The following is a 48,108-nucleotide window of genomic DNA, read 5'->3' as shown; positions in this document are numbered from 1 at the left end:
ATATATGGAATATTATAATACGAAACGGATGAAGGCAAAATTAAAAATGAGCCCGGTGCAATACCGAACTCATTTTGAGCAAGCAGCCTAATGAAATAACCGTGTCTAACTTTTAGGGGTCACTTCAGATAGCGAATAAAATCTTCTGCTTTTTTTCTATAAAAACCTAATTGGCTACTTTCTAAACATTTATTTGCTACCCTTTTTCATTTGTATTCGCAAGGCTACACTTTTATGAGATTCATTGGATTAATTGTTAATAGAAGCAAGTTTTCTATTAATGACGTCGCTTGTATTTTACAATATTAGGCTTTTTCAGAGAAAGTTTTAATGATTGGAAATAAATGTTGAACAAAGTCGTTCCAATATTTCTTCAGGAGAGTAACTACGTACATTCTTCTGGAAAAAATATGAATCACTTCTTAAAGCCATTAACACCATATCTGCTTTAAAGATACTGAGTGAATGGGTCTCTTCATTTGTGGCCATTTCATCAAATAGTTCGACCAATATTTGATGTAATTCCACATATAAAGGGCTTTGAGTTTGCGACTTAAGGGGATTCGTTGACTTGTTTTCCTCGACTCCTGTAAGCAGTTGTGCTTTCTTTTCTCTGAATCGAATAAAAATGCATAGTATTTCTTTCAGTTTTTGATTAGGCGGAACTGCATCATTCTCCTCCAAGTACATTTCGATATCCTCGAAAAATAGATCAATACCGTCTTTAATTAAATCTAGACATAATTCACCTTTGTTTCGATAACGGCGATAGAGTGTTCCCGGACCTATTTGTGCTGCTGTGGCAATTTGATTCATGCTTACATGTTCAACGCCATATTGCTCAAATAGTCTATGGGCTGTATCTAATATAAGCTGACGATTCTTTGCAGCATCACGTCGCTCAGTCCGTGAACGGGTTTTATTTTCATCATTTATCATGAAATCACATCCTATAATTCAATGCATATCCATCTTGACAAACGGAGAGGTCTCCATTTAATATAAAACGGAGAGGTCTCCAATTGATTTTAATCCTTAAAGGAGGTTTTTACAACGTATGCAAAATCAAAATAAGAAATCAGCTCTATTAATAATGGATCTTCAAAATGGGATTGTATCCCGTTACTTAGAAAACACGGAAGTTCTTCACCCGTTTCAAAAAGCTGTTGAAGCTGCACGTGAAAACCATATACCAGTTATTTTTGTTCGAGTAGGGTTTAGCGAAGGATATCCGGAGGTCAGCCCACAAAATAAAATATTCTCAACAATCTCTAAAAATGGTGGAATGACCTTGTCTGATTCATCCACACAAATTCACGAATCTCTTCAACCAATACCAAATGAGCCAGTTATAACCAAGTATCGAGTTAGTGCATTCGCTGGAAGTAATCTTGAAGTGACCCTTCGTTCACAACAAATTGATACGCTTGTTCTTAGCGGGATTGCTACGAGTGGGGTCGTTTTGTCGACTTTACGTGAGGCAGCAGACAAAGATTTTAAGATAAAAGTACTAGCTGACGCTTGCCTCGATGCAGATCCAGAGGTTCACCGAGTTCTAATCGAGAAGGTATTTCCTCGTCAAGCGGATGTATTGAATGTTCAAGACTGGATTGACACCTTAACTTAAATCATGAATGTTGGTTTCTTTTAAGTTGGAACTGACCCTTTAAATGAGCATTCAGCAATTACAAAGTCAACAGATTCTGTTGGCTTTTTTATATAAAAGTAAGTTCGATCATTCCTAATATCATCAAACAAAAAAAGTTGAAATGCAAACTTTTTCTTTTGTTCAACAGTAACTTCATAATAGAATAACGTACTTAAAGGAAAGTGGGATACTTTATCGATTTCTATTTAATCAAAGTTTGTTGTTGAATTTCAAAAAGGTAATTTAATAATGAAAAGAGCTTGGGAAAATTCCAAGCTCTTTTATATTAACTTTCTCGTCATTATTTTAGATGTCGCAGCCCACATAAAAAGGAACATAAACACCCCTATAATATCAGAAATTAGTACACTGCTACCGTGAAATAAATGTTCATAACGAAATAATGGAGTATTATAAATAGCGATTAAAAAGGATATTCCAGCAAAAAATAGACTAAGTTTCTTTTTAGTTAACCGAAATATGAAGAATAAAAAGGTTGCATAAGTCCAGAAAAGCGATACATTCCAAGCGTGAGAAAACCGAATCCCAGGTTCTGTATGTAAATAAGTGAATACTAAAATTGTTAAAATCCCTAAGGCTAACACTGGTGCAAATTTCAAGAACTGAAAAATCCAATAAAGTTGTTTTTTTATTGCTGCCTGAGTATCAATGAGTAGATCCTTTGTTACAGCATAGATATAAATAATAAACAATAAACTGCTAGCAAAAATGATATATTGCAAATACTACATCTCCTCTATTTTTATCTTAATCTATACATAAATTAACACATTTTGGAATAATATTGTAGAATAATTTCATCATTTTTGTCTAAATGTTGATTCAGGATACAAAGTGTTCACCTTTTATTAATTGCTGAATTGTTTCAGAAAAATTCCAATTTGCCAGGTAAGAGTAGCACATGGTAAAATATTACATAATTTGAGTTAATAGTGATATTGATTGATAGAAATCTATAATTCGTTACAGATCGTGTGGGGGTTATTATATGGAGATCGCTTAAAATGGATGCATTTTTTATTATCGTCTAATCATTTGTAAGTATCTTTATCGATTGATTAAATATTTTATTGGAATTAGTGGAGTTGAAAGTATGGATATACTAGAAAAACAAATTACACTTGATGAAATTGAAATTTTAAGAGAACCTTTAGAAAAATTGCATACTTACCATAATACTCATTCTAAATATTTTTCTGGTGATTATCCCAGGATAACATTTGAAGAACGTATTAAAAAATATAGAAAAAATACGGAGATTGGAGAATACAGGATTGAGGTATTTTATGATAAAAAGACAATGAATCTAATAGCATTTTCAATAGAATATAGAGAGGATGCAAGCGGAAAAATAGAGGTTTTATATGTTGATGAAAGCTATCGCAGAAACCATTTAGGTACCAAACTAATGAATAATGCACTGAAATGGTTTAGAGAAAAGGGTATCTTTGAAATAGAATTAACCGTGGTGTACGGAAATCAAGATGCTGCAACTTTCTATGAAAATTTTGGATTTTTCCCACGTTCCATAATTATGGAAACTAAATCATCATGATACAAAGGATGTACTTTCTCAACTAAAAATCTATTCTGAAAAAAATGGAAAATGAGTCAGCAGGAATGCTGCCTTTTTATGTGAAAAGTCAGGATTTAAGGAATTTGATAAAAGAGAAATAACTCTTAAGGTTATGTTCGGACAATCTGAAGCTAGTTCAAAAAAACAATATATTCTAATAAGTATGAACGATAAGAAATTCTTATGCGTTTTTATAATTAATATAAAATTTAATTTATTAATGAAGTGCTGTATCCTTAAGTTAAAGGGGTTTGTTTACAAATATACGCTTTATTAGAGGTGGTAATATGATTAAAGGGTTACATCACGTTCAAATAACGATTCCAAAGGGGACGGAAGAAGAAGGTAAAAACTTCTATTGTGGAATTCTAGGTTTACAAGAAATCGAAAAACCCAATTCTCTTAAAGGCCGAGGAGGTTTTTGGTTAAAAGTCGGCGATAAAGATGTGCATGTTGGAACAGAAGATGGTTTTAATCGATTAAATACGAAAGCACACATTGCTTACGAAGTTGAAGATATCAGCTATTGGAAAAATAGATTAGCAAAAGAAAATATAGAAATACTTTATGGGGTCCCAATTCCAAATTTCGACAGGTTTGAATTTAGAGATCCATTTGGCAACAGGGTAGAAATGATTCAAAACCTGAATTCAAAAGGGATGATTTAATAAAATATGGACTTAATTAACGGAAAGTCAGTGGCGATTCACTGGCTTTTTTGTCAAAATAGGAAGGAATTATTTTGTAATCATCAATGAAACAACGGATTAAAACAATAGTATTTTTTATGAGTTTCTTGATAATGAAGGGAAAAAGTTCATTAATAAGGAGTTTGTTCATAAAATTTGTCAGCAGGTTCTTTCTGACCGCGATAAGAAATGTTCAACACTCATTAAAATGAATTAGTAAATTTCAATAAAATGGAATTTTGGATTTTTGAGCATAATCGTTGAAAAAAGGGCATTATGATACTAAAAATGAAAATTAACAGGAGGTAAGTTATGAAGCCTATTCGTATCCCTGATCTTTCCGCAAGACCTTTTAAACTTGGCGTAGAACGATTAATGGAAACACCACCAAATATACTTTTTCAAGCATGGACAAATCAGTTTGACCAATGGTTTGCTGCACCTGGGAGTGTAATCATGGAAGGGAAAATTAACACATGCTTCTTTTTTGAAACTGAATATGAGAATAAACGTCATCCACATTACGGAAGGTTTTTAAAGCTTGAAGAAAACAGTCTTATTGAAATGACCTGGGTTACTGGAGAAGGTGGAACAAAGGGATCGGAGACAGTTATTACTGTAATCTTTGAGCCTTATGGAGCAGGAACGAAATTACAGCTAATACATTCAGGTTTTCCAGATGAAGAATCCAGAAATGGACATGAGCAAGCTTGGCCACTCGTTCTAGAACAGTTAGATCAAAGAATGAAAGATAGAAATCTTTAGGAATATCCTTTTTGAATTGACGCTGCCGCTTTATCGTATAATATACATTTGATATTTTTACCAGAAAGAGAGTATTCATCTAGTTGAACAAGTTAAGAATTTCAAAGTTTAAGAGTATTTCTGTGTTTTGAGAAATGCTCTTTATTTCTGTCTAACAACAATTAAATAAATAAAATCAATATAATTTTATTGTAAAACGATAAACTTTTAGTTAAAATAAATTGAACAATAATAAGTGAGGTGCTTTTTCATGAAACGAGGATCAACACTTTTTCTCAAGATAGCTGTTATTTTTATTGGAATCCCAATTCTTGCTCTGTGCATATTTTTAGTGCCTAAGATAGCGGATTATGCAGGAGAACTATATCCTCATATGGCTTATATAAAATATCTCGTTTTTATCGTCTTGTATGCAGCAACGATCCCATTTTACTTTGCTCTGTATCAGGCGTTTAATCTTTTACACTATATTGACAAGAACAAAGCGTTCTCTGAATTATCTGTAATGGCATTAAAGAAGATAAAAAACTGTGCAATCACAATCAGTATCATATATGTGATAGGCATGCCACTCTTTTATTTTGTAGCGGAGAAGGATGACGCACCAGGTGTCATATTACTCGGATTAATCATTATTTTTGCTTCAATGGTGATCGCAGTCTTTGCTGCTTTACTCCAACGACTTTTGCAAGAAGCGATTCATATAAAATCAGAAAATGATTTAACGATCTGAGGTGAAAATAATGGCAATTATTATCAATATTGATGTGATGTTGGCTAAAAGAAAAATGAGTGTAACAGAACTTTCGGAGAGAGTCGGAATAACAATGGCTAACCTTTCGATTTTGAAAAACGGAAAGGCAAAAGCTATTCGATTATCAACTTTAGAGGCCATTTGTAAGGCTTTAGAATGTCAACCTGGAGATATATTAGAATACAAAAATAATGACATTACTCAAGAAAAATAAAATTGATATTTTTCCTTTTCTTCAAGGAATCAAGCTCATAAAAGAGGAGTTACTCATGAATTTACCTATTCAAAATATTTCTCAGAAAAAACCTTTACATGCACAAAACATGAGAGCAGTCCTACAACTCGTTCGTTTTGGTTGGGAGCAGGCCTTATCATGTCTGTTTCCAGTCGTAATTTTTGCCTCTTTGGCTTTAACACAAATCATACCACTTCCCTTCCTACCACGATATGACTGGTTGCTCATCATCTGTCTGATAATGCAATGGTGGATGGTGCATTCAGGACTTGAAACACGGGATGAGTTAAAAGTGATCACTTTGTTCCACCTTATTGGGCTTGCTCTTGAAATTTTCAAGGTTCATATGGGCTCTTGGTCCTATCCTGAGGAAGGATATATCAAAATATTGGGAGTGCCTTTATATAGTGGATTCATGTACGCAAGTGTCGCGAGTTATCTTTGCCAGGCTTGGAGGAGGTTTAAGGTTGAACTGGTTCAGTGGCCACCGTTTTTGGTTGTTATGCCTCTCGCAGCAGCGATATATTTGAATTTTTTCACCCACCATTTTTGGATTGACGTTCGATGGTGGCTATCTGGACTTGTTATTATCGTCTTTTGGAAATCTTGGGTTACATATGAGATTGCCGGGATTCGTTACCGTATGCCACTAGCACTTTCTTTTGTGCTTATTGGATTTTTTATATGGATCGCAGAGAATATCGCAACTTTCTTTGGAGCTTGGGAATATCCAAACCAAACTGATGCATGGAGTCTTGTTCATCTAGGGAAGGTAAGTTCATGGCTTTTATTAGTAATTGTTAGTTTTCTTATTGTAGCGACGTTAAAGCTGGTTAAAGGAAAAAATCCACTAGAATAAAGACTAGTCTTGACAACTACCTTGCTTGGTTCTTAAATGAGGCTCAGAAACGAAAACACAAAACAGCGTATGAGAAAGCTTCTGCTGACATTAATAGTATTTGAAATAACAGAAACTTATGAGTTTGCGTCTATTTAAATTTAAAAAATGTGGGTCTTGTTTAACAGGTCATATAGAAAATAGAACTGCTTTAAATACCACCTAAATATTGGGGGTGTTCCTATGAATGATTTGCAAGAAATATTGGAGAGAAGTGAATATAAATACGAGCTAATTCATCATGAAAAACCAATATTAACAAGACAAGATGGTTCCGAATATTTTGGGATTGAAGTTGGGCAAACCGCACCATCATTAATTTTAAAAACGGATAAAGGATTCTTTGTTTTAATCGTATCGGGAAATCGTAGCAGACTTGATTTTGAAAGTATAGCTGATATGTTAGGTTGTCGTAAAGTAAAATTAGCTTCTCCGAAGGAAGTTCAAAAGGTTACAGGGTTTGAGGTTGGCAGTGTTCGTATGGTGGGCCTTGATTTACCTTGTGTGCTTGACATAAGCCTTTTCGACTATGATTTTGTTTATGGAGGTACAGGACAATCAACATTCACCTTAAAAATTGAACCGCAAGCCTTAATTCAATTAAATCAGGTGGTAACAACATTCAATTAACAGGAAAAAAATGTTGGCTTTTTATTTTGCATTAGGCGGACGTAATGAATTACAAATCAATGCAAAAGCTCGCTCACTTTTGAAAAAAGCCTCAAAATGATGTCCATTATTTAATGAAAAAGGAGATGTCCGAAAAATAGTTTTTTTAGCTAAAAACGTTAAAAAGTAGAACCCAAGAATGCTGTTATTTTAACATTCTCGGGTTTTTAGTTTGGACTTATCCTAAAATGGACTTTTTAGACAGCCCAATTCTTTTTTATTCACTTGTTGAAGAAGATTGGGTTTGAAGCTGAGATTGCACCTGGCTTATTAAAGTTTGAATCTGGGCAACCTCACTTGAAGCTTGTTTTAAGGCCTCTGAAGCAAGTGTTGTATTTGCAGCAGATTGTTCAATCGCAGAAGTAATCATATCTTTGACGAGCGAAGAAGCTGCCTCTGCTTGTTTCAATTTATTCGTGTCGATTTGATTTGTCATCTTTATATTTCCTCCTTTTTTATTGAACACAAAATATAGAATGCTACATAAAAAGAATTTTAATCCATATTCACTAAAAAAATATTTGTAAAATGCAGTGCAACTTGTTTTTAGATGAGGAGACCATTAAGAGAGGAAATCAGCAAAGATTTGCTCTCTTTTCATTAATCAGTGGAAAGAAAATATTATCAATCGTCAGCCTTATGGCTCTTGGGGTGAAAAATGGGCAAAATATTCAATTCAAAAAGACAATGATGAAATGAACTCAATTGTAAGTTATTTGTTAAAATCCATACGAATTCCAATGAAAATAGGCTTTTGAATCAGTTACAATACCCATCCCAATTACATAACTTGATAAAGAGAAGAGGATATATCAGTAAGCGTATTGTTTTCTCAAAATGATTGCTCTTTCCCCTTTCTTATGGTCGGCAAGTCATGTCTATTATAATTACTAAACGGAGGTATGATAATGAATCCTTGGCAAAATGAGCTTCAAATGTTAAATGTTGGAGATTTCCAGGTGAGTGAACCAGTTTCAATTGATCCAAACTTGTACTATGTTGATCAGGAACGACAATTTGGTGGTTTTGGTGGTTTAGGTGGTTTAGGTGGTTTTGGCGGTTTTAGTGGTTTTGGTGGTTTTGGCCGCTGCTTTAGTTGTTTTAGATGCTTTAACTGTTTTAGTTGTTTCCGTTGCTTCAGTTGTTTTAGCTGTTTTAGATGTTCCCGTTGCTCCCGTTGTTCTCATCGTTGCGGCGGTTAAAAATAATTTAGTGGTTCCTCGATGTAAAGAGACCGCCCACGCATGAGTTTTTGCTTGGGCGGTCATTATTAATAAACATATGGGACAAACGGAGATACATAAGATTATAGTGATGTATTGAGCAGATTTGAGGACAATTGCGAGGAGGAACGATATGACAAGTTTAAGCCCTTCTATGCGTCTGAAAGTAAAAAGGGACACTTTTTTTCTCCCTGATTCTAACAAAGGTGTGTATTTTCGGAACAACATTAGCTCGTTCCGTATGGAAGGTAGTTCGATTGATAAGTGGGTGGAAAAGCTAATTCCGATGTTCAACGGTGAGTACACGTTGGAGAATTTAACAGACGGATTACCGGACCCTCACAGGAAACGGGTGTATGAAATTGCGGAAGTACTATATCGAAATGGGTTCGTTAGCGATGTAAGCAAAGACCACCCACATCAATTGGAGGATCACTTGGTTAAAAAGTACGGTCCTCAAATTGAATTTGTGAACAATTTTGTTGATTCGGGGGCATACCGCTTTCAATCCTATCGGCAGTCCAAAGTGCTGGCAGTTGGTTCCGGTCCTTTTTTTGGTTCGTTAGTTTCAGCGTTGCTGGAATCGGGTTTGCCTAAGTTCAAACTGCTCATCACGGCCAAGATACCGACCAATAGACGGAGGTTAATGGAACTAGTAGCACACGCTCGTAAAACAGATCAAGAGGTGGAAGTTGAGGAGATTACACTAAAGGAGAATGGGGTTAGATCTTGGAGGGAAGTGGTTCAATCATTTGATTTTATTTTGTATGTGTCAGAGGAAGGGGATCTGGAGGAACTGCGTCTTCTTCATTCGGTTTGCCTGGGAGAGAAAAAGGTTTTTCTCCCCGCTATTTGCTTACAGAAGGTCGGTATAGCAGGACCATTAGTGCATCCGGACTCTGACGTGTGCTGGGAGTCTGCGTGGCGTAGATTGCACCATTCAGTGCTCATGAAAGACAGGCAAATAGCCGGCTTCTCTTCCACAGCGGGAGCAATGTTGGCAAATGTGATTGTATTTGAATTGTTTAAAAAGATTACTGGAGTAACTAAATCAAAACAGAATAATCATTTCTTTCTGCTGGATTTGGATACGATGGAAGGAAATTGGCATTCGTTCTTTCCACATCCACTCGTGACTGGACGAATGTCGGCTAAATGGGTGGAGGACTCCGAATTACTGGTCGAACATGGCTCGAGAAAAGGGGAACCGAGTGAATTGCTTCTTTATTTCCACCAGTTGACATCAGAGGAATCCGGGATTTTTCACATTTTAGAAGAAGGGGATTTAAATCAGCTTCCATTAGCTCAGTGCCGCGTTCAGGCAGTTAATCCATTGTCGGAGGGACCTGCCGGATTACTTCAAGACCTAGTCTGTACAGGTTTGACTCACGAAGAGGCAAGAAGAGAGGCAGGTCTTACTGGGATTGAGTCATATGTGTCTCAAATGGTCGCTTTAGTTGTTCCGACACTAACATCACATTCAGAAGTAAATAGTTTGGGAGAACCACAAGAATTTGTTGGTATTGGTGCAGGGGAAACAGTCGCGGAAAGTGTATGCCGGGGATTGCAAAAGTGCTTAGAAAACGAACTGAGCAAGCAACATCCTGAGAAAAAGAATTCTGTCACTCAAGTGCAAGTTAGGAAAATGGAAGATGAAAGGTGCAAGTTTTATTTGCAGTCATTGACTTCGATGCAGGGAGCGCCAATTATTGGATTGGGCAAGGAAATATCCGGTTTCCCTGTGGTATGGGTTGGAACGAATGAGGGATGGTATCGCAGTGTAGATGTAAATATAACGATGGCATTAAGGAAGGCGTTGCAACACGCTATTTTTGGAGTCCAATCATCATTCGACCATACACTTCCAGTGGAGCTTAGGTCAGTCAATCTCGAAGTAAAGGAACCGCAGACTCTTGATATCCCTGCCTATAATGAGAGGATCCAAGCTGATACAATAAAGTCCGTATTAGAAGTCCTAGAACGAAACAGTAAGCGACTTTTGGTCTTTGAACTAGAACTTGAACCTTTTTTGAAAGAGAAACTTGCAGGCGTGTTTGGTGTATTGCTTAGGGGGGAGGAATCCAGGTGAACCCAGTCGTATTGGTTGTCGGAGAAGGGTTGCTGGCGGACCGTGTGTGCGGAGATTTATTCACCCATTACCATGTAGTTCGCCAAACCAAATTCGAGGACGTTATACCGGAAAAAACGGATTTAGCTCTGGTGTTACATGATGCCTGGAGTCCCTATGATCATCAAAAGGCAGAAGTGGTTTTTAAACGAATCGGCACACCTTGGCTGCGAGGATTCGTTTCATTTGGAGAGGGTGTAGTCGGGCCACTTGTTCAACCGGGGAAACCGGGGTGCTCTCATTGTTCGGACATACGACGTTACATGGCAGGACGTGATCGGAAAGAGATAAGGGAGATGGATGAGAGGCTGAAGGAGACAGGCGGAATACAGCAGGATGTATGGGCATCTAATTCAGGTCTTTTGCAGTTGGCACACTTCATTGAGGAGGAGGTACACCGAATATTACAAGGTAATAATGGTCGCTCGAAAAGACAGATAGGTTTCATCAATTTGAAAACCTTAACGAGTTCATGGCACACCTTCTTGCCTGTCCCATTGTGTTCGATTTGCGGCAGTTTACCCGACGATTCAGAGGAGACTGCCCGTATTTCATTGCAACCAAGTCCGAAAATCAGCAAAAACAGTTACCGCTCCCGTCCGCTTAAGGATCTGAAGAAGGTGCTAGTAAAAGATTATTTGGATCATAGAACTGGCTTGTTAAACGGAAAAATGATTGATCTCGTTCCGCCATTTGCTGATGTCAGTGTCAATCTCCCTTTGCTGCAAGGAGATGAGGGAACTGCAGGCCGAACCAATTCATATGAAGTAAGTGAGTTAACCGCCATTTTGGAAGGACTTGAACGGTACTGTGGGCTGGAACCCCGTGGAAAACGTACCGTAGTCTATGATAGTTACATTAATTTGAAAAATAAAGCACTCAATCCTATCAAAGTAGGTGTGCATACAAAGGAACAGTATGAGCAGCATGGTTTTCCATTTCAACCTTTTAATCCTGAACGACCAATGAATTGGGTTTGGGGTTATTCATTTTTGGAAGAGCGACCAATTCTTGTTCCCGAAGTGCTTGCATATTACAGTTTGGGATGTGGGCAACATGGATTTGTCTATGAAACTTCAAACGGTTGCGCGTTAGGAGGAAGCAAGGAGGAGGCCATTTTCTACGGAATTATGGAAGTGGTGGAGCGTGATTCATTCCTAATGACCTGGTATGCGCAGCTAACCCTGCCGCGTCTTGACACTTCTACCGCAGACGATCAAGAATTGCAGTTGATGATCGAACGATTGCGGTCAGTTGCGGGATATGATTTATATTTGTATAACTCGACAATGGAGCACGGAATTCCAAGTATTTTTGCGGTTGCAAAAAATAGGAAGCAAAAGGGATTGAATCTCATCTGTGCGGCTGGAGCACATCTCGACCCAGTGCGTGCGGTTAAAAGTGCGGTTCATGAGTTAGCCGGCATGATGTTGAATCTTGACGAGAAATTTGAGACGAACCGAGAGGAATATCTAGGAATGTTGCAAGATGCATCTTTGGTGCAACAAATGGATGATCATGGCATGCTTTACGGTTTGCCGCAAGCGGAGGAGCGCTTTGAGTTTTTACTAGATGATAATCGCCCATTGCGGACATTTGCTGAGGAGTTCAACTGGAAGTCGAATCATACGGATCTTACCGAAGATTTGAAGGATATTCTTCAAGTTTTTCGCCGATTGGGTCTTGATGTGATTGTGGTAGATCAGACGACACAGGAATTGATACGGAACGGATTGTTTTGCATAAAAGTGCTGATTCCGGGGATGTTGCCGATGACTTTCGGACATCACCTTACCCGCATAACAGGTCTGGAGCGGGTCTTGAAGATCCCGATGGAACTGGGGATTACGAAACAGCCTCTGACAGTTGAACAACTCAATCCACATCCGCATCCGTTTCCATAAGGGGTGGCTAGAATGATGACTTTAGATGAATTTCTGTACAATATTCATTTTGACATTGATAAGGCAAGCGACCCAAACTGGCAAGTGGATTGGGATGATGCACCGCTCCCTTATAAGCTCTACAGTGGTTTGCCTGCGATACCATTGTCATATGAAATACCAATTACACTTGAAGAACCGGAAGCACCCAAAACGCCTGACCTCCGTAGAATCGGGCATTTCCTTTGGTATGTATACGGTCTTACTCAATTTTCCCAGTCCGCATTCACCTTGGATACCTGCTATAACTCTGCAGAACTCATGCAGTCTTATCGGCGCTTTGCTCCTTCGGGCGGGGCGCTGTATCCAAACGAATTGTACATGTATCTGAAAATAGAGGATTTGCCTGCTGGTATTTACCATTATGACTTGGCCCATCACCGCTTATTGTTGTTGCGAGAAGGAAATTTCGATTCCTATATTGCTCGTGCACTTGGTAATCGTTGTGCCGTTTCTGCTTGTTTCGGTACTATTTTTGTATCGACCATGTTTTGGAAAAACTTCTTTAAATATAATAATTTTGCCTACCGTCTCCAAGGATTGGATACCGGGGTGCTGATGGGGCAAATAATTGAAACAACGAATCGTTTCGGCTTCGAATCGGGAGTATATTTCCAGTTTCTTGATCGAGCCATCAACCATCTTTTAGGGCTTTCAGATCAAGAGGAGAGCGTGTATGCTATTATTCCGCTGACAGTAGAACCTACAATTTGGTCCTTTAACGGGAAAGACTCAGAGGGGATTGTCACGGCAGCCGAATTGTGCAGAGAATTGCCTGCGATTCAGTTTAACCACTACGTCCGGTCCAGAACGGTCAAAGAGTATCCAATGCTAATTAAGATGAATGAAGCGTCTTTTCAGGATTCAACTCAATTGTTTCGGCAAATTCCTGAAAAGGACAGTGAAAATTTAAAGGGTCAACCAATATATCTTCCTTATGTCAAGCGGTTGTCGAATGATCTGGCGAGTGTTTGTAGAAAGCGCTTTTCACCGGACATGGATTTTGTTTTGGGGAAGGTTAGTCTATCGCAACTAGCTAATCTGATGCAGGAGGCTACTGGGTCCTTCAAGTATCGAAATGATTTGGAGGATCCAAATATAGAGCAAGATCCCCGTGTTTTACTGTTTGGCTGTTTGTATAATGTTGAAGGTATTCCAAATGGGGGCTATCAGTATGACATCACTGTTCATGCATTGCGCCAGGTACATGAAGGAGATCATCGGCTCCTGCTGCAATCGGGAATGTCTTTAGATAATGTTAATTTGCTCCAAGTTCCACTCTGTTTCCATGTGGTAGGAGACAAGGATTACTATAAAGCTTCACTAGGATACAGAGGTTACCGCATCCAGCAAATGGAAGCAGGAATACTTGTGCAACGATTACTATTAGCTGCGTCAGCCATCGGAATGAATGGTCATCCACTCCTTGGGTTTGATGTGAACCTGTGCGATGAGTTATATAAGTTGGTTTTACATGAAAAAACCAGCCTAATCCAGCTCCCAATCGGTTTTTATCGAAATCGTCCTTGGTTGAAGGGGAGTTTGCATGGTTAACTGTTGATTGTAGATACTTTTTAAACGAGCACTGAAGCGGGTAATTAATAATTTAATGTGTGTAAAGAAGGGGATTGCTGCGGTAATTCCCTTCTAAGACATTTGAAAAAGCTTTTCCCATCTAAAATTATATCAAATAAGAATTACTTCATTCTTTTAAGCTTTGGATGAAGAACTTTCCTACTTAACAAACTGCACTGACTTAGAAGAAGGAATAGTTAAATTGCCTGACATACCTCTTACCTTAGTTACATTAGGTGAAAAAGGATGAATTTATCGTTTTAAAGGTTAGATGGGGAGAGCTTCTGCTTTGATATAGTTTGTGGCTAAAACTACAGGCGCTGGAGATGTTTTGTTACTAAAGACAAATAAAAACATTCTTTTTAAAATCTTGATTTGACAAGGAGCTACAGAGGGATAAAATGTGCAATTAAGAATAGGGAATACAAAGCTCTTCTTTAATGGAATCCTGGTTCTAAATAATATAGAACTTTTAATATTAATAAAATTTTGTTCTATGTCACTTGTATTCAACTTAAGCCGTAAATTCTTATTGGTATTCATCATATAAGAAAGTGGATTTTGATATCATGTGATACTTTGAGCGATCTATGGCTATGCCGTGCAAGAATCCAGATGCATAGTCGCTAACTATTTAGGTCCAAATAACCGATAACAATACACAGCTGTCAACCCCATGATTGACGTAGAAATACCATTAGTTAACGCAGTCATTACTGAAAGGTTCAAAGTACCTTCTATTTTAGCTAGAGCTGTAAGTAAGTAGATTAACCACCAAGGAATGAGAAAAATAATCCATCCCTTGAAATATATGTTTTTTTCAGTAAGTAAGGGAAGAAGGAATGCGAATATAATCCCAACACACCCTGTCGACCATGCAAGTACAAATAACCCGTATAACTGATCAGTTAAACTAAATGGTGGCTTACGCCCTAATACTAGAATTGACGACCAATCAGTGATACGCATTGATGAAATGCCTATGTAATATGGTTGAAAACCTAAAATCCCACCTAATAAGCCTCCACAAGCTCCCGCAACCCACCCGCGAGTAAATTTGTCGCTTATCAACATACAAAATACTCCTTTCATGACTGTTTCATATTTAGTCTAATCAATAGAAACTTCTTTTATTCACATTCTAAAACACACCCTAATACGGCGCTAATTCTGTGAATTGGTAACTTTATTATTTACCCTCCATATGCAAAACTGTTCATGTGGTCTATCACTTTGAGGGCGAGGCAATTACATGTTGATTGCCCAAACTTAATATGGGTTCATTAAGTGCTTTATATACTTATTATGTGCTGGATTATTTTTTGCAAATCAGACTTTAAAAAAATATTTATCCTTGTAAAGGAAAATAAAAGATTAATAATAACCTCATTTTGATACATTAAGGTGAACCTTATCATAAGTAAAAGAGGTTTTTATCTGAAAAATTAAAAGCCAAAAATAAACAAGATTTTATAGAAAACTTGTTTATTTTTGGCTTTTTTTGGTTCGTACATAAGGAAGTTAAGCTCCCGTTTGTGACATATCGGAACAAAATATTTAATTTATACCCCACTCTTTTTCTTGTTTTATAGTTGAGTTTCATCTAGTTATTCGATTAGGAACAGTAAAGCTTTTTAGATATTGTTAATGTGGTACTTTTTCAAAGATTCTTTCTCAAGATCATTCCAGTTCTTAATATTGACATTAGTATTGCTCTTTAATTTTTCAAAATCATTATACAAAGCTACTATTTCATCAAAGCTTCCTGAAACAATTTTATTCATAGGTAATTTAAAATAAATTTTCATTGCAAAGTAATAAAGTTTTTTATAATCACTTATTAATTTGCCTTGTAATGCAGGGGTAATATTTACACCATGCGCCTTCAATACTTTGAGGCCTTCATTTGTTGCTTCTATCATCTTATTGAGGTCAACTTTACTTTTAGATATTTTTTGAGTATTAAAATCATTAATATATAATAGGGAATTCATGGGTAAAATAAATACATAATGTGTTAATAACCATGCTTCAATATCTTTCTCAATCGTCACTTTATAATGAATACCGAAAGCTTTTTTGACTGTTTCTTGTAGTGATAAATCTCCATTCAAATTACCAAAGATCACATTTCCTTTACCATGGATAGAAACGACTCGACCTGAATCTTCTCTCATTCCTGCACTAGTTTGAAAACCAAAGCCAATTTTTTTTTTAGATTTAGAAAGCTTTTGAATTTCAGCTTCCATTCTTTTTGGATTAGCATTATTACCTACAAAAATTATATTTTCACTTATATTATTTGCTAAAGTTAAAAATACAGATGAGAACTGATTGTATTTCATTACTACGAATACCAAGTCATATAAGTGATCTTTTTTTAATTCGGATATAACATTTAACTTATCAACAGTTGTCTTATTCTGAAAATAATGCTTTATGACTAAGCCTTTATCATTTAGCTGTTCATATCTTTTTCCCCTGGCTAACATAGTTACATCATTTCCTGCCTTTATAAGTGAATGCGCTAAATAACTTCCTAGAACGCCTGCTCCTAAAACTAATACTCTCATAAATATAATCTCCTTTAATTGCATTTATATAAAATGAACTTATGTCTATTAATGAATATACGTTAATTATCTATGGTATAATTAATTGTATCAATGGTTAATATATCAATCATTGTTAATTAATAAACACTACTAAAGATTTTGCTTATTAATATTAGTCAAATACAAACAAGTTAAAGGGAGAAAAAATGGATAGAAGAATTAAAAAATCACAAAAAGCTATAGAATCAGCACTTATTGAACTAATGAGAGAAAAAGACTTTGAAGAAATTACAATAAACTCTATTGCAGAAAAGGCAGATGTTAGTCGAGGAACAATTTACTTAAATTATGATGATAAATACTGTATTTTAGAGAAATGTATCGACAAAGAGCTAGAAAAACTGGTTAAATCTTGCGTTCCAAATGAAAATGAAAAAAGCAACTTTAATGCACAAACACTTCTATTAAGAACATTAGAGTACATCGAAGCAAACTCAAATATTTTCATTACCTTATTAGAGAATAATGGAGTCCAAACTTTTAGAGATAAATTACTAAGTATGGTCAGAGACCGTATGTTATTTCAATTAAAAATGACAGGTATAAACAAAGATATGAATAGCGAAATATTTATTCAATTTTGGTCAGTAGCAATTATTGGTCTTATTGAATGGTGGGTAAAAAATTCTTTGCCCTATTCTAGTGAAGAAATAACGAAACACCTTTTCAATTTACTCTCAAGAAATGAAGTAATTCCTTCACTTAATGAGAAATAAAAAGTACTATTAGTAATTTCCAAACTTGTAATAGATTCTAAAAAGTTATTAGTATATTGGTCAGAATAAATACAGAAATAAATATTAAACCTCGTTTAGATATATCACGGTGACCGTACCATAAATAAGTTTTTTTCATTTTTGTGATATGCAAAAATGCCAGGATAAAAGCAAAGGATTTTATACAAATATTGGTATAAATCCTTTTTTTATCAAAAAATAGCAACAATCATACAAGTAAAAGTAGTTTTCAGGGACTACAAGTTATAGCCCTTAGGGCAAAGCATCACCCTTTTATGGTTAATTCTGATTACTATGATTTTTATTTTGAATACCTGGATTTGAGAGATAATTTAATTCCCAACGATCAATCCAATACATAAGAAAGCAGGGTGCTAAATATCGAATAAATGTCCATGCATGATTCCATTGATAATATATAAGCATTCCTTTTCCATACATCCACATAGCAAAAGGAACCCAGCAAAATCCTAAACAAATAAATAGGAAAAGCTTATATTGTGGGGGGATCTTAGGTGCAAAATAGGCAACAATGTACACTGGAAGAAACATTATTACAAGTTCCGTAAATCGATCATCTGCATTATAGTTTTGAAAAATTTTCAGTCTATACTGTGCTAAGTGCCCAAATCCCCAGAATAATACTCCAGGCCATGCATAGCAGGTATACATAACGCCAACAAGCCAAATACGGTAGGAAATTGGCGGAGAATAATTAATTAATCTGTCAGCGAAATGAGCCAATATTCTAAACCCAACAAAAGTTATTGCAAATGTATTCCAATGACTCCAGTGATGTAAAACCATGTATCCTTGTTTTGCTAAGATAAATTCAATAATTGCCATTGTTGGAGCAAATAAAATACTAATTAACCACGGTCGTTTATAAGTTGTAGAATAGTAGCAAAAAACGATAGTAATGAGAGGAAATATTACCCCATCTGATAGGGTCAGTCCTAAATATTGATCAGCAAGTGGATTGTGTAACAAATGAGCAGGAAGATCATATAAATTAAGCCAATAATCAAACATCTCATCACTATAATCTGTTAGAAAAATAGCTACAATATATATGCTGAATATGGAGTGCCAGGACAGATGACCTTTTCTAATGACAAAAATGGCCCAAATCAAAAAGAAAATGGTGATTATTATGTAGAGCATGGTGTTATACCTCGTATATCATATAAATTTTTTAGAATGGCTAGTTACAGAGCTGTATGCTGTATAATTTTTTTTATTTATTCTTGAAAGCAAATAGGAAGCTCCTTTTAAATATTTTTTGTAACTTTAATCTAATTTAAACAAGTAAATCCTAATAAATTCGTATACCCAGAATTTATTAGGATATGAAAAGTCTGATTAAGGAGATTTAGTAATAAGCCAAGAAGAAGCTGAGGGGGTACGTATCATAGATAATATACAAAATAGTATTTAACAATAGGGTGCGATTATCAAAAGATGACGAGCCTATTTCATGTTTGGCTATATAGTCAAATAAGTTTTATTCACAATTAATTTTCATCTTTCATTTTTCGAAGAATCAACCAATTGACTAGTCCAAAGAGCGCAAGAGGCAAAATAATAACCAGAACAATATAAGTTGGGTTTTTACCACCTTGGAAAAATTCCTTCGTTTGTGGAATCCTTAATAATAAACCAAAGATTCCTAAACTGACAACATAAACAAGACCTCCATAGAATTCTCGTTTCTTCTTGAATAAAACATAAACCATTGCCATGATTAAAATAACAAGAATGGCCATCCAATCAAATGGGGGACCAATTTTCACAATACCTTGTTTCGGTGCATAAAACTGAATGAGGATAAATAAGCCAAATGGAATCATTAGCAAGATCCAAATAACGAAAAATTTAATGATTTTAGGAAATTGTTTTTTTATATAAATACTCAGATGTAACAATTTAAAGACGCCATAAACTGATGCAATTGATAGAATCGCATTCATTAAAAGAACAAATACATTTACTTGTAATGTTGGTGCAATAAAACTTCCGCAAATAGTGTAAAACGAACTAATTAAAAAAATCAAACCACTTATTTTAAAAATTGATTTCCATGAGGGTTTATCAAAATGCTTTATCAGTTGATCGACGATTTCTTTCGGATTTTTACCAAAATACTCTTCTGCAGATTCACCATGCTTTTGCGCTTCTAAAATATCTTGCAAGATCGTCATTAAATAGTGTTCTGTTTCTAATTCTTCATAGAAAAATCCAAATGTTCGCATATATAGAAGAATATCTTCATAGTACTTTTTATTTTCAGGGGTTAGCTGTTCTCGATACTTGTTATTTTGTTCAATTAATTGTTTGGCTGTATCATTTTTCAACTCACTCACTCTCCGTTCTTTTCTATAATTCGATTTACTTTTACAATCAACGAACTCCATTGTTCTTTAAAATCTTCTAATTGATGTTCCCCTTCAGGCGTAATGAAGAAGTATTTTCGATTTGGTCCATCGGGTGAAGCTAGCTCCGTGCTTTTAATTAGCCCTTGTTTTTCTAACTTTTGCATGAGAGGATAAATCGTTCCACCTACCATTGTTGTAAACCCATAATTACGCATCATTTGCACCAGTTCATAACCATATACACGTTGTTCTTTAATAATAGATAGCACACAACCTTCCAGTACGCCTTTTAATAATTGAGTTTCCTTCATTTACTCACCTCACTAGTTTGCAATACATGTTAGTTGAATTTAATGTATCATACGACAACTAGTTTGTAAAGCATACTAGTAAATGTTAGGTGATTCTTGGCTCAAAATAAAGTTTAGTCAAAGGTAACTAATAACGTTGTTTAAAGTTAAATATCCGGATTTTTTCTTCAAAAAGAGGATGCTTTCAAAGAGGAAAATGCTTTCTTTTTATTTTTAGGCATCGTCGTATTTATCCTAATTTATTTGAATACAGGGAATAGATTTAAAAAATAGAATATAGCTTTTTATAAAGTTATAGGGGGCATTCCTTCATAAGGGATGCTTATTTTAATTTAATGGTTATAGCCAGAACAATAAACTTGATGAGAAAATTTTTACTTGATAAAATCCTTCAAATTTCCAATAAGGATATTGTTTTTTTATTTTCTTAATGGTCCTATTAAATGCATGAAACGCCTCATTAAAGACATCAGTGAGCAAGTACATTGTTCCATAAATAATTTCAAAAGCTATCCACCTTATAAGTCTCCAATTCGAATAGCAATGAATCATATAAAATAAAACAAAGCAGGGTGAATCATATACGATTTGCTCTGCTTTTCTTTTGTAAGGTGTTTTTCACATTATGTGGATAATGAAATATCTTGACAATTTCGTTAATAACCTTGATACATCAAAAGTTTCGAATTACAATGAAAGTGTAAATATTGTCTATTATGTGTATAGTGTATATTAATTACATATACAATAAATGAGGTTTTTCTATGAAAATAATTATTAAAAACAGCTCTGATCAACCATTATACCAACAAATTAAAGATCAAATTAGGGGGGCCATTCTTCGTCAGGAATTAAAAGAAGGAGAAAAACTCCCTTCCATTCGTTCATTAGCAAATGATTTGCATGTTAGTGTTCTTACAACGAAAAGAGTATATGACGAGTTAGAAAAGGAAGGGTTTATTGTTTCTAACGTAGGAAAGGGATCATTTGTTGCGTCAGAAAACCTCGAAATGTTAACGGAATCTAAAAGGCATCTGATAGAAAAAAGGCTCTCGGAAGTGTGGCAAATGGCTAGAAGTCTTGGAATTAGAAAAGAAGAACTTTACTTGATGATGGATATCATTTTCGAAGAGGATGATGAATGATGAAAGCAGTATTAGAGGTGAATAACTTAATAAAGAAGTTAGATAATTTTAGCTTAGATCAGTTGAATTTTTCACTAAAAGAAGGCTGTATAACTGGTTTTATTGGCGTTAATGGTTCTGGAAAAACTACGACAATTAAAACAATACTTGGACTTTATCCAAAAGATGATGGCAGCATTAAGTTTTTTGGAAAAGAGATGGAAAAGAATGAATATACAATAAAAAATCGTATTGGGGTAGTCTTAGACGAAGGTTATTTTTATGAAGAAATGACATTAAAAGAAATGAAGAGTGTTATCGCCCCAGCATATTCGAATTGGGATGAATCTGTTTTTTTAAACTATATCAATCAATTTAATTTAAAACTAAACCAAAAAATTGCAACTTTATCAAAAGGTATGCGAATGAAATTTTCAATTGCAATTGCTCTATCCCATCATGCAGATTTATTGATCATGGATGAACCAACAAGTGGTCTTGATCCATTAATTCGTGATGAATTAATGGAAATACTTTTAAATTTTGTGGAAGAAGAGGGTAAAAGTGTGTTCTTTTCTACACATATCACTTCTGATTTAGATAAAGTGGCAGATATACTTATATTGATTGATAAAGGCAGAATTATATTCAATGAAAGTAAAGACGAACTATTAGAAAGACATGCTTTAGTAAAAGGCGATAACAATGTAATTAATGAATACACAAAAAAATTGTTTTTAAGTTTACGCCAAACAGCATTTGGTTTTGAAGGAATTACCGATAAAGCAGACGAAGTGAGAGGAAAAATGAACGATGTCATTGTAGAAAAACCTTCTATTGAAAATGTTATGTTAGCTTATGTAAAGGAGATATGAACGTTGTTACTTCATCTTGTCAAAAAAGATTTGATTCTGGTCAAAAAATATCTATTGTTTATGCTTGTTTTTGCAGTAGTAGGACCAATATTTATCAATTCAAGGTTAGAATTTGATAATGGTAGTTTTATAGGTTTTTTTATAACTGTTTTGTTTGTGGAATATATTTTATTTAATATGATTTCAATGCAAGAAGATAAATATAGAGGTTCAGCATTACTTTGTACAACACCCCATACCAGAAATGGTGTAATAAAAGCAAAATACTTGTTTATTCTAGTTGTTTTTATTGCATGTTTTCTTTTATATAATCTTGCAACAGCAATTGGTGTATCTACTGGATTAACACGATTAAGTATAATGAATGTTGGAATATCACTTCTAATTATTTCTGCTTTTTTTGGTATATTAATTCCTGTTCAAACTAAATTTGGATATGAAAAAACAAGATATATCTTTTTTATTGTGATCTTTTTAACGCCATTTTTACTACCAATTATTATTGAATGGTATCAATCTAATAACTTTAATATCAATTTAAATTTACCTATACCTCAAGCAGCAAAGGATTGGATCCCTTTTGTTATAGCCATTTTAATAGGATTCATTTCAATGGTTGTTTCAATCCAAATCTTTTCAAAGAAAAACCTATGATCATTTTTTAAGGTGAATATGTATGAAAAATAATAATATTTTAATTACGTAATACAAGGCCCGTTTTGCAGGGAATATTATAGCAAAATTTTTTGTGTAAGAAATATGTTTAAAAATGAGAATGGAACTTTCTTCTGAAAGTCACGATTTCTTAATTCAAAATGGAATACTTACTTTTTATGTTCATTTTCAGATATGTCAAATTGTTTTCAAATGCTTGATCGAAGATAGATGAAATTGTTATATTATTTAGTTTATTCCCTTAGTTATCATCGTGTTTCTTTTAATCATTTTCTGATATTGTTTTAATAAAGAACCATAATTCAATTAGCTAACCGTGGTATACGAAAATCAGGCTGTATCCTTTTATGAAAAGTTTGGATTTTTCCCGCGTTCAATCATTATGGGGACCAAACCAAAATAAAAAGGCAATTTCAATCATTTTATAGAAAAGAGAACCCCCCAATTAATAAAGTCCTTACATTTCAATCCATGGAAAAAGGCAAAAAGGTACCTTCTATAAGAGAGCCTTCAATTTATTTCTTTCAAAAGCAGTGTGATTCTTATATGAAATCACACTGCTTTTGAAATTTACTATTTTATATTAGAAATAAAATAGACTTAGGGCAAGAATTTTTAGGATTTCATCTGCAATGTAGCTTGGTTCCACTTAATCCTGTCATCCCTGTTCGGATCATTCACTACTGTACTTTCTACATCAAAAATCATCGTTGTCCGATTTTTCAGATCATACCTTGGCCATTCTGGAAGGAGTTCTGTATCGGGCTGACCAGTACAAGCAAATTGAATCCATGCTTGATGCATTTGATTGGCAATTGGATAACGCTCAGGTGAGGTGCCCGTGAGTTTTTCCGTATCAGGCTTATCCAATGTATCCCACACAAAAGGAATCTCCAAGGCATGCGCTGCCTTTAAAGCTCCTCCATAAACAGGGGTTTCCCAATCAAAACGATACATCCAAACGGGAGCGTCTTGATTCAACTGCAGTTCAGCTAGTTTTTGTGCTGGATTGGTAAAAATGTTCATGGTGAGCAATTGATTTAATAGATCTTGATTGAGAGGCTCTTTTTCTGAGAATTGTTTGGCAAGAGCAGGCAAGAGTGGGCCAAAAAATTTTTCAAAAACCGCATGAATCTTAGTCTCATCTGCATTTCTCCACTCAGGGTCAAATACCGTGAAAAGCCGATATTCATCTTTGTTTGTTCCAATTAAAATCGAAACATCCTTGGCAGAGCCTTTTCTGATTGCCTCTTCAGGGTGATGTGGAAGGGAGATTCCATCGTTAACCGGTCCCAAACTCATCATTGGAACGATGGTAGAGGCTCGAATTAATTCTTCAACGGACAATTCCTCTAATTTCGAAAGGTTCGTTGGTTCTACTTGTAAAGCAGCCAATAAACGACTCGCAACCCTGGTTGCTTTTGCGGAAGAATGGACATTAGCGGCTGCTCCGCTTTGAAGGATCGCTTTTTGAAAAAGTCCTTGAGCGGAAGGGAATCCAAGCAATACGCCAATACTCATTGCACCTGCTGATTCTCCAAATACCGTCACATTATTCGGATCACCCCCAAATGCTGCAATATTTTCCTGTATCCACTGCAAAGCGGCAACTTGATCGAGAATCCCGCAATTTCCAGATGTCGCATATTCCTCATCGCCGAGCTCCCCAAGATGAAGAAAGCCCAATATCCCTAGGCGGTAATTCAGTGTTACCACTACAACATCGCCTTGAGCAGCAAAAGTTGCACCATCATACCAACTGCTAGAGCCTGATCCGGAAATAAAAGCACCTCCATGAATCCAAACCATCACAGGTCGTTTTTGATTATCTGCTCCCGGTGACCATACGTTCAAATAAAGACAATCCTCATTCATATTTGCGGTATCATTTCCTAAAAACTCCATGATCTCACTTTGTGGCTGTGGGGCAACAGGGGAAAAAGAGGTGGCATTCCGAATCCCTTTCCAAAAATCCGGACGTTCTGGAGCACGAAATCGAAGAGCTCCTACTGGAGGCTTCGCAAAGGGAATCCCTTTCCACACAATAACCCCATCGCTTTCTTCTCCTTTAAGCCTACCGTAAACGCTTTCAACAATTATTTGAGACATTCACAATCTCCTTTCCTTTGAAAAATAAAATCATTCTTGTTTGCTATTTCATTGTATTCGAGAAGGATGAGGTACTTTCCTCTTATTTACAGATTTCCCGAACGATAAAGCCCATGCAGGGGATAGCCCTTCTTTAGACATGGGATGAGAGTGAAGTCGGATACGAAGCACAACAAATTGCCATAGGTTTTTGTGCTGCTTTAATTATCCGAAAATTCCACTTTTTTATTATGAAATCTTTCCAGTTTATTATTAAAACTGATACAATTGGTATATGAATGAATACAGACGAACAAAGACAACTGTATCATTGATTAACTATCATTTTGTTTTTTGTCCTCGATACCGAAGGAAAATACTCCTTCACTCAGATGTGGAGGAACGCTAAAAACCGTTCGTGCATGAAATATGTGAAGAATTGAAAATTGTAGTCGTTGCTTTAGAGTGCGACAAAGATCATACTCATATTTTGAACACACTACTAACGCTTAGTCCTGCTGATATTATAGCAAAAATCAAAGAAGTGACCTCTAAATTTCCTCATCTTCAACCCTTGCCAAGCCTTTGGACACGTTCTTATTTTGTTTCAATTGCTGGAAATGTATCGAGTGAAACGATAAAGCGATACGTTGAAAATTAAAAAAAACGTAACTAGAATGGAGCTAACACCTGTGGCAAGAAAGAGCACGCCGACTTATACAATCGAACTTCCATTAAATGTTCCTGTTTGGCAACAACACCGTTTGGAAAAGAAATTTAAAATAGCTCGGAACGTCTACAATTCTTGTCTAGGAGAAGCTCTCAAACGCCATAGACAAGTGAAAGCTGATAAAGAATATCGCGCTTTACTGTGTGAACCTAAGTCTAAAGAACGTGATAAACAGCTTTCAGTGATTCGTTTAGCCTACGGTTTTTCTGAATATGGTTTGCACGATTTTGTGAAACCTGTTCAGCGCAAATTCAAGAAAAATATCGGCAGCTTTGAAGCACAAAAACTGGCTACAAGGGCTTTTCAAGCAGTAGAGAAACTACATTTTGGGAAAGCAAAAAAAGTTTATTTCAAAGTGTTTAATGACCCAATTTCCGTTGAAAACAAATCAAACAATACTGGCTTGCGGTATGCAAATGGCAACGTTCTTTGGGGGGACAAACCAACAAAGATGGATCCTAATCCTAAGAACTGGCTTTGTATCCCTGTTGCACCAAACGCAAATGATGAATATGCACACCTAGCCTTAATGGATAAGACAAAGTATGTGCGTATCTTGAAGCGTGAAGTGCGTGGCAAGGTACGCTTTTTTGTTCAGCTTATTCAAGAAGGCTATCCGCCAACAAAACGAAATCGTAAGATAGCTGATGATGGAACTAAACGTGTAGGCATCGACATTGGTCCATCTACAATGGCAATTAGTTGTGAAAAAAACGTGCAGCTTCGAGAACTGGCTCCAGAATGCAAGGCTGACGAGAAAAAACTTCGAGGTATCCAGCGAGCTATGGACCGATCAAAACGGGCCTCCAATCCTCAGAACTATCATGAGAATGGTACTACTAAAAAAGGGAAAAAGATGTGGAAGTATTCCAACTGTTATCTCAAACTACGCTGTGAGCGAAAAGAACTTTATCGTAAAATTGCTGTCCAACGAAAACAATCACATGAGAAGTTAGCGAACGAAATCTTAGAACTTGGTTCTGATGTACGAGTGGAAACCATGCGATTTCAATCGCTGCAAAAACGAGTAAAGAAAACGACTCGAAATAAGAAGAACGGTAAGATTAACCATAAGAAACGGTTTGGAAAATCAATTGCTAATCATGCTCCTGCTCTGCTATTAATGATTATAGACCGAAAACTTGGTTATCAAGGGCGTTCAATCAAGAAAATAGATACCTATGTAACAAAGGCCAGTCAGTTCAATCATTTGACTGGCGAATATACGAAGAAGCAACTTTCGGAACGTTGGAATGATTTTGGAGAATTTCGTATTCAACGTGATTTATATAGTGCTTTCTTAATTGAACACACAACTGAAACGCTCAATTCCGTTGACGTGGACTTATGTAACGCACATTGGGATAACTTTGTTGAACTGCATGATAGTGAAATGAACCGTTTAAAGCAATTATCCAATAAAACACTGCGTTGGTTTGTCGCATAAACACAAACCTGATTGGTCGTGACAACGCCCAGGAGAAGTCGGAACGATAAACACACGAGGAGTCCTCAAGGGCTTTTGCAATCTGCAATACGTCCGTTAATGTTCTAGGAGAACGTACACTAGTGCTTCGGTAGAAACTCTATCCGCAAGGAAAGATAAGGATATCGTTGAGAAGTGTACAAGGCAACAATTTGCCATTATACCCTAGAACCCCACTGCTTTAGCGGTGGGAGTTGTCAGAAATGTATTTCTTTCCAAAATTCATATAAGCGAAAATAATTTTTCTATAATTTAACAAAAAAAACCCTCTTGCAATATGAAGGAGAGCCAACATTATCATTTCTTAAAAATAGTTTATAGAATCAACAAGATTTCATTTTCTGGATTGTATTTTGCAAATTAATTAGAATGGACAATCCTTCATCGATTCAATAACACGACTTTTATGTCCATAAGATATTTCTGTTTGATGGTGAATTTCTTTTTACAAACTCAAAAATTAGTTGATTCACCTCATTAGCATTCTTCGTTGGAAGCCAATGTCTGCCGTTTTTAATAAAATTGAATTCATAATTGGGCAGATTGTCGCGCAAAATTCTTGCATATGAATAAAATTGCTTATTTTTTAGCCCGAAGATCAGCTTAACTGGGAGGTGGATGTTCTTGAGTTGGCTCGTACAATTATAGTTCTTGCTGTACCAGTAATACTGCTCCACATTTCGAGCATCTCCTTTCTTAGCTTCATGAAACATCTTGTCAAACAGCTTTTTATTATTTGAATTCGTCAATGAAGTACCCCAAGATAAAAGAGAAACGGATCCAGCACTCGCAAGCTTTATAGCTAAAGATAACTCGTTCTTCAAAATAGGGTCACATACTTCAGACATCCCACTAATCACAATACCCCCTAAAGCACGGTCAGGGTAGGTTAGCATATATTCCAATGTAATCGAGCCACCTGTAGAGTAACCGGCAATAAAGGCCTTTTTGATTTCAAGATGATTGAGTATTTTTATAATATCTTCCACAATAAGTTCATAGGTAATCGGTTTAGGGGAATAAGGACTTTTTCCATGGCCTCTAATGTCAAACGTAATTACCTGAAAATCCTTAGATAATTCATCAATTTGATATTCAAAATTAACCGAAGTAAGAACAGGAGGATGGATAAAAACAATCGGAATTCCTGCACCCCTTGCAGTAAAATAAATCTTACCCTCATCAACTTCCAACAATGGCATCAGACGAACACCTCAGACATAATTTCTTGATAGTATGATTATTGTTCGAATCTCATGAAAGAAATATACTGCCAAGTAATGTGAGTTAGCGGAGAAATCGGATTCTTCGTTCATCGAGCTTCATGGACAACATGGTGACTATAATATACCCTTCATTGAAGGATTACATAACGTTTTGGCAATGAAAAATCAAATTCTTTTGGATAATCCAATAATGGAGGTAAATTTGAAGAACATCCTGAAACATTAAAATGCATTTATTAAATTTTTTAAAAGAAGGACAAAAAAGGAATCTGGAAATATTTATAGAAATATATGCATTAAAGATGAAAAAGACAGGATTTCAATTTAACTATTTTGAGGTAGAAATTAATGAGATTTAAAAAGGGAATGATCACCTTTGTTGTATTAATGTTAATCTGTAGCACGCATTATTTTATTTCAAACTCTAGGTATAAGTTATCCGAGAAATATAGTGATTTTCCCATTCCTAAAAGTGCCAAGCTACTAATAGAAGATGAAGAACATTCTAGGTACAAGTGGAATAAGTCTTCCGATATTAATGGCATTCCACTTAGCTATCGCCTGATCATTGCTACTAACGGATGGAAAAAAGAAGTAAGAGAAGGCACTTTGACAACCTATGAAAAGGATGGTGTCAAAATTAATTTCAATGCCACTCTAACTACGATTGAAATTGATAAAGTAAATAAAGAGGATGTGCAGGATCATTAATAATATTCCAATTGAAAGGCAGCTTTCATTCCAGAATGAATACTGCCTTTACATCTATATTAATTTTTCAATATTTTTCTTATTACTGTTTACTATCTTGAACAGCTTGATATGAAAGCATTCTAATGAAAGGGACAATTTTATGAAGACTACGGACTATTCAAATATTGCTAATAAATACGATAATAATCAGTATCGAATTGACGAAATAAGACAGGATTATGATTTGAAAAAGTATATCGATAACAATTGTAAAAATGAATATCATATATTAGATTTATCTTGCGGAACAGGTCTTTATCTCGAAAAACAAATGAAATACTTTGAAGGGCTTAATATTAATTGGAATGCACTTGATGCATCAAAAGAAATGTTAGATATGGCAGATAAAAGGTTAGATAAGGTTACTTTAATCGAGGCGTTTGCCGAAGAAATGCCATGCCATTCTGAAACTTTTGACTTTATTTCTAACAATTATGCTTTTCACCATTATTCATTAAAAGAACAAGCTCTAAATGAGATATATCGTGTTTTAATAAAAGGCGGTGTTTATAAGCTACATAATATTACGATTCACGATATGCCAAAGTGGTGGGTCTATCATTATTTTCCTTCTGCATACTATGAAGATCTAAAAAGATATTGGAATAAAGATATTATTTTCAATGAGCTTGCAATGAGAGGTTTTGAAGTAAATCTAAAAGTAGAGTACAGAATGGAAAAAATAAAGGTAGCAGATTATCTTAATCATGCATTAAATAGGGATATATCAGTTCTAACCCTAATAAACGATAGAGATTACGAAGAAGGATTAGAAAGAATTAGATACGATTTAAAGATTAATGAAAATAAAACAATCTTAAATGATTTTGCAGAAATGTTTTGTATTGCAAAAAAAATATAATTGACTTTATTATATTACAAAGATTTAATACAAAAACTAAATTTTTTAAAATAGGTACAAACTTATGATCAAACTTCAACAATAGGAAAAGCGAATTATTAAAATCTTAAAAATAATACTTCTTTCCGAATAATTCCAATTTAAATCTGATTAGATAATAATACCTGTGTTTTCCTAAATATAAATGATGATGAAACATTTTACTTTAACTTTAATTTAATGACAGTATCAATCACTAGTTCATAACTTACCTTAAAATGAAAGTAGAATAATAATATTGAAATCAATTGATGATCCATGACCTGTTTTCACTAAGCTGCATTAGTTGTTGATATTTGGAGTTTTTCAGATCTATATGTTGCATTAATTTAATCTGTGAAAATGAAAAGAAAGGGATATTGTCTATGCAAGTGAAACTCGAACATATCATTGAAGGAATGGAATTGCAATCGGAGGAAAACCATCCGTATCTTAACCTAAAAACAGGAGAAATCGTATATGTATCACTAGAGGCATTACTGATTGCAAAGGATGGAGAGAAATATGAGCATTTACCTGAATGGCAACAAAAGGAAGTGAAATTAGCTTTGAAAATAGTTGAAACTTTTAATGAATATGCATCACTACCTTCTAGCTACGATATTAATGAATATGATATGAAGGAAGATTTCTGTTTCAGCCTTTCTGATATTAAAAAAAAAGAGAGATTGCTCAATTCTATTCGTGGAAAGGGAGCATTTCGGCGATTTAAGGACAATGTTAATCGTTTTGGAATCTATAACCAATGGTATGATTACCGTGTAAAAAATTATAAAGAAAAAGCTATTGAATTTTGTGAAAGTAGAAATAATGACTATATTGAGTAAGCCCACTAAAAAGAAAGTTCTCTTTTTTGTAGTGGCTATGCTTTAACTAAAATTGTTGATTATTATTATCAGAAAAATATAATAAAAAACGGAGATATATAATAAGCTAATTTTTGACTGATAGATATCTCCGCTTTTTAGAATTCATGGAATTCTGTTAGCCTTTATAATAAAGAGGATTGATAAAATAGCAATTGCAACTACATAAATAGTGCCTAAAATGTTACCAACTAAATTAATGAATAGTGATAATCCAAGCGTTAATACACCAATAATAAAGCAAAAAATTTCTCCGCCTCTTGCAAGTTTCTTATTATCACCTTTCAAGCACTATTATGGAATATTTGAATAGGTTCCAATTATAAAAGAAAGCAGCAAGTAAAGAAGTTTTTTCACTTATTTTGTTTCATTCAATCTCCCAAACAGTAAACAATATTTAATTTTCCACCACAAAAAAGCAGGATTTCCCCCCACAAAAATGGAAACCTCTATAATAATCAAGCACAATTTACCCGAGGTGACCCCACCATGCTCAAAGAAGGCATATACGAAGAAATCATTAACAAAAAAATAAAACAGGATTTAAACAACCTAAACCTAAATACATACGAAATCGGCAAAGAACGCCTCGATGCCGAAGAAGCAAGAAAACTCTTATCTACCTACATCTCAGCCGTAACAAGAAAAGCACTAAAATTTATCAGAGAACAAAATGAATCCGATAACACCCAAGCACTACTTGACCAAATTCAAACCTGCAACGAAATGATTTCGATCTTAAGTGAGAGATTGGACGAAGAAGAATTTAAGACTCTAAGAATCAATGAAGAAGGGGAGATTCTTACTTCCATCTATTCGAAAATGAACTCGGTCCGAGCGATTCGGAAGGGGGAAATGATTAGACCTCTCACTCCTATTTCCCAAAGCTCTTTATTTACCGGTTCAAACTATGAACCCAATATGCTGGGAGAGTTGAAGAAGGAAATTTTAACATCTGATTCCATCGATATGTTGGTGTCGTTCATCAAATGGAGTGGCTTGCGCTGTATTATTGAAGAGTTAAAGAGCTTTACCGCAAGTCCAAATAAAAAGCTGAGAGTCATCACCACCTCCTATATGGAGGCAACAGACTATAAAGCAATTGTTGAACTAAGTAAGCTCCCAAATACCGAGATTAAGGTTTCCTATGATGTAGATCGCACTCGCCTTCATGCAAAAGCTTACTTGTTTAAAAGAGAAACCGGGTTTAGCACCGCCTACATTGGGTCCTCCAATCTATCAAACCCAGCTTTAACATCTGGTCTCGAATGGAATATCAAGGTGACAGAAAAGGATTCCTTTGATATCGTAAAGAAATTTGAGGCGACCTTTGAAAGCTATTGGAATGATCCGGAATTTTCAACGTTCCATGAGGATAATCTGGAAGATAAGAAACGACTAAAACAGGCACTTTCCAAAGATAAAGGAGAAAAAGAATTGCCGCTTCTTTTTGATATTCGCCCTTACCATTATCAAAAAGAAATCCTGGAAAAGCTTCAGGTCGAGCGTGAAGTGTTTGGTCGAACAAAAAATCTTCTCGTTGCTGCCACTGGTGTAGGGAAAACGGTAATTTCCGCTTTTGATTATAAAAGATTTAAAATCACAAACAAACATGGAGCGAAGCTGTTATTTGTTGCCCATCGAGAAGAGATTTTAAAACAAAGCTTAGATACCTTCCGGGTGATTTTAAAAGACCTGAATTTCGGTGATCTCCTAGTTGGAAACCATCGGCCTGCGTCATTAGATTATTTATTTGTCAGCATCCAAAGCTTTAATAGTAAAGAACTCTATCGATACACATCCAAAGATTATTACGATTATATTATAGTGGATGAGTTTCACCATGCAGCTGCTCATTCTTATCAGAAATTATTGGAACACTATCAACCGAAAATCCTTCTTGGTTTAACCGCCACTCCTGAGAGGATGGACGGGAAGGACATCCTTTCTTATTTCGAGGATACCATTTCTGCAGAGATGAGATTAACGGAAGCGATAAATCGGAAATTATTGAGTCCTTTCCAATATTTCTGTGTTACAGACACAGTCGACCTTTCCAAACTGAAATGGAGTCGGAGGGGCTATGAGATTAAGGAATTGGAAAATGTCTATACCTCCAATCGAATCCGCAGCAATCAAATCGTTAAAAGTTTGTATAAATATATCACGGACATAGACGAGGTCAAGGGCCTAGGATTCTGTGTTTCAATTGAACATGCAAAATACATGGCGCATTTTTTCAATCAAATGGGAATTGCCTCAATATCACTTTACGGAAATGTCGATAGTAAAACAAGACAAGAAGCACAAGTGCAGCTTGTTCAAGGAAAAATTAACTTCATTTTTGTTGTGGACCTATATAATGAAGGAATTGATATCCCAGAGATTAATACGATCCTTTTCCTTCGCCCAACCGAGAGTTTAACGATCTTTTTACAGCAATTAGGAAGGGGCTTACGCATAGCGGATGGGAAGGAGTGCTTAACGATCCTGGACTTTGTCGGGCAGGCGCATAAAAATTATAACTTCGAAGAAAAGTTCCGAGCTTTGATCGGAAAAACACGTCATTCTGTTCAATACTATGTGGAAAATGGTTTTTTCAATCTACCAAAGGGCAGCTTTATTCAATTAGAGGAGCAGGCCAAAGAGTATATTTTAAGAAATATAAAATCGAGCACACTGACAAAGGCGAATTTAATCAGTAAGCTGAAATACTTTGAGCATGATACGAATCTGAAGCTCACTTTAAGAAATTTTTTAAATCATTTTCACCTTTCCCTATACGATTTTTACGGTAGATCCCGTAATCGCAGCTATACTAGAATGTTGGTAGAGGCAGGTTTGAATGATGACTTTCAATGGGAGCTTGAGGATTTTATCACCAGTCGTTTGCAGAATCTTTTTTTCCTAAATTCTCATTCACAACTGGAGTTTTTCATTCGTTACATCGAAGAAGGTACCATATTCAATGAAGAGGAAAGGCTTATGCTAAACATATTTTACTATTCTTTTTATAAAGCTTATCCAGAAAAAGAAGGCTTGTCTTCCATTGAAGCTGGGGTTCAACACTTATTAGCAAATCCGAGCTTTAAAGTGGAGATTCTGGAAATACTCCGCTATCAATACGAGTCCTTGGAAACAATGGAAATAGCCAATGATTTTCCGTTTCCATGTCCGCTCCGTGTTCATTGCAAATATTCAACTTCACAGGTTCTCGCTGCATTAGGCTATTACAATGAAGAAAAATCGCCAGCCTTTCGGGAAGGGGTAAAGTATTTCGAAGATAAGAATCTTGATATCTTCTTCATCACCTTAAATAAATCCGAAAAAGATTTTTCACCATCGACACTATATGAGGATTATGCCATCAATGACCAGTTATTTCATTGGCAAACGCAAAGTAGAGTGGCAGAAAGCAGTCCAACCTCCCAAAGATATATTCATCACAAAAAAAGAAACCATCAAATCGCCCTGTTTGTGCGGGAATATAAACAAGAAAACGGCCTTACCGCTCCATTTGTCTTTTTAGGAACAGCAGATTATGTCAGCCATTTTGGAAATAAACCGATGAACGTCACCTGGAGGCTACACGTTGACATGCCATCCACCTTGGTTCCACGGGCGAATAAAAATATCTTGTAAATTGAAAAAAATAGCCTTCTCAAAAAGAGAAGGCTATTTTCCTCCTTCAATTCTACCACAGCCACATTAAATATAGCACTTACCATATTTTTCTCTATCTTCGCACGATAAAAAATATAATCATATCTAGATTAGGAGTATAATAAGAATTAATATGAATCTATATTTCATTCAAATCCAGTATGGGCATAATAGCTCATTGAAAGAAGGAATTCAATATGAAAGAGGTTAACTTAGAGTTCAGTGGTCCTTATAAGCTACGTGGGGAGGGGCGTCTTCTATGGGATTCCCCGTTAGTTAACTCCTCTGGCATATATATTTGGACAATCCAATATCAGAATGAATATTTTATTGAATACATTGGAGAGACCGGGATTTCCTTCTATCAGAGAATAAAGGACCATATGATCCAGTCGACAGGTGGAAATTATAAGATTCTCGATGTTGAGACTTTGCAAAAAACGGGTCAAGTAACAGATGCTTGGCAGGGAATGTGGAGAAAAGGAACCAAGGATAAAATTGCTGAATTTCTAAATTCCTACGAGGAGATGGCACCGAAAATCTTAAACTATATTTCAGCCATTCAAATCTTCTTAGCTCCGTTTGAAAGTAATGAAAGAGAGAGAAGAGTATTGGAAGGAGCTTTAGCGAAGCACATCTATCAACAGAAGGATTTTACTCATCAATTTTTCCCAAAAGATATTCGCTATTATGGTCGAAAAATAGGGGAAGAGCCTATTCATGCTCATATTCAGTCATCAAAGCCAATTATCGGGTTGCCAACAGAACTTACAATCTGAAATAAAAGGAAAGGACATTCCGCTGCCAATGGGATTGTCCTTTCTCATATTCTATTAAGGTATTTAACACCAAATAATATCGTTTCAAAAATCATATAAAGGAAGGGGAAGATAAACAATCTCACGTTGACAATAATCGCAGTAAAGGACCAAACATCCACATTCTGGTAAACCAAATAACCCCTTGTGACAATGGCTTCCATTCCTCAATTATTTCGCATTTTATCCAAATAATCCTCATACATCCAAAAATGCCCACTAAAGAGGGCTATTCCATTACTTCTTCCTCAAGAATGAAAATCCTCCAAAAAAGACATTAATAACTTCTTCCTTTGATGTTCAAAAAATATTAATATTATTTTCTAAAAACAATTCACATGAATGTTACAATGTAGTTGTTAGAAAGTACCATAAGAGGCAATTTGTTGTTGAAAGATAAGTGATTGATTTTCTTCTACAATCCACTTCATTGGATACTACATGCGTTGCCAAATAAATGTATAACGAGGCCATCTAACGGAAGGAAATGGTCTGATCATCACCTATGATTTGTTCTTCGTCTTTGTTTATAGCGTTCTTTATGGAATTATTTTTCACAAATCAAACAATGCATGGGTAAGCGCCTTTTCTCATTTTGCAGCTAATCTATTTAGTGTCATAATCTTAGTATTTATATAATTACAGAATCACCAACCTAGAATAGACAATAAAGGACTGATAATATGTTAAAAGCAAAAAAACTCGCACTCATTCTCATCTCGATGATTCTCGTTGTCTTAACGGCCTGCTCAAAGGAGGACAAGACTGAACAGGTGACGGGAAAATCACTATATGAAAAAAACTGTATGTCTTGCCATGGTGAAATGGGAAGTACAGGCTTATCATTATCCTTAAAGGATAAAATCAAAAATAAATCAGTGGAGGACTTAGAAAAGACGATTTTGACTCCTCCTGCTGGAATGCCGAAAATCCTTGAGGATGAAGATGCCCACAAAGTAGCAAAATGGCTTCAGGAACAAAATAAATAGAAAAAAAGTTCTTTGTCATTAAGAGGACAAAGAACTTTTTTTATGCTCGTTAATAATGGAATTCACAATATGTAGGGAATCCCACTCACCTGAGGAAAAGTAAATTATCGGATATTTTTTGGGAAACAAAGTTTCACTAATCTTCCCAGCTGGTGTGCCCTGCTCATAAAGTTTGATAATTTTCCCATCAAGCTCCTGCAAATAATTTAACTTTCTTTCTAGAGCCTTACGACCTTCCTTCAAATAACCAGCATGACAGCAAAAAACTTCCTCAAAATCATAGGCAAGGACTTTAGCTAAAGATTCCATTATAGTAGGGATGCTTTCTTCTCGTAAGGTCACCTTTGTTTTCTCTTGACAATAAAGATCTCCTGTAAAAAGCTGCCCCGTCTCTCTGTTTAAAAAAGCAAGATGATCAATCGCGTGACCTGGAGTTTCAATCACATCCCAGGTCGCTGTTCGTGAGGTAAAGGTTTTTCCGATTTTCTCAGCATGAAAGGGCGGACGCTTGCCCCAAAACCACTTCCGGTACATTGGATAATCTGCTTTTCTTTTGCAATATTCAAGCTTAATGTCACTCATATAAATAGGTAATGAATATTCCTTTTGTAAATAAGCTGCGCAGCCTGTATGATCCTCATGAAAATGGGTGATTACCACCTGATCTAATTCAAGTTCATGGAAAAAGTTGTGGAATTCCATTTCTAAGGACTTTGCACCCGTATCAATTAAAACGCCATCAAAAGCAAAGCAGTGCACATTCAGTTTGACCCCTTGAAAAGCAATTGTTCCATTGCCCATTTGAACCCCGTTCTTCGTCTCTCGAGTGAAATTCTTCTTAAAAAGCATCAACCAAACCTCCTCAATACCCCTTTATCAAATATTAACATAGAATGAATGTTCATTCATTATTTTAATGTTCTGAATTAGCAAAATCAGACCATTAAGTAGAAGAATTTTCTCCAAATCTGTAAGATTCGGGCAAGGGATGATTGATTCCTTTTATCAGAGATGGCAGAGAATAATACCCAAAAGAAATTTGTCGTAGCTTGAAAAGGGGGAATGTCGATAAATATTGGTGCAAAGAATGATTGCTCCGTTTCGATTTAATGGTATTCTAGTTTATGTAATTATTTGAAAATATTTGAATTAGAAATGTGGAGGTAGTATGGAACAATCAAACAAAAGGATGTCATTTGTGATTTTAGCGATGGCTTTAGGTCTTTTCATGTCTTCATTGGATAATACAATCGTCTCTGCTAGTATTAATCAAGTGATTAAAGATATTGATGGGTTTGAAAAAATGAGTTGGATCTTTACCGCCTATATGCTAGCCTCAACCAGTACGATGCTGGTATTTGGAAAGATGAGTGATCAGTTTGGACGAAAACTCTTTTATTTAATTGGGATTAGCCTATTTTTAATCGGGTCAGCCTTATGTGGCACTGCCAATACGATTGATCAATTGATTATCTATCGAACAATTCAAGGCATTGGTTCTGGTGCTATTTTTCCGATATCCTTTACGATTATTTATTCAATGTCATCTAATCCTAAACAGGCTGCAAAAATGTCCGGGGTGTTTGCTGGGATTTTTGGTATTTCTTCTGTTTTAGGTCCGCAAATCGGAACCTGGATATCCGAATCTTCCTGGTTAGGCTGGAGATGGTGCTTCTATGTCAATGTTCCGATTGGGCTTCTTTCCTTTATAACCCTATTGTTTGCCCTAAAGGAATCCAAAGCCGAACAGAAACCGAAAGTCGATTATCTTGGAACGATATTATTAATAATTTCAACAGTTTTACTTCTCCTAGCACTTGAATGGGGTGGGAAAGATTATGCATGGAGTTCCATACAAATCATTAGCATATTTATTGGCTCCGCAATTGCTATTATTCTCTTCCTCTTGGTTGAGAAATCAGCGAAAGAGCCAATATTACCGCTTGGAATCTTTAAAAACCGCATGGTACTTGGCACGAGTATTGTTGTATTTTGCCAAGGGGCAATTATGTTTTCGGCCATAACATACCTTCCGATACTTTCGGTAGCGGTCATGGGAAATGAAAATTCTAATAGTGTTTTAACTCCGATGATGTTTCCTATCATGATTGGGGCGATTATTGGAGGGTTCCTTTGTACGAAAATTAAATTTCGTACGATCATGACGATTTCAATGGCTGTTGGGATTATCGAGGCTTACATGCTTGGAACCATCACCCACGAAACTGCAAAGTGGATTGTGACTCTAGTTATGATTTTAATGGGACTAATTGTCCTAGGTCCCCTTATGAGCGTTTCCCAAAATGCGATGGCTCAATCAGTGGAAATGAAATATATTGGGATTGCTTCCTCAGTCGTAGGTTTTTGGCGTAACATCGGTGGTGTCATGGGTGCTGCGATTACGGCAACCATCGTCAATAATGATTTAAAGGAAAAATTACTTGATTTTGCCGCAAACGCCCATATGCCAAGCAATCAAATGGCGAAAATCGCGAAGCCGGAGCTTTTGATGCAAAATAACGTGCAAATCTCTCCACAGCTATTAAACTACATGCGAAGCGCGTTAGAATCCGCCTTGCATCACGGTTTTATCATCGCTTTAATTGCATGTATTTTAGGATTGGTTGTTTCGATTTTTGTCGGAGGGACTCATTACAAATTCCCGGCTCAAGGCGAACAAAAGAGTTTCGTAGCAAAAGCGCAAAATGAATAGAAATCGATTCAAGCATCAAATTTCGATTTGATGCTTGCTTTTATAATAGGACATTTGTATGAACATAGAAGTTTGAAACCTGCCTGAACACTTGATGAAAAATTGTCGAAGATCAATCATTTAATCCATTGGTGTGCGTTTTTTTATGTTATTGTAAAATTAATAGTTTGCAAGTCAGTCTTATTTTTTTTAAGGAAGGGGAGTGAATCAGATGGAAAAACCGATGATTGGGATAATCCCATTATATGATGAAACAAAAGAAAGCTACTGGATGCTTCCTAGTTATATGAAAGGAATTGAAGAAGCAGGTGGGATTCCCATCATGTTACCACTTACAACAAGTATAGAAATCATACAGCAACTGGCTGAACAGTTTGATGGATTTCTCTTTACTGGTGGCCATGATGTAAACCCTGAGCTTTATGGTGAAAAAGTGGAGCAAACCTGTGGAGCCATTTGCCATGAACGAGACATCATGGAGGAGAGACTATTAAATGAGGTCCTTCGTTTAGACAAGCCCGTTTTCGGGATTTGCCGTGGCTTGCAATTAATCAATGTCCTGCTTGGTGGAACCCTTTATCAAGACATACCCACTCAATTCCAAGCAGATAAGTTGATTTTGCATCAACAAAAACCTCCTTACACAATACCCGTTCACAGTGTATCTATTGAAAAAGGAAGTATGCTCGAAAAGCTTATAAATACCGAATCGCTCATGGTTAATAGTTACCATCATCAAGGAATAAAGGAATTGGCATCTTCTTTAGAAACTGCTGCCATTGCAGAGGATGGACTAATTGAAGCCTTTACAATGCCAAATAAAAAATTTGTTCTCGCTGTCCAGTGGCATCCCGAATTTAGTTATCAAGAAGACGACTATAGCTTTCGCTTATTTACGGAATTTGTCCATGCCAGTCAAAAATAGTCTTCTCATTATGAGAAGACTATTTTTTTCATCCTATTATTTCCAACCCATGCGGCTGCATAAGTTTGTAATATGAGCAAGATGATGCCGTCCATGCCACGCATATATCCCAATATTTTTTCCAACAGTAGTCTCACCGGAATCGGGATGAATAAAAGTTTTCTCCAAGTCAAAAGGTGTAAGACTATGTAATAAAACGACCAGTCGTGTGTGCAAAGCTTCAAGTAGTGTTATCGAGATCTCAATTGGCAATTCATAGTCTGACAGCTCTGCCCATTTTCCTTCCTCATAAGGCTTAATCGTAGGGCGATCTTCAGTTAAGGCTAATCTAAAACGAATATAGGCATTCATATGACTGTCTGCCAAATGATGGACCACCTGACGCACGGTCCAACCTCCAGTGCGATAAGGCGTATTCAGTTGTTCATGATCTAAGCTATGGACTGCCTTTCTTAATTGTTCAGGTAAATCGCTAATCTCCTGAATCCACCCCTTTACCACATCGCTTGTGATGTTACCTTCGAAATGAAACTTTCCAATCGGATACCTTTCATCCATCTGTGATTCCTCCTTTTTCCCTTTTCCTAATCATAATAGATTCCTCCAAAAAATGGAACCTATATACTAGGAATAACTTCTTTTCTAACCTGTGAGTTTCATCATTGAATTGGATCATAATTTGCGGTAAAGTACCAACGAAAAAACCTTCTTCTTTTATCCTAATATTAAAGCTACTAGTATGACGGCACCAGATTAATTTAACAATAATAGTAAGACCATGCGAAACGATCAACAGAGAGGATCATACAAGTGGACACATCATTAGAAATGCTTATCCATTTATTTGAACGTGCAGCTTTGCTTTTAATTCTTTTATTCTTTTTAATCCGGATTCCATGGTTTAAGGAATCCTTACAAAAGGATTTTCATTCGCCCAAGGAGCGAGTAATTATCACCCTAGTGTTTTGTTTATTTGCCATTTTTGGTACATATTCAGGTATTAATGTAGAAGGCTCACTTGTCAATGTGAGAATCATTGCGGTAGTTTCAGGGGGAATTTTATTCGGTCCATGGGTAGGGATTATTACCGGAATTGTTTCAGGTGTTCATCGCTATTTAATCGATATCGGAGGAATCACCTCAATCCCTTGTTTCATTACGAGTATCTTTGCTGGGTTGGTTTCTGGTTTTATCAATCGGCGAATAAAAAGGTCATTACACTGGATTTATGGGATTCTTGCTGGGATGTTTTGTGAAATCTTAACAATGCTGTTGATTCTGATGATGGCTCATCCGTTTTCTCTCGGACTGGATATTGTTTCTAAGATTGCTTTTCCAATGATTATTGGTGAACTTAACATCGGTCTAATCGTTCTGCTCGTTATGAGTGTTGAAGGGGAGAAGGAGATCATCGCAGCGAAGCAGGCGAAACTCGCTTTAGACATTGCTAATAAAACAATGCCTTATTTCCGTTCGATTACTCCGATTTCTTTAAAAATTATCTGCAGCATTATCAAAAGCAATATCAAGGCTGATGCCATTGCCATTACCAATACAAAGCAAGTTCTTGCCCATGTTGGCTTGGGTGAAGAAAAATACAGATCAGGAAAAGAGCCAATTGGCGAATTAACAAAAGAAGCGATTTTGAAAGGTCAATATAAAATTCGAAACCAAGTTAGAGATTACCATATTCCAGAAATTCATTCTCTACTCGTTGTCCCATTTGAAGAGCATGGAGAAGTCACCGGGACACTCATCATCTATTATCGCAAAGCCTATAAAATGACCTATTCCCTTCAAACCATGGCGATTGGTCTTTCACAAATCATCTCCACCTTGATGGAAATATCCCGGATTGATCAGATAAAGGAAGCCGCCAATAAAGCTGAATTAAAAGCGCTGCAAACAAAAATCAATCCCCATTTTTTGTTTAATGCCCTAAATGCTATCGCCTCCACTACACGGCATGACCCCGAAAAGGCACGGGAACTAATCATCAATCTATCCGGCTATATGCGCTTCAATTTAGAGATAAATGATGAAAGAATTGATATCCATAAGGAGCTTGCGCAGGTTCGAAATTATGTAGAAATCGAGAAGGCACGATTCGGTAATCGTTTAACGGTGCAATATGAGATTGACAAAGTCAGCGTTAAAATACCGAGTCTCCTCATCCAACCATTAGTTGAAAATGCCATTATCCATGGAATCCTGAAACAAAAAGGTCCGGGGGTTGTGACGATTATGGTCAAGGACATAAAGGATAAAATTAGAATTAGTGTGAAAGATACTGGAGTTGGCATTAGCGAAGAACTCATCCAACAATTATATGGTGAAGAAATAGCACCAATCCATATTGGCTTATCAAACGTGCATAAGCGGGTGAAAATGATCTACGGAAAGGGACTCGTAATTAAACGCCTACATCCTGGAACTGAAGTTTTTTTTGATATAGCAAAGGAGTTAGTATGAAAGCGATTATTGTAGAAGATGAAATCCCAGCTCGTGAAGAACTGGAATATTTAATAACCACCTATAGTTCCATTAAAATCACGCATACATTTGATGATGGACTAGATGTTTTAAAATTTCTGCAAGAGCAAGAAACGGATGTTATTTTTTTGGATATTAATATTCCCTCATTGGATGGAATGCTATTAGCAAGTACAATTAATAAATTTAGCAAAAAGCCGTTTATCATTTTTACCACTGCTTACAGGGAGTATGCGGCGCAAGCATTTGACCTTGAAGCCTTTGACTACATCTTAAAGCCCTATGAGGAGAAAAGGATCGCTTCGATGTTAAAAAAGCTAGAATCCTCCTTTAAAGACAAAATGGAAAAGAGAGTGCAAGAGAAAACCGCTCAAGTGCAAAATAAAAAGGAAATATCTAAACCTGCTCATCGAATTAATTTAAAGAAAAACGATAAAATTATCGTGACAGATGTCAATGATATTTATTACGCTTCAGCAAGTGAAAAGGTCACCTTAGTCTATACAAAGGATATGGAGTATGTAATGCATATGAGCATATCGGAATTTCAGGCACTTCTACCCGAGGATCTTTTCTTTCGCTGTCATCGTTCGTACACCGTGAACTTGACGAAAATCCAGGAGATTGTTCCGTGGTTTAACCAAACCTATATCGTCAGATTAAAGGATTTAGCTGCTGAAATTCCTGTCAGCCGAAGTAAGGTAAAAGAATTTCGACAAATAATGCAGCTATAAACTCCATTCATTCCTAATTATAAGCATTTCATTCTTATAATAATTCTTTTTTACTAATTGATGTTATGATGCCAATATAAACAGATAAGATAATTGATCTAATAGACATCAGCATAGGGAGAAAAGAGGAGATTAAGAATGAATGCAAGCATCAATCGTCGATGGTCAATCGTCATCGGAACTGTCATTGTCCAAATGGGATTAGGAACCATCTATACATGGAGTCTTTTTAATCAACCATTAGTTGACCTCTTTGGCTGGAAGCTAAATTCCGTTGCATTTACTTTTTCCATTACCAGCTTAGCCTTAGCTTTAGCAACCCTATTTGCAGGTAAACTGCAGGATAAATGGGGAATTCGCCGCTTAATTGCTTTTGCTGGAATCATGCTCGGCGCAGGGTTAATCATCAGTTCTCAAGCACCATCCTTATGGTTACTATATATTTTGGCTGGAGTTGTCGTTGGTGCAGCAGATGGAACAGCCTACATCACGTCCTTATCCAATTTAATCAAATGGTTTCCTGAGAAAAAAGGTCTTATTTCCGGTATATCTGTAGGTGCTTATGGTACAGGCAGCTTATTATTTAAATTTATCAATGGCTCACTCATTCAATCTGTTGGTGTCACCCAAACTTTCCTTTACTGGGGAATCATTGTCATGATTATGGTCGTAGGTGGTTCATTCCTTGTTCGAGAAGCAAAGGATCAAGTAGAAATCAATCAAAATATTGGGACAAGCCTTCAGAAAAATTATTCTGTTAAAGAAATGCTGAAAACAAAAGAAGCATATCTGCTATTCGTGATCTTCTTTACCGCATGTATGAGTGGATTATTCTTAATCGGAATTGTCAAGGATATCGGTGTTACCATGGCAGGACTTAATGTAGAGACAGCAAGTAACGCGGTTGCATTAGTGGCCATCTTTAATACAAGTGGACGAATTATTCTTGGAGCAATATCAGATAAAATAGGGCGATTAAAAGTTGTCTCTTTCGCTTTACTGGTTACAGCAGCAGCCGTTCTAGTCCTAAGTTTCGTTCATTTAAACTATGCATTATTCTTTGCGTGTGTCGCAGCAATTGCCTTTTGCTTCGGCGGAAATATTACTGTGTTCCCAGCGATCGTCGCCGACTTCTTCGGATTGAAAAATCAAAGCAAAAACTATGGTATCATTTATCAAGGCTTCGGAATTGGGGCTATCTCAGGTTCCTTTATCGCCTCATCATTAGGTGGATTTATCCCAACCTTCAAGCTCATTGCTTTATTAAGCATTATCTCTGTCATAATCGCAATGGTGATTAAGGTGCCAGACATCAATAAAAAGGAAAAATATCAAAATGATATGAGTAGCTTGTCCACAGAAACACGTGCAAGCTAACCATGATATAACAAAAAACCGTGAAACTAATGTATCACGGTTTTTTATTTAAAAGAAAAGGACAATTCCCCATTTTATAAGAAGGCTTTTCCAACAGGAGCAAGTATGACAAATCTTCAATAAAATACAACTAGCTAACTAGCACAATTAAATTAATTCCCAACAATTGGAGAGTGAAAGAAATGGGGATTATCAACGGAAAACAATTTATTGAACGGCTTAATCAATTAAATAATGAAATTTGGTATGATGGCAAAAAAATAGAAGGGAAAATATCTGAGCATCCTGCTTTTAAAGGTTGCATGGCTACAAAAGCATCACTTTACGATTTACAAAATCATCCGGATTTAAAAAATGAAATGACCTTTCAACTTTCGAATCAGCATGAACCAATTGGAATGTCCTATCTACAACCTAAAACAAAGGAAGATTTAAAAAAGAGAAGAAGGATGATTGAACATTGGGCGCGTGCCACTCATGGTTTAATGGGGAGAAGTCCTGACTATATGAACACGGCTATCATGAGTATTGCTTCCTCGGCATCCATATTAGATGGGAAAGAAAATTGCTTTCCTGAAAACATTCTAACTTTATATGAAAAAGCAATGGCAGAGGATCTATCATTTACCCATACCTTTATCACCCCACAGGTTAATCGTTCCCAAACCTATATCGAATTAACGGATAAACCAATTTCTGCGAGAGTGGTTGAAGAAAATGAAAAAGGAATCATTATTCAAGGAGCACGCTTGCTAGCTACACAAGGGGGAATGACAGACGAAGTTTTAGTCATTTCCACACCAAAATTTTATAAGCATGATGAATCCTTCGCTTTTTCGATTCCTTCCAATACAAAAGGTTTAAAATTTATCTGTCGTGAATCCTTCGTAGGCGGAAATTCCTTCTTTAATCATCCACTTAGTTCGAAATATGAAGAAATGGATTCGATTGTGGTCTTTGATCATGTATTAGTCCCATGGGAACGAGTATTTTTTTACAATCAATTTGATGTCGCAACGGAATTTATGACAAGAAGTTCCTTCCACACTTTTGGATACCACCAGGTGATTACCCGACAAATCATCAAGCTTGAATTTATTTTAGGAGTTGCTCAACTTCTCGTTGAGACTATTCAGGTTGGAGAATACCCACATATCCAAGAAAAGCTGGCCGAAATCATCATTGGACTTGAAAACATGAAAGCTCTTATAGAAAAAGCAGAACAGGATGCTGAAATCGACGAATGGGGGTATATGTGCCCAAGCATGATTCCTTTACAAGTCGCAAGCATTCTCTTTCCAAAAATCTATCCACGTTTTTGTGAAATCATCCAATTAATCGGAGCAAGTGGAATGATAAGTATCCCGACAGAGGCCGATTTTCAATCTACAAATAAAGAAGATTTGCAATGGTATCTTCAAGCCAAAAATCAATCTGGAGAAAATCGAGTGAAAATTTTTCGCTTAGCTTGGGATCTCACTATGAGTTCATTTGGAACAAGACAAACCCAATATGAGCGATACTTCTTTGGCGACCCGGTTCGTTTATCTTGCAGCTTAAATGCAGGATATACAAAAGACTGTTTTGTGGAAGAGGTTAGGAAGTTTTTACATTTACAATAAGAAGCCATTCATTCCTTAAAAATACTGTCGATACTTATAAATCATGATTCCGAAACTAATAATGGTGTAGACAATAGTGGTAAGAAAGGAAACTGTAGGAGAAAACTCAAATCTTTGATGATCTGTCTTCATTCCTGTTGTGCTTTGAACAGACATATCAACACTTCGCGACGTGAATCCTCCTTTTGAAGTAAAAAACCAAATAACTACACTAGCGATTAAGCCAATAAAAAAGGAATAATCAAAGAATTTTGCATCGGTAGAATGAGAGAATCCAAAGGTTAAACCTATTAAAACGAGCAGGGTCATGATAATCGATAATACTTTTTTTACCATAATCCAGCACCTCCTTTGTTAAATTATACCATATTACCTGTGCTTCCACTTATAAATGACAAAAAAAAGGGGGGAATTCCTCTTTTTTATCGTTCATCCAGTTAATGAACCATCTCTTACCAGCACAAACACCAATCTCAATAAATCCTACCGTCCTTCCAACAATACATTAAAAATGCTAGTCTCAGAGCTCGTTCCATTAATCTTGAATTTGATCATTCCCCTGCTTGTCAAAAAACACTTGGTACCAATAAAGAAAAATTGACTCAAACATCGTGTGGATTATATGATGAATTCGAGTAAATTTCACATATTTTAAAAATCGAATTTTATCAAAAATAGGGATTACTTTAAATCCATAAAATAGGTTATTTAAAAGGTTCACGAATATATATTTACCTAGATTGCCGTAAGTTTTATGAAATATCCATAAATTTGTGACAGCAAATGGACCAAGAACAAGAGATAAATGATTCCACATTTTCGATTTGGCTTTTCCTTTATCTCCCCAAAAATGATAGTGTGATCCAATTAAGACAACCGTTACTGTAAAAAGTCCTGACAAAATGGTAACAGGAAGGTACCTTTTCACTTCATTTCGTGGAATCCAGGCAATCGAGACCCAGGATAATATACACAAAATACGAACCAAGAATGACAACATCCTTCATCACTTCTTTCAGTTTTATTTTTAACATGACCAGTAATGCAGAAAATTATGTATAAATTGGAATATTTTACAATTTGATTTGTCTAAACATACCCATTAAAAAATGAGTAATTTGGTAATTTTACCAAAAATCTAATAATTCATGTTAAACTGGAATCAATATTTGTACTTGCCAGATAAGGGACTTTGGATCAAAGAAAGACGGAAACAGCATTAAGCGATCAAAGCAAGCATTTCATTTGTGGACCGTTCAAGAAGGATGATTAGGCGTTGCAAATTTCCTATGTGAATCAATGGATGAGGCTGTCAGATTAACGTAAGAAAACACTGGTCTATGGAGGAGAAAAATGGGGAAGAAGAAAATCTTTCTCATCGGAATCGCTTTTATTTCTTTATTTCTCAGTGCCTGTTCCGATGAACAAAATGTCAATAAAATGAAAGAGAAAAACTCCCTCAAACTTATATTCATTCAAAAAGTCGAGGGAAATGAAACATCTGAAGAAATGACGAAAATCGTCTCAGATAAAACACAAATTCAAAAAATAATCTCTATGGTGGAAGAATTAAAGGTAAAGGAATCCAATAATGACATTATAATTGAAAAAATGCAGACCCAAGACAATTATATGTTTTCCTTTTATGATCGTAAAACCATACAGTCAGGAACAGAAATCTCATATTCCTTTTCTGTCTTAAATGACGGGACCTTTATTTTTACTCACCACGATGTTGGCTCAATTGATACCCCACGCATTACTACGGAGAAGCATGTTGAATTATTAAATGATATAAAACAACAATTAGATATCCATTTTTAGACAAAAGTTGCAATCATAGTTTTTGCCTATAAATCATTTTTGAATAGGAGAATGAGTGATGATG

At 35.8% G+C, this 48,108-nt stretch carries 47 protein-coding genes and 2 pseudogenes (1 of these 49 cut by a window edge); 35 read left to right on the top strand and 14 right to left on the bottom strand.

Features of this window, described 5'->3' with window-relative positions; translation table 11 throughout:
- A partial coding sequence (locus tag ACE38V_RS14035) for an IS3 family transposase (protein WP_375841177.1) occupies positions 1-91 on the top strand: 91 nt, incomplete at its 5' end.
- A gap of 236 nt (positions 92-327) precedes the next feature.
- Here the strand turns inward: ACE38V_RS14035 and ACE38V_RS14030 are convergent.
- Positions 328-939, bottom strand: a complete 612-nt coding sequence (locus ACE38V_RS14030; protein ID WP_375842067.1) for a TetR/AcrR family transcriptional regulator — start codon at positions 937-939, stop codon at positions 328-330.
- Positions 940-1,057: 118 nt separating this feature from the next.
- Here ACE38V_RS14030 and ACE38V_RS14025 point away from each other — a divergent pair, with 118 nt between their 5' ends.
- Positions 1,058-1,627 (top strand): cysteine hydrolase family protein, encoded by a 570-nt coding sequence (locus tag ACE38V_RS14025; RefSeq protein ID WP_375842065.1) that lies wholly within the window; start codon positions 1,058-1,060, stop codon positions 1,625-1,627.
- 302 nt (positions 1,628-1,929) lie between these two features.
- On the opposite strand, the gene ACE38V_RS14020 is transcribed toward ACE38V_RS14025, so the two are convergent.
- Positions 1,930-2,391, bottom strand: coding sequence for a hypothetical protein (locus tag ACE38V_RS14020; RefSeq protein ID WP_375842063.1), 462 nt, complete (start codon positions 2,389-2,391; stop codon positions 1,930-1,932).
- 371 nt (positions 2,392-2,762) lie between these two features.
- Here ACE38V_RS14020 and ACE38V_RS14015 point away from each other — a divergent pair, with 371 nt between their 5' ends.
- The 7 genes from ACE38V_RS14015 (at position 2,763) to ACE38V_RS13980 (ending at position 7,216) form a co-directional block, all read left to right on the top strand.
- Complete coding sequence (locus tag ACE38V_RS14015; RefSeq protein WP_375842061.1) at positions 2,763-3,224, top strand: GNAT family N-acetyltransferase; 462 nt, start codon at positions 2,763-2,765, stop codon at positions 3,222-3,224.
- A 308-nt stretch (positions 3,225-3,532) separates the two neighbouring features.
- Complete coding sequence (locus tag ACE38V_RS14010; RefSeq protein ID WP_375842059.1) at positions 3,533-3,913, top strand: VOC family protein; 381 nt, start codon at positions 3,533-3,535, stop codon at positions 3,911-3,913.
- A 333-nt stretch (positions 3,914-4,246) separates the two neighbouring features.
- Complete coding sequence (locus ACE38V_RS14005; RefSeq protein WP_375842058.1) at positions 4,247-4,699, top strand: SRPBCC family protein; 453 nt, start codon at positions 4,247-4,249, stop codon at positions 4,697-4,699.
- Between the two features lie 250 nt (positions 4,700-4,949).
- On the top strand, positions 4,950-5,432 hold the full coding sequence (locus ACE38V_RS14000; protein ID WP_375842056.1) for a DUF2975 domain-containing protein: 483 nt from the start codon (positions 4,950-4,952) through the stop codon (positions 5,430-5,432).
- Positions 5,433-5,442: 10 nt separating this feature from the next.
- A complete protein-coding gene (locus ACE38V_RS13995; protein ID WP_375842054.1) occupies positions 5,443-5,667 on the top strand; it encodes a helix-turn-helix domain-containing protein in 225 nt (74 codons plus the stop codon).
- 109 nt (positions 5,668-5,776) lie between these two features.
- Positions 5,777-6,547, top strand: coding sequence for a DUF817 domain-containing protein (locus tag ACE38V_RS13990; protein ID WP_375842077.1), 771 nt, complete (start codon positions 5,777-5,779; stop codon positions 6,545-6,547).
- Positions 6,548-6,769: 222 nt separating this feature from the next.
- Positions 6,770-7,216, top strand: coding sequence for an aminoacyl-tRNA deacylase (locus tag ACE38V_RS13980; RefSeq protein WP_375842052.1), 447 nt, complete (start codon positions 6,770-6,772; stop codon positions 7,214-7,216).
- 256 nt (positions 7,217-7,472) lie between these two features.
- Here ACE38V_RS13980 and ACE38V_RS13975 read toward each other — a convergent pair whose 3' ends face one another.
- Entirely contained in the window at positions 7,473-7,691 is a 219-nt protein-coding gene (locus ACE38V_RS13975; RefSeq protein ID WP_375842051.1) for a hypothetical protein, read from the bottom strand.
- A 466-nt stretch (positions 7,692-8,157) separates the two neighbouring features.
- Between ACE38V_RS13975 and ACE38V_RS13970 the strand changes: the two genes are divergently transcribed.
- From ACE38V_RS13970 to ACE38V_RS13955, 4 genes are all read left to right on the top strand, one after another.
- Positions 8,158-8,457 (top strand): heterocycloanthracin/sonorensin family bacteriocin, encoded by a 300-nt coding sequence (locus ACE38V_RS13970; protein ID WP_375842049.1) that lies wholly within the window; start codon positions 8,158-8,160, stop codon positions 8,455-8,457.
- 154 nt (positions 8,458-8,611) lie between these two features.
- Complete coding sequence (locus ACE38V_RS13965; protein ID WP_375842048.1) at positions 8,612-10,567, top strand: putative thiazole-containing bacteriocin maturation protein; 1,956 nt, start codon at positions 8,612-8,614, stop codon at positions 10,565-10,567.
- Positions 10,564-12,510, top strand: coding sequence for a TOMM precursor leader peptide-binding protein (locus tag ACE38V_RS13960; protein ID WP_375842047.1), 1,947 nt, complete (start codon positions 10,564-10,566; stop codon positions 12,508-12,510). Before ACE38V_RS13965 ends, ACE38V_RS13960 begins: the two co-directional genes overlap by 4 nt.
- A 15-nt stretch (positions 12,511-12,525) precedes the next feature.
- On the top strand, positions 12,526-14,103 hold the full coding sequence (locus ACE38V_RS13955) for a SagB family peptide dehydrogenase (protein WP_375842075.1): 1,578 nt from the start codon (positions 12,526-12,528) through the stop codon (positions 14,101-14,103).
- Positions 14,104-14,754: 651 nt separating this feature from the next.
- Here ACE38V_RS13955 and ACE38V_RS13950 read toward each other — a convergent pair.
- Together ACE38V_RS13950 and ACE38V_RS13945 are read right to left on the bottom strand one after the other, a co-directional pair.
- Positions 14,755-15,198, bottom strand: coding sequence for a hypothetical protein (locus tag ACE38V_RS13950; RefSeq protein ID WP_375842046.1), 444 nt, complete (start codon positions 15,196-15,198; stop codon positions 14,755-14,757).
- Between the two features lie 560 nt (positions 15,199-15,758).
- A complete protein-coding gene (locus ACE38V_RS13945) occupies positions 15,759-16,697 on the bottom strand; it encodes a ketopantoate reductase family protein (RefSeq protein ID WP_375842045.1) in 939 nt (312 codons plus the stop codon).
- A 188-nt stretch (positions 16,698-16,885) separates the two neighbouring features.
- Between ACE38V_RS13945 and ACE38V_RS13940 the strand changes: the two genes are divergently transcribed.
- Entirely contained in the window at positions 16,886-17,455 is a 570-nt protein-coding gene (locus ACE38V_RS13940; RefSeq protein WP_375842043.1) for a TetR/AcrR family transcriptional regulator, read from the top strand.
- Positions 17,456-17,755: 300 nt separating this feature from the next.
- On the opposite strand, the gene ACE38V_RS13935 is transcribed toward ACE38V_RS13940, so the two are convergent.
- From ACE38V_RS13935 to ACE38V_RS13925, 3 genes are all read right to left on the bottom strand, one after another.
- Entirely contained in the window at positions 17,756-18,640 is an 885-nt protein-coding gene (locus ACE38V_RS13935; RefSeq protein ID WP_375842042.1) for a hypothetical protein, read from the bottom strand.
- 350 nt (positions 18,641-18,990) lie between these two features.
- Positions 18,991-19,830, bottom strand: coding sequence for a DUF1129 domain-containing protein (locus ACE38V_RS13930; RefSeq protein ID WP_375842041.1), 840 nt, complete (start codon positions 19,828-19,830; stop codon positions 18,991-18,993).
- Between the two features lie 5 nt (positions 19,831-19,835).
- The gene (locus ACE38V_RS13925) at positions 19,836-20,162 is read right to left on the bottom strand and encodes a PadR family transcriptional regulator (RefSeq protein ID WP_375842039.1); all 327 of its coding nucleotides are present in this window, start codon (positions 20,160-20,162) and stop codon (positions 19,836-19,838) included.
- A 764-nt stretch (positions 20,163-20,926) separates the two neighbouring features.
- On the opposite strand from ACE38V_RS13925, the gene ACE38V_RS13920 reads away from it, so the two are divergent.
- The 4 genes and pseudogenes from ACE38V_RS13920 to ACE38V_RS13905 all read left to right on the top strand — a co-directional run.
- Positions 20,927-21,307 (top strand): GntR family transcriptional regulator, encoded by a 381-nt coding sequence (locus ACE38V_RS13920; RefSeq protein WP_375842037.1) that lies wholly within the window; start codon positions 20,927-20,929, stop codon positions 21,305-21,307.
- Positions 21,307-22,161 (top strand): ABC transporter ATP-binding protein, encoded by an 855-nt coding sequence (locus ACE38V_RS13915; RefSeq protein ID WP_375842036.1) that lies wholly within the window; start codon positions 21,307-21,309, stop codon positions 22,159-22,161. Before ACE38V_RS13920 ends, ACE38V_RS13915 begins: the two co-directional genes overlap by 1 nt.
- Before the next feature lie 3 nt (positions 22,162-22,164).
- Positions 22,165-22,815, top strand: coding sequence for an ABC-2 transporter permease (locus ACE38V_RS13910; RefSeq protein WP_375842034.1), 651 nt, complete (start codon positions 22,165-22,167; stop codon positions 22,813-22,815).
- A 331-nt stretch (positions 22,816-23,146) separates the two neighbouring features.
- Positions 23,147-23,239: pseudogene (locus ACE38V_RS13905) on the top strand (GNAT family N-acetyltransferase); the annotation flags it as partial.
- Positions 23,240-23,451: 212 nt separating this feature from the next.
- On the opposite strand, the gene ACE38V_RS13900 reads toward ACE38V_RS13905, so the two are convergent.
- Entirely contained in the window at positions 23,452-24,945 is a 1,494-nt protein-coding gene (locus ACE38V_RS13900; RefSeq protein ID WP_375842033.1) for a carboxylesterase/lipase family protein, read from the bottom strand.
- Between the two features lie 274 nt (positions 24,946-25,219).
- On the opposite strand from ACE38V_RS13900, the pseudogene tnpA reads away from it, so the two are divergent.
- A pseudogene (gene tnpA, locus ACE38V_RS13895) lies at positions 25,220-25,585 on the top strand (IS200/IS605 family transposase).
- A gap of 31 nt (positions 25,586-25,616) precedes the next feature.
- Positions 25,617-27,101 (top strand): RNA-guided endonuclease TnpB family protein, encoded by a 1,485-nt coding sequence (locus ACE38V_RS13890; RefSeq protein WP_375842031.1) that lies wholly within the window; start codon positions 25,617-25,619, stop codon positions 27,099-27,101.
- 443 nt (positions 27,102-27,544) lie between these two features.
- Here the strand turns inward: ACE38V_RS13890 and ACE38V_RS13885 are convergent, their stop codons facing one another.
- On the bottom strand, positions 27,545-28,342 hold the full coding sequence (locus ACE38V_RS13885) for an alpha/beta fold hydrolase (RefSeq protein ID WP_375842029.1): 798 nt from the start codon (positions 28,340-28,342) through the stop codon (positions 27,545-27,547).
- 372 nt (positions 28,343-28,714) lie between these two features.
- Here ACE38V_RS13885 and ACE38V_RS13880 point away from each other — a divergent pair, with 372 nt between their 5' ends.
- The 7 genes from ACE38V_RS13880 to ACE38V_RS13850 all read left to right on the top strand — a co-directional run bounded on the left by ACE38V_RS13880 (position 28,715) and on the right by ACE38V_RS13850 (position 36,356).
- On the top strand, positions 28,715-29,077 hold the full coding sequence (locus ACE38V_RS13880; protein ID WP_375842027.1) for a hypothetical protein: 363 nt from the start codon (positions 28,715-28,717) through the stop codon (positions 29,075-29,077).
- A gap of 142 nt (positions 29,078-29,219) precedes the next feature.
- A complete protein-coding gene (locus ACE38V_RS13875) occupies positions 29,220-29,981 on the top strand; it encodes a class I SAM-dependent methyltransferase (RefSeq protein WP_375842026.1) in 762 nt (253 codons plus the stop codon).
- A gap of 404 nt (positions 29,982-30,385) precedes the next feature.
- Positions 30,386-30,847 (top strand): UPF0158 family protein, encoded by a 462-nt coding sequence (locus ACE38V_RS13870; RefSeq protein WP_375842024.1) that lies wholly within the window; start codon positions 30,386-30,388, stop codon positions 30,845-30,847.
- Between the two features lie 528 nt (positions 30,848-31,375).
- Positions 31,376-34,528 (top strand): DEAD/DEAH box helicase, encoded by a 3,153-nt coding sequence (locus ACE38V_RS13865; protein ID WP_375842022.1) that lies wholly within the window; start codon positions 31,376-31,378, stop codon positions 34,526-34,528.
- A 218-nt stretch (positions 34,529-34,746) separates the two neighbouring features.
- Positions 34,747-35,328, top strand: a complete 582-nt coding sequence (locus tag ACE38V_RS13860) for a hypothetical protein (protein ID WP_375842021.1) — start codon at positions 34,747-34,749, stop codon at positions 35,326-35,328.
- A 549-nt stretch (positions 35,329-35,877) separates the two neighbouring features.
- Positions 35,878-36,006 carry a hypothetical protein gene (locus ACE38V_RS13855; RefSeq protein WP_375842019.1) on the top strand — a complete coding sequence of 43 codons (129 nt, stop codon included), beginning with the start codon at positions 35,878-35,880 and terminating at the stop codon, positions 36,004-36,006.
- Between the two features lie 44 nt (positions 36,007-36,050).
- The gene (locus tag ACE38V_RS13850; RefSeq protein WP_375842017.1) at positions 36,051-36,356 is read left to right on the top strand and encodes a c-type cytochrome; all 306 of its coding nucleotides are present in this window, start codon (positions 36,051-36,053) and stop codon (positions 36,354-36,356) included.
- Positions 36,357-36,374: 18 nt separating this feature from the next.
- Here the strand turns inward: ACE38V_RS13850 and ACE38V_RS13845 are convergent, their stop codons facing one another.
- Positions 36,375-37,205, bottom strand: a complete 831-nt coding sequence (locus ACE38V_RS13845; protein ID WP_375842016.1) for an MBL fold metallo-hydrolase — start codon at positions 37,203-37,205, stop codon at positions 36,375-36,377.
- A 319-nt stretch (positions 37,206-37,524) separates the two neighbouring features.
- On the opposite strand from ACE38V_RS13845, the gene ACE38V_RS13840 reads away from it, so the two are divergent.
- Together ACE38V_RS13840 and ACE38V_RS13835 are read left to right on the top strand one after the other, a co-directional pair.
- Positions 37,525-39,069: a DHA2 family efflux MFS transporter permease subunit gene (locus ACE38V_RS13840; protein ID WP_375842015.1), complete on the top strand. Its 1,545-nt coding sequence runs from the start codon at positions 37,525-37,527 to the stop codon at positions 39,067-39,069.
- Between the two features lie 211 nt (positions 39,070-39,280).
- A complete protein-coding gene (locus tag ACE38V_RS13835) occupies positions 39,281-39,994 on the top strand; it encodes a gamma-glutamyl-gamma-aminobutyrate hydrolase family protein (RefSeq protein ID WP_375842013.1) in 714 nt (237 codons plus the stop codon).
- A 36-nt stretch (positions 39,995-40,030) separates the two neighbouring features.
- Here the strand turns inward: ACE38V_RS13835 and ACE38V_RS13830 are convergent, their stop codons facing one another.
- Positions 40,031-40,552 (bottom strand): YfiT family bacillithiol transferase, encoded by a 522-nt coding sequence (locus tag ACE38V_RS13830; protein WP_375842011.1) that lies wholly within the window; start codon positions 40,550-40,552, stop codon positions 40,031-40,033.
- A gap of 252 nt (positions 40,553-40,804) precedes the next feature.
- Between ACE38V_RS13830 and ACE38V_RS13825 the strand changes: the two genes are divergently transcribed.
- The 4 genes from ACE38V_RS13825 (at position 40,805) to hpaB (ending at position 46,220) form a co-directional block, all read left to right on the top strand.
- Positions 40,805-42,466: a LytS/YhcK type 5TM receptor domain-containing protein gene (locus ACE38V_RS13825; RefSeq protein ID WP_375842010.1), complete on the top strand. Its 1,662-nt coding sequence runs from the start codon at positions 40,805-40,807 to the stop codon at positions 42,464-42,466.
- On the top strand, positions 42,463-43,221 hold the full coding sequence (locus tag ACE38V_RS13820) for a LytR/AlgR family response regulator transcription factor (RefSeq protein ID WP_375842008.1): 759 nt from the start codon (positions 42,463-42,465) through the stop codon (positions 43,219-43,221). The genes ACE38V_RS13825 and ACE38V_RS13820 overlap by 4 nt, the downstream gene beginning before the upstream one ends.
- A gap of 138 nt (positions 43,222-43,359) precedes the next feature.
- Positions 43,360-44,598, top strand: a complete 1,239-nt coding sequence (locus tag ACE38V_RS13815; RefSeq protein WP_375842006.1) for an L-lactate MFS transporter — start codon at positions 43,360-43,362, stop codon at positions 44,596-44,598.
- A 182-nt stretch (positions 44,599-44,780) separates the two neighbouring features.
- The gene (gene hpaB / locus ACE38V_RS13810) at positions 44,781-46,220 is read left to right on the top strand and encodes a 4-hydroxyphenylacetate 3-monooxygenase, oxygenase component (RefSeq protein WP_375842004.1); all 1,440 of its coding nucleotides are present in this window, start codon (positions 44,781-44,783) and stop codon (positions 46,218-46,220) included.
- A gap of 15 nt (positions 46,221-46,235) precedes the next feature.
- On the opposite strand, the gene ACE38V_RS13805 is transcribed toward hpaB, so the two are convergent.
- Entirely contained in the window at positions 46,236-46,556 is a 321-nt protein-coding gene (locus ACE38V_RS13805) for a hypothetical protein (protein ID WP_375842002.1), read from the bottom strand.
- Positions 46,557-46,755: 199 nt separating this feature from the next.
- On the bottom strand, positions 46,756-47,208 hold the full coding sequence (locus ACE38V_RS13800; protein WP_375842001.1) for a hypothetical protein: 453 nt from the start codon (positions 47,206-47,208) through the stop codon (positions 46,756-46,758).
- A 365-nt stretch (positions 47,209-47,573) separates the two neighbouring features.
- Here ACE38V_RS13800 and ACE38V_RS13795 point away from each other — a divergent pair, with 365 nt between their 5' ends.
- On the top strand, positions 47,574-48,044 hold the full coding sequence (locus ACE38V_RS13795) for a hypothetical protein (RefSeq protein WP_375841999.1): 471 nt from the start codon (positions 47,574-47,576) through the stop codon (positions 48,042-48,044).
- A gap of 58 nt (positions 48,045-48,102) precedes the next feature.
- On the top strand, positions 48,103-48,108 hold the beginning of the coding sequence (locus ACE38V_RS13790; RefSeq protein WP_375841997.1) for a hypothetical protein. 270 nt of this gene lie beyond the right edge of the window; 6 of the gene's 276 nt are visible here — the first part of the coding sequence; it begins with the start codon at positions 48,103-48,105; the stop codon falls past the right edge of the window.

The sequence above is a fragment of the Cytobacillus sp. Hz8 genome (assembly GCF_042263505.1).
Classification (GTDB): domain Bacteria; phylum Bacillota; class Bacilli; order Bacillales; family Cytobacillaceae; genus Bacillus_BE.
Note: the sequence above shows the minus strand (reverse complement) of the source record. Positions and strands in the feature narration are given on the sequence as shown.

Bases quoted from the DNA above. Each gene is read 5' to 3' on its own strand.
- ACE38V_RS13880 (WP_375842027.1), top strand. From the start codon at position 28,715: ATGAGATTTAAAAAGGGAATGATCACCTTTGTTGTATTAATGTTAATC.
- ACE38V_RS13965 (WP_375842048.1), top strand. From the start codon at position 8,612: ATGACAAGTTTAAGCCCTTCTATGCGTCTGAAAGTAAAAAGGGACACT.
- ACE38V_RS13955 (WP_375842075.1), top strand. From the start codon at position 12,526: ATGACTTTAGATGAATTTCTGTACAATATTCATTTTGACATTGATAAG.
- hpaB (WP_375842004.1), top strand. From the start codon at position 44,781: ATGGGGATTATCAACGGAAAACAATTTATTGAACGGCTTAATCAATTA.
- ACE38V_RS13840 (WP_375842015.1), top strand. From the start codon at position 37,525: ATGGAACAATCAAACAAAAGGATGTCATTTGTGATTTTAGCGATGGCT.
- ACE38V_RS13820 (WP_375842008.1), top strand. From the start codon at position 42,463: ATGAAAGCGATTATTGTAGAAGATGAAATCCCAGCTCGTGAAGAACTG.
- ACE38V_RS13795 (WP_375841999.1), top strand. From the start codon at position 47,574: ATGGGGAAGAAGAAAATCTTTCTCATCGGAATCGCTTTTATTTCTTTA.
- ACE38V_RS13990 (WP_375842077.1), top strand. From the start codon at position 5,777: ATGAGAGCAGTCCTACAACTCGTTCGTTTTGGTTGGGAGCAGGCCTTA.
- ACE38V_RS13920 (WP_375842037.1), top strand. From the start codon at position 20,927: ATGAAAATAATTATTAAAAACAGCTCTGATCAACCATTATACCAACAA.
- ACE38V_RS14000 (WP_375842056.1), top strand. From the start codon at position 4,950: ATGAAACGAGGATCAACACTTTTTCTCAAGATAGCTGTTATTTTTATT.
- ACE38V_RS13850 (WP_375842017.1), top strand. From the start codon at position 36,051: ATGTTAAAAGCAAAAAAACTCGCACTCATTCTCATCTCGATGATTCTC.
- ACE38V_RS13935 (WP_375842042.1), bottom strand. From the start codon at position 18,640: ATGCTCTACATAATAATCACCATTTTCTTTTTGATTTGGGCCATTTTT.
- ACE38V_RS13860 (WP_375842021.1), top strand. From the start codon at position 34,747: ATGAAAGAGGTTAACTTAGAGTTCAGTGGTCCTTATAAGCTACGTGGG.
- ACE38V_RS13830 (WP_375842011.1), bottom strand. From the start codon at position 40,552: ATGGATGAAAGGTATCCGATTGGAAAGTTTCATTTCGAAGGTAACATC.
- ACE38V_RS14010 (WP_375842059.1), top strand. From the start codon at position 3,533: ATGATTAAAGGGTTACATCACGTTCAAATAACGATTCCAAAGGGGACG.
- ACE38V_RS13805 (WP_375842002.1), bottom strand. From the start codon at position 46,556: ATGGTAAAAAAAGTATTATCGATTATCATGACCCTGCTCGTTTTAATA.
- ACE38V_RS14015 (WP_375842061.1), top strand. From the start codon at position 2,763: ATGGATATACTAGAAAAACAAATTACACTTGATGAAATTGAAATTTTA.
- ACE38V_RS13865 (WP_375842022.1), top strand. From the start codon at position 31,376: ATGCTCAAAGAAGGCATATACGAAGAAATCATTAACAAAAAAATAAAA.
- ACE38V_RS14030 (WP_375842067.1), bottom strand. From the start codon at position 939: ATGATAAATGATGAAAATAAAACCCGTTCACGGACTGAGCGACGTGAT.
- ACE38V_RS13885 (WP_375842029.1), bottom strand. From the start codon at position 28,342: ATGCCATTGTTGGAAGTTGATGAGGGTAAGATTTATTTTACTGCAAGG.
- ACE38V_RS13950 (WP_375842046.1), bottom strand. From the start codon at position 15,198: ATGTTGATAAGCGACAAATTTACTCGCGGGTGGGTTGCGGGAGCTTGT.
- ACE38V_RS13980 (WP_375842052.1), top strand. From the start codon at position 6,770: ATGAATGATTTGCAAGAAATATTGGAGAGAAGTGAATATAAATACGAG.
- ACE38V_RS13970 (WP_375842049.1), top strand. From the start codon at position 8,158: ATGATAATGAATCCTTGGCAAAATGAGCTTCAAATGTTAAATGTTGGA.
- ACE38V_RS14005 (WP_375842058.1), top strand. From the start codon at position 4,247: ATGAAGCCTATTCGTATCCCTGATCTTTCCGCAAGACCTTTTAAACTT.
- ACE38V_RS13875 (WP_375842026.1), top strand. From the start codon at position 29,220: ATGAAGACTACGGACTATTCAAATATTGCTAATAAATACGATAATAAT.
- ACE38V_RS13835 (WP_375842013.1), top strand. From the start codon at position 39,281: ATGGAAAAACCGATGATTGGGATAATCCCATTATATGATGAAACAAAA.
- ACE38V_RS13945 (WP_375842045.1), bottom strand. From the start codon at position 16,697: ATGAGAGTATTAGTTTTAGGAGCAGGCGTTCTAGGAAGTTATTTAGCG.
- ACE38V_RS13870 (WP_375842024.1), top strand. From the start codon at position 30,386: ATGCAAGTGAAACTCGAACATATCATTGAAGGAATGGAATTGCAATCG.
- ACE38V_RS13975 (WP_375842051.1), bottom strand. From the start codon at position 7,691: ATGACAAATCAAATCGACACGAATAAATTGAAACAAGCAGAGGCAGCT.
- ACE38V_RS13900 (WP_375842033.1), bottom strand. From the start codon at position 24,945: ATGTCTCAAATAATTGTTGAAAGCGTTTACGGTAGGCTTAAAGGAGAA.
- ACE38V_RS13925 (WP_375842039.1), bottom strand. From the start codon at position 20,162: ATGAAGGAAACTCAATTATTAAAAGGCGTACTGGAAGGTTGTGTGCTA.
- ACE38V_RS13815 (WP_375842006.1), top strand. From the start codon at position 43,360: ATGAATGCAAGCATCAATCGTCGATGGTCAATCGTCATCGGAACTGTC.
- ACE38V_RS13915 (WP_375842036.1), top strand. From the start codon at position 21,307: ATGAAAGCAGTATTAGAGGTGAATAACTTAATAAAGAAGTTAGATAAT.
- ACE38V_RS14025 (WP_375842065.1), top strand. From the start codon at position 1,058: ATGCAAAATCAAAATAAGAAATCAGCTCTATTAATAATGGATCTTCAA.
- ACE38V_RS13995 (WP_375842054.1), top strand. From the start codon at position 5,443: ATGGCAATTATTATCAATATTGATGTGATGTTGGCTAAAAGAAAAATG.
- ACE38V_RS13940 (WP_375842043.1), top strand. From the start codon at position 16,886: ATGGATAGAAGAATTAAAAAATCACAAAAAGCTATAGAATCAGCACTT.
- ACE38V_RS13845 (WP_375842016.1), bottom strand. From the start codon at position 37,205: ATGCTTTTTAAGAAGAATTTCACTCGAGAGACGAAGAACGGGGTTCAA.